Source organism: Bacillus luti (genome assembly GCF_001884105.1).
GTDB lineage: Bacteria > Bacillota > Bacilli > Bacillales > Bacillaceae_G > Bacillus_A > Bacillus_A luti.
This window is the reverse complement of sequence record NZ_MACI01000092.1, coordinates 1-41,402: the sequence shown is the minus strand read 5'-3', so window position 1 is coordinate 41,402 and position 41,402 is coordinate 1. Positions and strand designations below refer to the sequence as shown.

Below are 41,402 nucleotides of genomic sequence, written 5' to 3'. Positions count from 1 at the left end.
AGCTGGGTTTTTACCGCCTGCTTGCGCCATATCAGGACGGCCGCCACCGCCACCGCCGCAACGAGAAGCTACTTCTTTCACAAGCTTACCAGCATGGTAACCTTGACTAATTAAGTCTTTTGTTACACCTGCTAGAATGTTTACTTTATCGTCATTTACAGAAGCTAATACGACAACTGCTGACTCTAATTTATTTTTCAGGTCATCCATCATTGTACGTAAGTTGTTCATATCTGCAACGTTTACTTTCGCCGCTAATACGTTCACGCCATCAACTGTCATTACTGAATCCGTTAAGTTTCCAGCTTCGATATTGCTTAATTTCGCAGCAAGAGATTCGTTTTCTTTTTGCAGTTGTTTCACTTCAGCAAATAGACCATCAACTCTTGTTAAAATATCTTTCGGATTTGTTTTCATTTTTCCAGCTGCTTCTTTTAATAAGCCTACTTGATCGTTCATTAATTCGTATGCAGACTTACCAGTTACTGCCTCAATACGACGAGTTCCTGCACCGATACCAGACTCAGCAACGATTTTGAAAATACCGATAGAAGCTGTGTTATCAACGTGACAACCACCACAAAGCTCTAAGCTGTAATCGCCAACTTGTACAACGCGTACAACATCACCGTATTTTTCACCGAATAATGCCATTGCGCCCATTTCTTTCGCTTCTTCAATTGCTTTTTGAGAAATCTCAACATCAATACTTTCCCAAATTTTCTCGTTTACAATACGCTCAATTTTTTCTAATTCGTCAGCTTGTACTTGACCGAAGTGAGAGAAGTCAAAGCGTAGACGTTCAGAAGTTACAAGAGAACCCGCTTGGTTAACGTGCATTCCAAGTACATCTTTTAATGCTTGGTGTAGTAAATGAGTTGCTGTATGGTTTTTCACAACGCTACTACGGTTCTTTGTATCAATAACAGCTTTCACAGCCGCGTCTTTCGTTAATGTACCTTCTTCCACAACTACTTTGTGTAAGTTTTGACCATTTGGTGCTTTTTGTACGTCTTTTACAAGCACTTTCACGCCATCAGCAAGAAGGTAACCACGGTCTGCAATTTGTCCACCGCTCTCAGCATAGAATGGTGTTACATCAAGCATTAATTGTCCTTCTTCACCAGCTTGTAAGCTGTCTGTGTATTCACCGTTTTTCACAAGTGCAACAACATTACTTTCTGTTGCAACTGTACCGTAACCAACGAATTCACTTGCTACTTTAACTTCCCCAAGGACACCACCTTGAACTTGCATAGAATCAACGTCTTGACGAGCAGCACGTGCGCGCTCACGTTGTTTTTCCATTTCGCTTTCAAAACCTGCTTGATCCACTGTCATTCCAGCTTCTTCTGCATATTCTTCTGTTAATTCAATAGGGAAACCGTATGTGTCGTATAGACGGAATGCATCTACTCCAGAAATAACAGTTGTTTTTTCTTCTTTTGCTTTCGCAATAACTTCAGCTAAAATTGCTTCACCATCATGAAGTGTTTCATGGAAACGCTCTTCTTCATTTTTCACAACTTTTTCGATGAAATCTTTCTTTTCAAGTACTTCCGGATAGAAGTCTTTCATTACTTCTCCAACAACCGATACTAATTCAAACATGAATGGACGGTTGATGTTTAATTTCTTCGAGTAACGAACCGCGCGGCGTAATAAACGACGTAATACATAACCACGGCCTTCGTTAGATGGAAGAGCACCGTCACCAACAGCGAATGTTACTGTACGGATATGGTCAGCAATTACTTTAAACGCCATATCTTTTTCTAAGTCACCATTACGATACTTCTCACCAGAGATTGTTTCTGTTGCACCAATCATTGGCATGAATAAGTCTGTGTCAAAGTTTGTAGGCACATCTTGAACGATAGATGTCATACGCTCTAGACCCATCCCTGTATCGATGTTTTTCTTAGGAAGTGGTGTATATGAACCGTCTGGATTATGATTAAATTGAGAGAATACAAGGTTCCATACTTCTAAGTAACGCTCGTTTTCTCCGCCCGGATATAGTTCTGGATCACTAAAGTCATTACCGTAAGCTTCTCCGCGATCATAGAAAATCTCTGTATTCGGTCCACTTGGTCCTTCACCGATATCCCAGAAGTTTTCTTCTAAACGGATAATGCGCTCTTTCGGAACACCCATTTTCTCATTCCAAATTGTGAATGCCTCATCATCTTCTGGATGGATTGTAACTGATAATAACTCCTTATCGAATCCGATCCATTTGTCGCTCGTTAAGAATTCCCAAGCCCAAGTAATTGCTTCTTCTTTAAAGTAATCACCGATTGAGAAGTTCCCTAACATTTCAAAGAATGTATGGTGACGAGCTGTTTTTCCTACGTTTTCAATATCGTTTGTACGAATTGATTTTTGAGCATTTGTAATACGTGGATTTTGCGGGATTACGCGTCCATCAAAATATTTTTTTAATGTTGCTACACCACTGTTAATCCAAAGAAGAGATGGATCTTCGTGTGGAACTAGTGATGCACTAGGTTCTACTGCATGTCCTTTTTCTTGGAAAAAGTCTAAAAACATTTGACGAATTTGAGCGCCTGTTAGTTGTTTCATTGTATTTTCCTCCTTAAATATAAAAAACTCCCGCCCCTATAAAAGGGACGAGAGTTAACTCGCGATACCACCCTAATTATGAATTGATTACGATACGAATCAATTCATCACCTCATGGTGCCGTAACGTGGCAAGACGGCAGTGATTAGCTGCTCTCAGGATTAGCTTTCTGTTACCCTTCATTTAAAGCTTCTTTCAGCCATATGGAAGCTTCTCTCTATAAATGGACTGTAACGTACTTGTTCCGTCATTGATTTAATGTATTATATGACTAAATATAATAGAATTCTCTTAAGTTTGTCAATGTGGATAATCATTTATCTTATATCAATCGCTTATTAATCATAGCTATTCTACTATTCATTCTTAACAGCCTTTTCATATATTATGCATTCATTAACAAATTGCACTACTTCTATAAACTTTTCTGAATATTATATTTTGTTATAATTAAATTATCAATAATAAAGGAGCGATTATAATGACAACCTTGTTGAATAAAGCTAAAAATATGTTAACGAATGACGAAACGATATTATTGTACACTGCATGTTCATTAGATATATTTATTTATCGTTCCGTCGCAAGACCAGGACTATTAATTTTAACGAATAAACGGCTCTTCTTTTACGGACCAGATGTAAGTAAGAACCCATTATTTGAAGAGTACTCTTTCGCAAACATTTCTAATCTAAAAGAGCAGAAGCGTCTTTTCAGTAATCAAATTGTATTTATGTATGATAATGAATGGAAAAGAATAAAACATATTCAAACAAATGATGTGAGCTCACTCGTTCAAAAAATATACGAACAGCTCTCTAAATAAATATATCATTAGCCCTCTATTCCATAAATAGAGGGCTTTCACATTAAACATCTTCTCTTTTCCAAAGAGGTCTCACATGCACAATAACTGTACGAATAACAGCTAAAATAGGAACCGATACTAGCAAGCCAACAATCCCAGCTACCTCTCCTCCAACTAGTAATGCAAGCATAATAATAACTGGATGCATTCGAAGCGACTTACCAACGATATAAGGCGATAAAATGTTACTTTCCAAAAATTGCAAAATAGCGATCGTAATTCCCGCCTTAATGAGTAAACTCGTTGATACCGTCGCTGCAATCATCAACGTCGGAATCGCCCCTAAAATAGGACCAAAGTATGGGATTATATCCGTTACCCCAATAATAATACCGAGTAATAATGGATACTTCATACCAATAAACCAAAAAGAAAGAACAGATACTCCCCCTAATACTAAGCAAACAAATAACTGTCCTCGAATATAACTTCCGAGCGATTTATCAATTTCTTTCGCAAGCATTTGACCCGTACTACGCCATTTACTCGGGACTAGTTTCCAAAATATATGATAAAACTCACCGTAATCTTTTAATATGTAAAATACAATGAACGGTATTAAGAAAATAATGAGCAACGAATCAAGTACACCACGAGCTGTACTCATCACTTTATTTAAAAGTGCTTGAATTTTCGTTTCTACACCACCAAAAATTTGTTTCACCTTTTCATGAATAAATGATGGGAAATTTGCTGTTTGTTCTGTAACCCCATCCATCCAAGAATCGTACATTTTTGTAAACTGCGGAAATTGTTCATTAATCTCTTGTAACTGCTTAATAACAACTGGTGTTCCTTTATAAATCCCATACCCAATCCCACCAAAGAACAGAATGTAAATGAGCAAAATAGCAAGCGTGCGAGGCATTCCCTCTTTATGAATTTTTTCAATTAAAGGATGCAATAAATAAGCAATAAAACACGCAATAAGAAACGGTGTTATCGCCACTTTAAATACAAAAATAATCGGCGCCCATAGCGGCTTAATTTTTAAAAAGACAAGCAAACAAAGAAATACAAGTAACAATAATCCTAAACGATATATCCAAATGATTTTAAGATTCTTCACACGAAAAACCTCCTCCACCTTTATTTTGAAAATAAATAGGGTAGGTTATGTGCAAAACTTTTAAAATCTTTTCATACAGACAATACTGTTTTGTAAAGACGTACATATATTTAACATAATAAGGACAACCACCCCTGAGAGTACAACATGGAACAATATAATCAGGAGGGCTCGCTATGGTTTTGTTTATGCTTGTATTATCTGCACTTTTTATGATTCTTGAATGGGTTTGTATCGGGTTTGGTATTTGGAAAGGTTTCTTTATTCGTTCCTCACGAAAAGAAAGAGCGAAGCAATTATTTCATTACGGCATGCTTGGCGTTGGATGTTACGGCCTATCTTATCTCTTCTCTGAAATTGGACTGTTATATTTGCATACAAGCGCATAAAAAAACTCCCTTATCAGGAAGGGAGTTTTTACGCTTATAAATAAGATTTAATCATCTTACGTGCTTTTTTCATATTGCGTTTTGAAAATACATCTTGTTTGCGAGCATATTGATATGCTGCTGCTCCAACACCTAATGCGATTAATGAATTGCGTATATTCAAAGTAAATCCCCCTTTTCGTTATCCGATCGTTCTTTCATTCTCATCAAATAAATCATCAAGAGAGCTTAACGAACCATCTTCTTCTACTTGATGCGTATGGATTTTCCCCTTTGAAACCGATAATTCGATATAACAATTCCAGCAATAAAATTGGTTGACACCTATTTTTCCAATGTCTTTCCCTTTGCAATTTGGACAAATGAACATATGGCTTTCATCTCCTTACAGTCTCCCAGATTCTATTCGCCATTATGTCCAAACCGCATTCATTTATACATTACTGGAGCCTTTCAACGTTATACGTTTGAAAGTTTCACTATATAATTTCACCTTGTTACATGAAATCATACGGTGAAATGTTTTCCACGTCCATTTCTTCGCCATTAACTGTTACCATCTGTACTTCTCCTTGTGATTCCTGCAATCGACTAGCTAAAGTCGTTTGACGCATCGCATCATCAAGGCGATTTACACCAGACTGGAAAGCCGCTTCCTCCCCGCAAATAATAAGGAACTTCTTACTTCTTGTAATGCCCGTGTAAATTAAATTACGACGTAACATACGGTTGTAACTTTTTACAATCGGCATAATCACAATCGGAAATTCACTACCTTGTGATTTATGAATGGAACAGCAATATGCATGTGTAATTTGATTTAAATCTGGTTTCGTATACGTAACTTCAATTCCATCAAATGAAACGATAATCATATCTTGTTGTTCAACATTTTCTTTCGCATAAAATACCGAAACAATTTCTCCAATATCACCATTAAACACTTGGCTTTCTGGCTGATTGACGAGTTGCAGCACTTTATCGCCTCTTCGGTATACAACATCACCGTAAGCAATTTCTTTACTCTTTTCCCTTTTCGGATTAAATACTTGTTGCAGTGCTTCATTCAGTACATTAATGCCAGCAGGTCCGCGGTACATTGGTGCTAATACTTGTACATCTCTTGCACTAAAACCTTTTGTCTTAGCATTTTCACAAACCTTTTTGACAACCTCAACAATTTGAGCCCCTGTACAGCTAATAAACGAACGATCTTTTTTATTTTGCGCTAAATCTGGCGGAAGCGTGCCATCTTTTATTGCATGGGCAAGTTGAATAACAGATGACCCTTCTGCTTGACGATAAATTTCTGTAAGCTTTACTGTCGGAACTGCACCTGCATTTAATAAATCTTTTAACACTTGTCCAGGTCCTACAGATGGTAACTGATCTTCATCACCTACAACGATAACTTGAATGTTTGTCGGCAATGACTTAAACAGCTGATTTGCAAGCCAAATATCAACCATCGAAAACTCGTCAATAATGAGTAACTTCCCTTGAACCGGATCCGTTTCATTGCGCTGAAAAGATCCTTCTGGCGTCCAGCCAAGCAAACGATGAATTGTGCAAGCCGGAAGTCCTGTTGATTCGCTCATTCGCTTCGCTGCTCTTCCTGTTGGAGCCGTTAATAATATCGGAAATGGATTATCATCACTATATTCATTCGGATTTAACGATAACCCGTGAAGTGACGCATACATTTCAACAATACCTTTAATAACAGTTGTTTTTCCTGTTCCTGGTCCACCTGTTAATAGCATCATCGGCTTATGAAGCGCCGTTTGAATTGCTTCTTGCTGAAATGGTGCATATTGTACATTCAGCTGTTCTTCAATTTCACCTAATGTCTTTAACACTTCCGCTTCAGGGAATGAAGGTGTTTCTTCTTGATTCATGAGCCTGCGAATAGACTTTACAACACCCTTTTCAGAGTAGAACAACGATGCTAAATACACTCGTTCTTCTTCAATGATGACTTTCCCTTCACTTTGCATCATTTCAACGCAGGCTATAATATCTTCCTCCGTCACTCTTCCTTCTTGATTATTTAAAAGTGACATCGTTTCTCTTACAAGTTGATCTTTTCCCATATAAACGTGGCCGAGTTGCAAGGATACATTCTCTAACGTATAAAAACATCCCGCACGCACACGGTCATCATGATTACCCGATATCCCCAACGCACGTCCTATATCATCTGCTCGTCCAAATCCAATCCCGTCAACCTCTTCGATAAGTTGATATGGATTATTCCGAATCACTTCTAATGTCATCTCTTTATATTGCTGATAAATTTTAATAGAAAGCTTCGTTCCAAAACCGTAACCATTTAAAAAGCTCATTACTTTCTCTAACCCTTGATGCTCAACGATTGTCTCATATATTTCCTGCGCTTTTTGCTTGTTGACAACACCATTTAACGCATCAGGATCATCCATAATTTTAGAAATAGCATGTTCCCCAAGATGGTCCACAATTTTTTCAGCTGTACGCTTTCCTATGCCTTTAAATAAATCACTCGCTAAATATTGCACCATACCGGCTTTTGTTTGCGGCAATTCTTTTTTAAATGTTTCAACCAAATATTGTTTCCCATACTTTGGATGATCTTTAAAATGACCTGTCAATGTAAACACTTCATCTTCATGCATGCGGGGAAAATGACCGTTTATCATTACTTTTTTTTCATCGTACGTTTCATTTGTTTCAATGATTTTCATACTGACAACGGAATAGAGGTTTTCTTCGTTGTGGAAAATGGTATGAAGAACTTGCGCTTTTATAAATTTTTTCTCTTCCTCGAACAAATCCATTGCATGTTGATTTCCCATCTTTCCTCTCCTTCCCGATATTTTCACTTTAATGAGCAGTACATCCCCCACCTTTTTAGATGAGGGATAACTACCCATTAAACTACATATTCATCTTATTCAGCTTCTTGCTCTAATAAACGAATACCATTACCAGCTAAAAAGTGATCTGGTTGAATTTCTGTTGCTTTCTTAAATAGAGCAAGGGCCTTCTCGTTATTTTCTTCAAATACGTAAGCAACACCTAAATTATAATACGCATCTGCATGCTCTTCATCCATTTCTAATACCTTTTCAAAATAAGGTTTCGCCTCTTGAATGTGCTCTAATCGTGCGAAGCAAAGTCCACACTGGAATACAGCCTCTACATCATTTTCATCTAATTCAGTTGCTCTTTGTAAGAAAGGTAGTGCAAGACGATCATTTCCAAGTTGCACATGTGTGATACCTAGCATAAATGTTACATCAGCTGATTGTAATCCCGCTTGCATTGCTTGTTCAAATACAGCTTTAGCCTCTGCAAATTGCTCTTGACCGTAATATACGTTTCCTAAGCCATAATAAGCAGCTGCGGATTTATCATCTAACTCTAATGCACGTTTATAAAATAAAATCGCTCTTTCACTATCGCCTAATACATCTAATAAATTCGCAAAGTTAATGTAGCCAAGCGCATCTTTCGGATTTTCTTCGATTGCTTCTGTAAAATTTTTAGCCGCTTCTTCCCAGTTTCCTTCTTGCATATATTGAATACCTGTTTCAAGTTTGTTTGACATGTCCTTCACCTCTACAACAAATTATAACAAAGAATGTATTTTCCAAGCGAACGAAAATTCGCTTTATGTAAAAGAAACCTCTAACCGCTAATCGGCAGAGGCTTCTCGTTTATCCTAAATAATCTAATTTATTACCACTACGGTATACTTCATCGATTGTAGCACCGCCTAAGCACTCATCCCCATCATAGAAAACAACTGCTTGTCCTGGTGTAATTGCACGAATTGGCTCGTCACAAAGAATACGAACTGTATTTTCATCAACGATTTGAACCGTTACTTTGTTGTCTTCTTGACGATAACGGAATTTCGCTGTGCATTTAAATTCTGCTTCTTTTACTTTGTTACTTACCCATCCTACATTCGTAGCAATAACTTCATCGCCATATAGAAGTTCGTTATGGAATCCTTGATCAACATATAAAATGTTTTCTTTCAAATTTTTCCCAACAGCAAACCACGGATCACCGTTACCACCAATACCAAGGCCATGACGTTGGCCAATTGTATAGTACATTAAACCGTCATGCTTCCCTTTCACTTCGCCAGATAATGTTTGCATCACACCTGGTTGTGCTGGTAAATAGTTACTTAAGAAATCTTTAAAGTTACGCTCACCAATGAAGCAAATACCAGTACTATCTTTCTTCGCCGCCGTCGCTAAACCAGCTTCTTTCGCCATTTCACGAATTTGCGGTTTCTTTAATTCGCCTAATGGGAACATTGTTTTTGATAATTGCTCTTGGCTTAATTGATTTAAGAAGTACGTTTGGTCTTTATTGTCATCAACGCCGCGAAGCATTTTATATTCGCCGTCCATATAAGCAACACGTGCATAATGGCCTGTCGCTACATAATCCGCACCAAGCGCAATTGCATGCTCTAAAAAGGCTTTGAATTTAATTTCTTTGTTACACATTACATCTGGGTTTGGTGTACGACCAGCTCGGTACTCGTCCAAGAAGTACGTAAATACTTTATCCCAGTATTGTTTTTCAAAGTTTACTGCATAATACGGAATACCGATTTGGTTACACACTTCAATTACATCATTGTAATCTTCTGTTGCTGTGCAGACACCATTCTCATCTGTATCATCCCAGTTTTTCATAAAAATTCCGATTACATCATAACCTTGCTCTTTTAATAAAAGAGCTGCTACAGATGAATCGACGCCACCGGACATCCCGATGACAACGCGTGTTTCGTGAGGTAGTTTGTTCATCATGTCACCTCCCATACTAATTTTGTGTTAATCGCTTCACGATTTTCACTGTTTCGTACGCCGCTTTCTCAATTTGCTCTTTCGTATTTCCAAGTCCGAAACTAAAGCGTACGGATGAACGTATTTGATCGGAATCTTTCCCGAACATCGCCACTAATACATGTGATGGATCAATCGAACCGGCTGTACAAGCCGAACCGCTTGATACTGCAATGCCAGCTAAGTCTAAGTTTACAAGAAACGGTTCAATATTCATCCCTGTAAAACTTATATTCAACACATGTGGTAATCGATATTCCAAGTTTCCGTTTACCTCGAAAGTAATGTCTTCATTTTTGAAGACAGATACCATTATATCTTTAAACTCTTCATATTGGGCATTTTTTTGCTCACGAGTTTTTTCAGCTATAAAAATTGCATGCTGAAGCCCAACAATACTAGGTACATTTTCCGTACCAGCACGGCGTTTTCTTTCTTGCTCCCCGCCTATTAATAACGGTTCAAATTTCACATTTGCACCAGCGTATAAGAACCCTACACCTTTTGGTCCGTTAATTTTATGAGCTGAAATTGATAGTAAATCAATACCAAACTCTTTCACATTAATTTCTACTAAACCGTAAGCTTGTACCGCATCTGTATGGAAATAAGCTTGATGCTCTTTTAGCAGCTTACCTATTTCCGCAATTGGTTGCATCGTCCCAACTTCATTATTCCCAAACATAACAGATACAAGAATTGTCTCTTCTGTTAATGCCTTTTGTATGTCAGAAACTTGAACGCGTCCTGTTTCATCAACAGGTAAATATGTCACTTCAAACCCTTCACGCTCTAACAATTCACATGTATGCAAAATTGCATGATGTTCAATTTGCGTCGTTATAATATGGTTACCTTTATGACGGTTCGCACGCGCTACACCGATAAGTGCTAAATTATCAGCTTCTGTACCACCGCTCGTAAATATAATTTCATTCGGATTTGCGTGAATGCTCCGTGCACACACGCGTCTCGCCTCATCTACTGCATGGCGCGTTTGACGTCCATAAAAGTGAATACTAGACGGGTTTCCGAATGTTTCTGTCATATATGGAATCATCTTTTCGACCACTTCTGGGTGAGTCGGAGATGTCGCAGCATGATCTAAGTAAATGCGTTCCATTAAATCTCCTTCTTTCCAAATCGTTTCACAAGGAATTAAATGTAAAACATATAGCCCCCGTGATTTTCTTCCTCATAACGTACTAAATCTTCTAACGTTGTACTATCTAACACTTCTTGCACCGCATCACGAACACGCATCCATAATTGGCGTTGTGCTGGTTCTTCTTCTTCAATCATTTCTACAACACTAATCGGACCCTCTAATACACGGATTACATCTCCAGCTGTAATGTTAGCTGGCTGATCAGATAACACGTATCCGCCATATGCACCACGCGTACTCTTTACAAGACGAGCGTTACGAAGCGGTGAAATTAATTGCTCTAAGTAATGTTCCGATAAGTCGTGCGCCTGCGCAATTGATTTTAATGAAATCGGACCTTCACCAAACTTTTTTGCAAGATCAATCATAATTGTTAAGCCGTAGCGGCCTTTCGTTGAAATCTTCATCTATTTTGCACCTCTTTTCAAATTTTCACTTCTATTAGTTATATCTTATTTATATAAGAACACAATTTAAAATCCTATGAAATTATAGCATAATATAGTATTATAAGAAATTTCAACTTGTGTATCAAAATGATAACATAAAATCACATTGAAAAACTCGGAAATTATTACAATTGAAAGAAAAATGAAAATATTTATACTCATTTTCCCCACAAACAGCATCTTATTTCAAATTCCATTACAAAAAATGATACGATAGAGTGAGATTATACATTAAGGGAGAAGGTCAATATGAAACAACCACTCGCACATCGAATGCGCCCTACAAATATTCAAGAAATTATTGGGCAACAGCATTTAGTTGGTGAAGGTAAGATTTTATGGCGAATGGTCCAAGCAAATCATTTTCAATCTATGATTTTATATGGGCCTCCAGGTACAGGAAAAACATCAATCGCTAGCGCAATCGCAGGAAGTACTGGTACCCCGTTTCGTCTATTAAACGCTGTTACCCATAATAAAAAAGATATGGAAGTTGTCGTACAAGAAGCAAAAATGCATCGACATCTCGTTTTAATTTTAGATGAAGTGCACCGTCTAGATAAAGCAAAGCAGGACTTTCTATTACCTCATTTAGAAAGTGGGCTTCTTACTTTAATTGGTGCAACGACGAGTAATCCGTTCCATGCTATTAATTCTGCTATTCGAAGTCGTTGTCAAATCTTCGAATTACACGCATTAACAGAAGATGATCTTTTAATTGGCTTAAAACGAGCACTTGAAGATAAAGAAAAAGGTCTTGGAGAATATAATGTAACAGTTACGCCTGAAGCATTACATCACTTTGCAAATGCATCAGGCGGAGATATGCGTTCCGCTTATAATGCACTTGAACTAGCTGTTTTATCTAGCTTTACAACTGATGACAAAGCTGCGGAGATTACGCTAGAAATCGCAGAAGAATGCTTGCAAAAAAAGAGCTTCGTTCACGATAAAGGTGGAGATGCTCATTATGACGTATTATCAGCATTTCAAAAATCAGTACGCGGAAGTGACGTGAATGCAGCACTCCATTATTTAGCACGTCTTATTGAAGCTGGTGACTTACAAAGTATCGGTAGGCGTCTACTCATTATGGCATATGAAGATGTTGGACTCGCTAGCCCGCAGGCTGGACCACGTACACTAGCAGCAATTGAATCAGCTGAACGAGTTGGGTTCCCAGAGGCGCGCATACCACTTGCGAATGCCGTTATCGAGCTTTGCTTATCACCAAAATCAAATTCAGCTTATAAAGCACTTGATGCCGCATTACACGATTTACGTAATGGACAAACAGGTGATATTCCTAGTCATTTAAAAGATAGTCATTATAAAGGCGCCGAATCACTTGGAAGAGGCATTGGATACTTATACCCACATGATCAGCCAAACGGCTGGGTACAACAACAATACTTACCTGACAAAATTAAAAACAAGCAATATTATAAACCGAAAACGACAGGGAAATTTGAACAAGCACTTTCTACTGTGTATGAAAGATTACAAAGTTCGAATAAAACAAAAAATAAAGGGTAACATAAACGAAAACGTCACCATTACGGAGGCTTCGCTTATGAAAACACGTCAAGATGCATGGACAAAAGAAGACGATCTCCTTTTAGCAGAAACTGTTTTGCGACATATTCGCAGCGGAAGTACACAAATAAAAGCGTTTGATGAAGTTGGCGATGCTTTAAACCGTACTTCCGCAGCTTGTGGTTTTAGATGGAACGCTGAAGTAAGACAAAATTACGAAGATGCAGTACAACTTGCAAAAAAACAGCGTAAAGAGTTAAAACGTTCTGAAGCTAAAATAGAAAAAGAGCAATTTACAAAAACTCCTCAACTCGTAATCGATGCTGAGTTTTCAGAAGATATTACGCCAAGTAAACAAGAACTTACAATGCAAAATGTCATCGCATTTCTGAAAAATTTGGAGCACAATAACCCTTCACTTGCGAAATTACAAACTGAAAATGACGTATTACAAGATCAGCTCACTTCCTTGAAAAAAACGAATCATGAACTTGAAACAAAATTAGCTGTACTCACAAAAAAACAACAAGCGATCGAAGAAGATTACGCCATGCTTGTTAGAATTATGGACCGCGCTCGAAAACTCGTTTCAGTTGAAGAACAAGAAGAACAGATTGCTCCAATTTTCAAAACAGATCAAAATGGAAATTTAGATATTATATATTCTGCAGAGAATTAAAAAGGATGTCACCTAGCCCAATTTTCCGGCTAAGTGACATCCTTTTTTGTTTCCTCTGTGGACAGCGTATTGGTAAAGGCAATTATATCGGCGATTCGACAAGGAATATCGATTTACCGACAAATATTCACAAAAAAGCCGACCTGTCGTATAAGGTAGCAATTGGAATTAATTGGATAAACTTCAATTACATGTTACTATAAACATATACGATTGAAAGGAGCTGATTGCTATTTCATTAATAGTCTTCAAAATAACACTCAGTGTTCTCGTCCTGACTTTAGGTCTTTTCACCATTCACAGTTTAAAAAAGACTTCCGCCTATAAGCCGGATAAATACGATTATTCTTTATTAGGATTACTTACATTTGAATTATTAGTATTGCAAATCTCAGCAATTCTTTAAAACATAATAGAAAAAGCATATATCCTAGACGGATATATGCTTTCTTTTTATTCTTGCCCTACACGTTTCACTTCTACGTTTTTAATACGCTCACGTACAACGTGACTTGCCATAATTAGGCCTGCCACAGATGGTACGAATGCATTTGAAGAAGGTGGTAATTTTGCTTTACGAATTTTTGCATTTTCGTCTGGTACGATTTCTTTACGTACCTCTTCACGAATTACGATTGGGTTTTCGTCAGAGAAGACAACTTTTACACCTTTTTTAATACCCTCTTTACGAAGCTTCGTACGAATTACTTTCGCAATTGGATCTGTATGTGTTTTAGAGATGTCCGCAATACGGAAACGAGTTGGGTCCATTTTATTTGCTGCACCCATACATGAGATAATTTTGATTTTACGACGCAAGCACTGTTTAATTAAATGAATTTTGAACGTAATCGTATCAGATGCATCCACTACGAAATCTAAACCGTGTTTAAAGAACTCTTCATATGTTTCATCCGTATAAAACATTTCTAGTCCAATTACTTCACACTCTGGATTAATATCTGCAATACGCTCTTTCATTAATTCTACTTTTGAACGTCCTACAGTAGATACTAAAGCATGAATTTGACGGTTTACGTTTGTAATATCTACAACGTCTTTATCAACTAATACGAGACGTCCTACGCCAGAACGCGCTAACGCTTCAGCCGAAAATGACCCTACGCCGCCAATTCCTAAAATACCAACTGTACTATTTTTTAATATTTCAAGTCCTTCTTTACCGAAGGCTAATTCATTACGTGAAAATTGATGTAACATTCAGCTCTACACTCCTATTACAAAAATGGTCTACCATGTATTCTAGCCTTTTTCCGACTATTTGTATAGAAAAAGTTATAGAATTCCTAAAAATACATATTTCGATAATGAAAACATAGTGTAAACCGGATTTTTTTACTTCTTAAATAACCTTTTAAACTTCCTTCCAATACACGTTTAAAAAGGAGGATTCAGATGGCCGAGCAGATCGAGGCGCTGAAGTCAGGAGGAGCGCAGTGTAGGCGTACTACATGAGCACCGGACTGGCGAAGCAACGATGAGATGCGACGGCCAGCTGAACCGGACTTTTTAAACAACCTCTCAAAAAAAGTCTAGATGGTATTAGTATAACCATCTAGACCCTATTCTTACTTCTCTTACTTCTCTTCTTTCAAGCTCAATTTCAAGTTCAACTCTTCAAGTTGTGCTTCTGCAACTGGGCTTGGAGCTTCTGTTAATAGACAGCTTGCACTTGCTGTTTTCGGGAATGCAATTGTATCACGAAGGTTCGTACGGCCTGCAAGTAACATAACAAGACGGTCTAAACCTAATGCGATTCCGCCGTGTGGTGGTGTACCGTATTCGAATGCTTCTAATAAGAATCCGAATTGCTCTTGCGCCTCTTCTTGTGAGAATCCAAGTGCTTTAAACATTTTTTCTTGTACGTCACGCTCGTAAATACGAAGTGATCCACCACCAAGCTCATAACCGTTTAATACAAGGTCATATGCTTGCGCGCGCGCTTTTTCTGGTGCTGTTTCTAATAGTTCAACATCTTCACGGAATGGCATTGTGAATGGATGGTGAGCTGCGAAGTAACGATCTGCATCTTCATCGTACTCAAGAAGTGGCCAATCCGTTACCCATAGGAAGTTAAATTTACTTTCATCAATTAACTCAAGTTCTTTACCTAGACGTAAACGAAGTGCGCCTAAGCTATCTGCAACAACGCTCTTCTTATCTGCTACGAATAGTAATAAGTCGCCAGCAGTAGCTTCTAATGTAGTCATTAACACGTTTGCATCTTCTTCACCGAAGAATTTCGCAATCGGTCCTTTTAGGCCGTCTTCTTCTACTTTAAGCCAAGCTAGACCTTTTGCACCGTATACTTTTACGAATTCAGTTAATGCATCGATATCTTTACGAGAGTATTTGCTCGCAGCACCTTTTGCATTAATTGCTTTTACTTGTCCGCCGCTTTCTACAGCACTTGTAAATACTTTAAAACCACAACCTGCTGCGAATTCAGACAGGTCTGTTAGTTCCATTTCAAAGCGTGTATCTGGCTTATCAGAACCGTAGCGAGCCATTGCATCAGCATATTTCATACGAGGGAATGGTGCACTAACTTCTACACCCTTCGCATCCTTCATAACTTTCGTCATCATGCGCTCCATCATTTCTAAAATTTCATCTTGCGTTAAGAATGATGCCTCGATATCGATTTGCGTGAATTCTGGTTGACGATCCGCGCGTAAATCTTCGTCACGGAAACAACGTGCTACTTGATAGTAACGCTCAAATCCGCCGACCATAAGAAGCTGTTTAAATAGCTGCGGAGACTGTGGTAATGCATAGAATTCACCATCATGCACACGACTTGGTACTAAATAGTCACGAGCTCCTTCTGGCGTGCTCTTCGTTAAAATTGGTGTTTCCACTTCTAAGAAATCTTCTGTATCTAAGAAGTTACGAATTGTTTTTGTTACGTCGTGACGCATTTTGAATGTGTTGAACATTACAGGACGACGTAAGTCTAAGTAACGATATTTTAAACGCACATCTTCTGATGCATCTGTATCATCAGAGATAATGATTGGTGTTGTTTTCGCTGCGTTTAATACATTTACTTTCGTTGCTTGTACTTCAATACGGCCAGTTGCCATATTGTCATTAATTGCACCTTCTCCACGCTCAACAACTGTACCTTCTACGTGTAATACGTATTCGCTACGAATTGTCTCTGCTACTTCTAGTGCTTCTTTTGATGTTTCTGGGTTAAATACAACTTGTACGATACCTGTACGGTCACGTAAGTCGATAAAGATTAATCCACCTAAGTCACGGCGTTTTTGTACCCAACCTTTTAATTGAACTGTTTGTCCAACTGCTTCTACTGTTACTTTTCCACATGCATGTGTTCTTTCAGCCACTGTAAGTTCCCCCTATATTAATTTCTCTGCTACGTATGAAGCAAATACATCTAATGCGACTTCTTCTTGTCCGCCTGTTGCCATATCTTTTAAGTTAATGACACCTTTATCTAGCTCATCTTCCCCTAATACAGCTACAAATTTCGCATTTAAACGATCTGCTGATTTAAATTGTGCTTTCATTTTGCGATCTAAATAATCTTTTTCAACTGATAAGCCAGCTTTACGAAGATCGAACGCAACTTTTGCAGCATGGTCTTTCGCTTTTTCACCAAGAGCTACAACGTAACAATCTATACTATGTTCAATTGGCAACTCAATGTTTTCAGCTTTTAGCGCCATAATTAGACGTTCAATACTCATCGCAAAACCGATACCTGGCATTTCTGGTCCACCGATTTCTTGTACAAGTCCGTTATAACGACCACCACCGCTTAATGTAGTGATAGCACCGAAACCTTCTGCCTCACTCATAATTTCAAATACAGTGTGTTGATAGTAGTCTAAACCACGTACTAAGTTTGGATCTTTTTCAAATGGAACATCCATCATCGTTAATAGTTCTTGAACTTTGTCGTAGTATACTGCTGAATCTTCGTTTAAGTATTCTGTAATAGATGGTGCTGTACCCATTAATTCATGGTTACGGTCCTTCTTACAGTCTAAAATGCGAAGTGGGTTCTTTTCTAATCGAGATTGGCAATCAGAGCAGAACTCGCCAATGCGTGGCTCGAAATGAGCGATTAGTGCATCGCGATGCGCTTGACGGCTCGCTGCATCACCTAAGCTGTTTAATACAACTTTAATATTCTTTAAGCCCATACCGCGGTAAAACTCTACAGCAAGCGCAATTACTTCTGCATCAATTGCAGGATCGTTACTACCGATTGCTTCAATACCGAATTGTACGAATTGACGATAGCGACCTGCTTGCGGTCTTTCATAACGGAACATTTGACCGATATAGTATAATTTCGTTGGTTGTGTTGCATCACCGAACATTTTATTTTCAACGTAAGAACGTACAACAGGTGCAGTACCTTCTGGACGTAATGTTAAACTACGCTCTCCACGATCTTGGAATGAGTACATTTCTTTTTGTACGATATCTGTCGTATCACCAACACCGCGTAAAAATAGCTCAGTGTGTTCAAAAATTGGTGTACGAATTTCTTTATAGTTGTAACGACGGCAAATTTCGCGTGCTTGCCCTTCGATATACTGCCATAACTCAACAGTACCTGGAAGAATATCTTGCGTTCCGCGTGGGATTTGAATAGACATATTCAGTTCCTCCTCAAATTGTTTTAATCTTAATAAAAATAAAAAAACTCCCGCCTCTACTGTTTAAACAGTAGGGACGAGAGTATTATACCCGTGGTGCCACCCTAATTGAAGCACGTATGCTTCCACTTTTTTAATAACGCTTAAATATGCGTTCATCTCTACTAAGCATATTTGCCGTTCAAGTTGAAACCTCTAGAGTGTCATTCAATCAGTCATCATGTAGAAATGTTTTCAGCCTAAGACATTTCTTCTCTTTCCATGTGTGTCTCATTTACTCTTCTCCATCAACGGTTATATTCATATGTAAATATAAAATTACTATACGTTTGTTGAGTAGGATTGTCAAGTGCTCTAAGAGCGCTCAATTTGTTTCTTTAGACGCTTTACATCTTGTAGCGAAATACCAAACTCAGAAGCAAGCTCCATTGAAGTATTGTTTTGTTCTTTCGAAATGAAATCATGTAAATTTACGTTAAACAGTTGATTTGCACCATTTGTAACAGAATGCCCTTTTTCATTCATACGCATACGTATATCCCTCACATTCAATATGGATGTTTTACTTTTTATTGTTCCATATTGATTAGAGAGTTATACATAATTAAATCAGCTATTGATTCCAAACAAACATAAGAATACAGTTAACAACGATAACAATAACCAATTAATCTTATGATAAATGAACAAAACATACCAAAATGTATAAAAAAGAGAGGATCCTATCATCCTCTCTTCTTCAGCAACATTATTTACTTTCCACAATTAAGGTCACCGGACCATCATTGATTAAAGAAACGTCCATCATCGCTCCGAACTTCCCTGTTTCGACATGCAGACCTTGTTTACGAACCTCTTCATTAAAGAAATCGTATAAACGCTCTGCATAATCAGGTTTCGCAGCATCCATAAAGTTTGGACGTCTTCCTTTACGACAATCTCCGTATAATGTGAATTGCGAAATAGATAGAACTTGTCCTTCTACATCAAGTACTGAATGGTTCATCTTTCCGCTCTCGTCTTCAAAAATACGTAAGTTCGCAATTTTTTCTGCAATATAAGTTGCATCTTTCTCTGTATCTTCATGCGTAATGCCGACTAGTAATGTTAAACCGAATGGAATTTGTCCTACAATCTCACCATCTACTGTGACAGACGCTTCCTTTGATCGTTGTAAAACAACTCTCATTTTTTCTACACTCCCTATTAATGCATCATGCGTCGTACTGCATAAATTTCTGGAACACGCTTAATGCGCTCCACTACTTTTTTCAAGTGTTGTAAGTTACGAATAGAGATTGACATATTAATTGTCGCCATCTTATTACGATCACTTCTACCAGAAACAGCTGAAATATACGTTTTCGTCTCTGTAACAGCTTGCAGTACTTCATTTAATAAACCACGGCGATCGTAACCTGAAATTTCAATATCAACGTTATATTCAATTTCTTTTTCAGGACTACCTTCCCATTCCACTTCTAATAAACGTTCTACCGCTTCTTCTGTATGAACATTTACACAATCACGACGGTGAATCGATACGCCTCGGCCTTTCGTAATATACCCAACGATATCATCACCCGGAACTGGGTTACAGCATTTTGATAAACGAATTAATAAATTATCAGCACCGCTTACCTTTACACCAGAATCCCATTTTCGAATTTTCATCGGTTTACGAACTTCTTTAACTTCAACGATTTCTTCTTCTTCGCGTTGTTTGCGGAACTTGTCCGTTAGTCGCGTAACAATTTGCGCGGCTGTAATTCCGTTATAACCTACTGCCGCAAACATATCTTCTTCATTCGCAAAGTTAAACTTCTCAGCAACACGTTTTAAATTATCAGGCGCTAATACTTCTTTCATCTCGTACTCTAGACCACGTACTTCTTTTTCAACAAGCTCACGGCCTTTTTCAATATTTTCATCTCTACGTTGCTTCTTAAAGAATTGACGTATTTTATTTTTCGCATGAGATGTTTGAGCGAGTTTTACCCAGTCTTGACTTGGTCCATACGAATGTTTCGATGTTAAAATTTCAATGATGTCACCCGTTTTTAATTTATAATCAAGTGTCACCATTTTCCCGTTTACTTTTGCACCAATTGTTTTATTTCCAATTTCCGAATGGACACGATACGCAAAATCAATTGGAACAGATCCAAGTGGTAATTCCATTACATCGCCTTTCGGTGTAAAGACAAATACCATGTCAGAGAATAAATCAATTTTTAATGACTCCATAAACTCTTCTGCATTAGAAGCTTCATTTTGCCATTCTAATATTTGACGGAACCATGTAAGTTTTTTCTCTAATGTACCTGTTGTTTCTGCTGCTTTTCCTTCTTTATACGCCCAGTGTGCCGCGATCCCGAATTCTGCAATTTCGTGCATTTCTTTCGTACGAATTTGCACTTCAAGTGGATCTCCTTTTGGTCCAATTACAGTCGTATGAAGAGATTGATATAGATTTGCTTTCGGCATCGCAATATAATCTTTAAAACGACCTGGCATTGGCTTCCAACACGTATGAATAATTCCAAGCACCGCATAACAATCTTTAATGCTATTTACAACGACACGTACAGCTAATAAATCGTAAATTTCATTGAACTGTTTATTTTGCAGGGCCATTTTACGATAAATACTGTAAATATGCTTTGGTCTGCCAGAAATTTCAGGTTGAATTGCAACTTCTTTTAATTTCTCGCGAATGCCAGTCATTACTTCATCTAAATATTCTTCACGCTCTGCACGTTTACGCTTCATTAAATTTACAATACGGTAATATTGCTGTGGATTTAAATAGCGAAGTGACGTATCCTCTAGTTCCCATTTAATAGTATTAATTCCGAGTCTATGCGCTAAAGGTGCAAAGATTTCTAATGTCTCATTTGCAATGCGACGCTGCTTCTCTTGGGGCAAATGTTTCAATGTACGCATGTTATGAAGACGGTCAGCTAGTTTAATTAAAATAACTCGAATATCTTGAGCCATTGCGATAAACATTTTGCGATGGTTTTCTGCTTGTTGCTGCTCATGAGATTTATATTTAATCTTTCCAAGCTTCGTCACACCATCAACAAGCATAGCAATTTCTTTATTAAATTCCCGTTCAATATCTTCTAATGTAACCTCTGTATCTTCCACTACATCATGTAAGAAACCTGCCGACACTGTTGCTGGATCCATGTGTAAATCCACTAAAATACCAGCAACTTGAATTGGATGAATAATGTACGGTTCACCCGATTTTCTATATTGTTCACTATGCGCATCACGTGCATATTCATAGGCACGTGCTACTAGCTCAATATCTTCATTCGCTAAATATTGACTTGCTTTCTCGAGTACCTGTTCAGCTGTTAGTACCTGCTCATTTGCCATCGAATCACCTTTTATTGAAAATTGACTTTATCTTTATTAAGTAGAATAAATTATATTCTATCATTATAACCTAATGATTGTGAATTGTGAAAAGGAAAAGATTTTACTGACATTTCACCTTATTTTTTTGTGCAATTATACAAAAGTACCCGCTCCTCTCCAAGAGATTCACGGGTACTTCTTATCACCGTAGTTTTACCTATATAGTGATTAGTATTTTTCTAATACTAATACATCGTAACCATCTAACATTTTACGACCATCTAAGTAAGTAAGCTCTACTAAGAATGCAATTCCTGCTACAACTCCGCCTAGCTCTTCAACTAGTTTGATTGTCGCTTCGATTGTTCCACCTGTAGCTAATAGGTCATCTGTAATTAATACGCGTTGACCTGGCTTAATTGCATCTTTATGGATTGTTAAAACATCTTTACCATATTCTTTACCGTAGTCAACTGTAATTACTTCACGTGGTAATTTTCCTAATTTACGAACTGGTGCAAAACCTACTTCTAATGCATAAGAAACTGGGCAACCGATAATAAAGCCACGTGCTTCTGGTCCTACTACAAGGTCAATATCTCTTTTTTTTGCATATTCAACGATTGCATCTGTTGCTGCTTTGTATGCTTTACCGTCGTTCATTAAAGGTGTAATGTCTTTAAACACAATACCTTCTTTCGGATAATCCGGTACAATTGCGATATGTTGCTTGAAATCCATATTTCTGAATCCTCCTCAGATCTAAAAGGTTTGTAAATACAAAACCTTTACCCTAACTGTTCTACTTCTTTATGATTACGAATCGTTTCAAACCATGTATATAATTGCTGATATGTGCTATAAACCAATTCTTTTTCTAATTGTAAGTGGTTCATTTTCTCACGATATGTGTTCGATTCAATTAAATCACGCTTTTGTTTTTTGTCTGCCATAAAAATGACGCCATCTTTTATTGTAACAAATTCTAACTCAAAAAACACCTGTGTCATGAAATTTACTGTATCTTTTGACCAACCTTTATGACGACATAGCTGTTCACCATATTGTCTTAAAGAAAATGGTGTTTTTTGGTTCAAGAAAGAATAGTACCATTTAAAGTGTTCCCTCGTTGGGATCGTACTAAATAAATGATTATTCTCTTGATAAAATAACGCATAGATTCGCGATGGGAATCCTACTTTAAATAACTCACGTAATTCATCTGTTCCTTTTGGCAAATCGAGTAACACAATATATTGATCATCTAAATGCGTTACTTCGGATGCATGCATGAGCTGCTCCTTATAGTCTTCTAGAGAAAATTTATTCAATACATCTTCTGAAAAATACACCATTGTTATTTTCTCTTTCGGAAGTTCTGCTAAATTCGCTTCTACATTACGCATACTACGCCAATCAAATAATTGCCAAGCCTCTACAGCAATATCTTGTACCATTAATTGTGGCTTTTTAAAATTATTCCATTCATTGATGGATGCCTCTCCTATTACAGATACCTTTGCAACTGGAGAAATTTCTTTTGCATACGCACCAAATCCAAATCCAATCGTGTCTAGTGTTGCTTGTCCATCACGAAGAGCCATTTTCAAATGAGAACCGTCTGATCCAATTGCACGAATACTTTCTAGCTCAGCATCTTTCACTGCAATACGCGGTTTCGGATTTCCAACACCAAATGGCGCCAACTTTTGCATATCCTCAATTGCTGCAAGTGTTACGTCTTCCACTTTACAAAAAGCATCAACGGCTGTAATTGGAATGAAGTCTGCTTCTGTTAAAATTGCATCTGCTTGCTCATTTAAACGGCGACGTAATTCCTCTACATCATTCATATGAAGCGTCATTCCGGCCGCCATTGGATGCCCTCCGAAGTGCGGCAATAACTCTCTACAATCTGACAAGTTTGCAAATAAATCAAATCCTGCAATACTACGTGCTGAGCCCTTCGCTGTTTCTTTTACAGGATCAATACTTAATACAATTGTTGGACGATAAAAGCGCTCAACTAATTTAGAAGCGACAATCCCAATTACTCCTGGATTCCAACCTTCTTTTGCAAGCACTAACACTTTATTATCTTCTGGCGGGAAATGATTTTCAACTTCAGCGATAGCTTCTTCTGTAATTTGTTTTACAATGTCTTTTCGTAGTTTATTCAGCTCATCAATTTCTTCAGCCAGTTCTTTCGCTTCCTCTGGATCATCTGATAATAAAAGGTGTACAGCCGGCGCTGCATCTTCTAAACGTCCAACCGCATTAATACGTGGCGCAATTGAGAAGCCTATGCTTTCCTCAGTAATTTCACTTTGCGAAACGTTAGCAACTTTAAACAGTGCCTTTAAACCGATATTTTTCGTCATGCGCATATGCTTTAAACCGCGCTTCACTAGCAACCTATTTTCACCATGAAGTGATACTAAATCGGCTACTGTACCAATTACTGCAATTTCTAATAAATGTTCTGGCACACGGCCTAGTAGTGCATGTGCAACTTTAAACGCAACACCTACACCCGCTAAATAGTGAAATGGATACACACCACCATCTAGTTTTGGATGAATAATCGCAAGTGCCTCTGGTAACTCTGGCGGTGGCTCATGGTGATCTGTAATAATAAGATCTATTCCGAGCTCCTTCGCTACCTTCGCTTCGTGTACTGCTGCAATACCAGTATCGACAGTAATAATTAATGAGAACCCCGCACTATGCGCCCAACGAAACGCTTCTTCATTCGGTCCATAGCCTTCTGTAAAACGGTTCGGAATGTAAAATTCTACATCTGCACCTAATTCTTTCAGAGCAAGATATAATACCGTCGTACTACTTACTCCGTCCGCATCATAATCACCAAATATTAATATTTGCTCTCCATTTTGAATCGCCTTATTTACACGTTCTACCGTTCGGTCCATTCCTTCTAATAAAAATGGATCATGGAATTCTTGATTTTCTGTATTTAAAAAATCTAAAATCTTATCTTCTGTATCTAGTCCTCTACCGAGGAATAAAGAGATAACAAGAGGTGATAATTGCAATTTACTTGCTAATTCACTCACTCGCTCTTCATTATATTCTTTTTCTTTCCAACGCGTCTTCGGTTGTAACACGAAATCACCCCTTAACCTGTTCATTATACAAGACAGATTAAGGGGTGACAATATAATGCAAACTACGATGCAATATCTGCATACTAAAATGTTAACAATGTTTAATTTGGAGAATACGGATTTATATGTACAAACACATTTTGCACGTTATCTTGTTCCATAAGCTTTTCTTTCACATGCTTTCCGATGCTATGGCCTTCCTCTACAGTAATGTATGGATCTACAGAAACCTTAATATCAACAATAACATAATGACCATGTTCCCTCGCATATAAAGAACCGATTTTTTTTACGCCATTCACTTGCAGAACTGCTTTTCTAAGCGGAATAACATCCTCTTCGTGAAGAACGTGGTCCAGCGTTGCATGAATTGCTTCCGCTCCAATACTCCACGCCATCTTTGCAACGAGAATCGAAACAAATAATCCCGCAATCGGATCAGCATATACAAGCCAATCTAACCCGAGCTTTCCACCGATAATAGCTGCACAAATACCGATTAAAGCTGCAATTGAAGAAAACACATCCGAACGGTGCTCATATGCATTTGCAATAATTGCATCACTATTTACTCTCTTCCCTAATCGAAATTTATATTGAAACATCCCTTCTTTCACTACAATTGAAAGAATAACAGCAAAAATCGTAATTCCTTTCGGCGGTTCTAGTTCTTGCGAGAAAGCTTTTATAGACGAAATCGCTATTTCAATTCCCACAATAAATAATAACACCGCAACAATAATCGCTGAAATCGATTCCGCTTTACCATGACCATACGGATGATCTTCATCGGGTGGCTGCTTCGCTGCTCGCAATCCAAAAAGTACAGCAAGCGAACCAATTACATCTGATGCGGAATGCACAGCATCCGCTAACAGTGCTTTACTGTTCCCAATATAACCAATTACCGCCTTTACAATCGCTAATATAATATTACCAACGATTCCGACAATAGCACCAAACTCGGCCTGTTTAAAACGTTCATCTTTTTCCATAATTAAAATCCCTTCTTTTCTTAACCTATCTTTTTATTAGAATAAAAACAACGATAGCCTAATCACTTCCTTCCATCTTTCCCTTTCAAAAGTTGCTACCTTATTGTATCCACAAACGAAAAAAGAGATGCCTCATTATGAGGCATCAGCTTTTTTATACTTGCGGTTCAGATACTTCTTTCTCAACCTTTTTGTTTCCTTTACCCTTTTTCAAACGACGGTTTTCAAGTAATAACCAAATTTGAGAGGCAACGAAAACAGAAGAATACGTACCTACAACTAATCCAACAAGTAACGCAAACGAGAAGTTACGTAGTGACTCACTACCGAAGATAAGCAGTGCAATTACCGGGAATAACACTGTTAATACGGTGTTAATCGAACGACCAAGCGTTTGGCGAATACTCATATTTACGATTTCTTCTAGGTCTTTTATGTCGCGAACGCGTTTTTTCTGTTTGTATAATTCACGGTTTCTATCAAATGTAACAATCGAGTCATTAATAGAATAACCAATAATTGTTAATACCGCAGCGATAAACGTTAAGTCTACCTCTAATTGGAAAATACTAAATATAACAATCATAACAAATGCATCATGTAATAATGCAAGTACTGCAGATAATGCGTACGTAAATCGGAATCGAATACTTACGTATAAAATGATAACCGCAGAAGCAATTAATACTGCGATAAATGCATTTCGTGCAATTTCTTTACCGATTGTCGGCGAAACTGTACTTACGTTTGGATCTGTACCATATTTATCGTGGAAGAATGTTTTTGTTTTCGCAATTTCATCTTTTGATAGAACACCTAATGTACGAACTGCGAATCCTTTATTGTCATCTCCAGTGGGTACAATATTCTCTTCCTTCACATCAATGTTCAACTCTTTAAAATCTTTATGAACATCAGATACAGTAACTGCTTGTTTTGATTGCAAGTCGATTCGTGTACCACTCGCAAAGTCAATACCAAGATTCAATTTGAAAATTGGTAGTATAATTGCGCCCGCAATTACAACTACAATCGAGAAAACAAGGAATTTATGACCGATATTTACGAAGTTAATACGATCAAATCTTGTCGGTGGATGTACTACACCTTTTGTTAATGGAATAATGTCTTTTTGTTTCACACCAAAGTATCCTGGCTTTTTATCGAAGTAACGGCTCTTTACAAGTAATCCTAATAAGAAACGAGTACCGAATACGTTCGTAACGAAACCAACTAAAATACTTACGATTAAACTTGTTGCGAATCCTTTTACAGAGCTATTACCATAAACGAATAACACACCAGCTGCTGCAAGAGTCGTAACGTTTGCATCTAAAATTGTCGCTAATGAACGATGGTTACCAGCACGGAATGCTGACATCATTGACTTACCAATTTTCAGTTCTTCTTTCAGTCTCTCGTACGTAATAATATTCGCATCAACTGCGATACCTACCCCGAGCACTAACGCCGCAATACCCGGCAACGTAAGAACTGCATGCATCCAGTTAAAGACAAGTAATGTAACGAAAATGTATAGACCTAACATAATAACCGCTACAAGTCCTGGTAAACGGTAGAATACAAGCATAAATAAGAAAATAAGAGCGATACCAATCGCACTAGCGAAAATCGTTTGCTCTAACGCTTGTTGACCAAATTTCGCTCCAACAGATGTTGAATACATTTCTTTTAAATCAACAGGAAGTGCACCTGCATTTAATAAAGATGAAAGTTGTTTCGCACTTTCAACTGTGAAGTTTCCACCTACGATAGATACTTCAGCTTGGTTAAATACTTGACTTACTGTTGCTGCTGATAAAAACTTCGGATTCGGTTTTGCAGCTTCTGCTTTATACGAATCTTTTCCTTCTTCAAAATCAAGCCAAATTACCATTAAGTTCGTTGGTGGTGGCATTTTTGAAATTTTTTCAGTTACTTCACGGAATTTGTCAGCACTTTTTAGTGTAAGACCTACGCTCGCACGGCCTTGCTCATCAAATGTTTGCTTCGCTCCGCCGCCTTTTAAATCCGTTCCGTCCATAAGAAGGTTGTCATCTACATCACGGAATGTTAATTTCGCTTGTGTTGATAACATCTCACGTGCTTTTTGCTGATCTTGTACACCAGCAAGCTGTACACGAATTCGATTTTCCCCTTCAATTTGGATGTTCGGCTCACTTACACCGAGAACATTGACACGATTTTCAAGAGCACCTACCGTACTTACAAGCGCCTCTCGGTCAATTTTATCACCTTTTTTGGCTGGTTTTACTTCATACAGAATTTCAAAACCACCGCGAAGGTCTAGTCCTAGACTAATTCCTTTTGCTATGTCTTTTCCTGCTGCACCAATTACTCCACCGATTAATAAAACGATGAGGAAAAAGGCAGCAATTCTCGTACCACGCTTTGCCATATGTACCCTCTTTCTGCTACTAACACTCTCAATAAATCTCTTACGATTCACTGCTATACGTGTGCATACGCCTAGTTAGTAGACTTCCTTTCTATAGTTTTGCTAGCCCATCACTAGCTATGTCGGTAAGCCTTACGGAATACCTACACTTTTATTATTTATTTTTCGCTTCACTACCTCCTTTATATATAATCTTAGACATCATTAATTCCTCTTTATCAATACCTATCATTATACTGCAAAAGGAAGAACAAACCAATTGCAGTCAGTTATTTATTTTCATATTCATCAAATGACCAAAGTGGCGCTTGATATGCTTCAACAGTTAAATAAGTCATATATTCATTAGCACTTACTCTTAAGACATCATTTACTAATTCATATAACCTAACATCACTGTCTATCTTTTTCCACTTTTTCACCTTGAGAAACTTCCAAATATCATTATCTGTCACTCGGTCATAACCGAACATTCGAAACTCTTCTACTTTACTTTCCAAAACGACTTGTAACTGTCCGCGGTATGATTCTACCAAAGCCTCTTTATCCAACATATATAACATCTCCTTCTTATTTCAGCACGAAAAGTCGCTTTTACTCCCGCTCTAATGGACAGCAATAACTACTACTTTCAAGAGCATTCATACTTCACTCTCTTAAATGCTTGTCATTCTTGTCTCATACGTGCATATAAATTATTGTAAATCATTCCACTGATTTTGAGAAGGTAGGAGAAGAGTATGACGAGACAAAGCTTTTTAAAAGGTGCATTTATTTTAATGATAGCTGGGTTTATTACAAAAATCCTTGGATTTATTAACCGCATTGTAATGGCACGTATACTAGGCGAAGAAGGCGTTGGCCTTTATATGATGGCTGTTCCCACCTTCATTTTAGCAATTACATTAACACAAATCGGCCTTCCTGTTGCAATCGCAAAATTTGTAGCAGAAGCAGAAGCGGTGAATGATAAACAAAAAGTCAAAAAAATATTAACTGTCTCCCTAGCTGTTACATCCGTTATTAGTATCATTTTAACAATTGGGATTATGCTCCTCACACCCATTTTAGCAAAAACATTATTAACCGATGAAAGAACGTACTACCCGTTAATGGCTATTTTGCCTGTCGTTCCTGTTATTGCAGTTTCTTCTGTTTTACGTGGTTATTTTCAAGGGAAACAAAATATGAAGCCTAGCGCTTATGCTCAAGTTATAGAACAAGTTGTCCGCATTACAATTATCGCTATATGTATTCGGTTATTTTTACCTTACGGCGTAGAATATGCTGCAGCTGGTGCTATGTTATCAGCCGTTCTCGGTGAAGTTGCGTCGTTATTATTTTTACTCACTTTATTTCAGCGCGAAAAACATTTATCAATACGTTCTGGATTTTTCACTACTGTAAAAAATAGCAAAGGGACATTTTATTCTCTTATGGATATTGCCCTTCCCACTACAGGGAGCCGTTTAATCGGTTCCATTTCATATTTTTTTGAGCCTATCGTTGTTATGCAAAGCTTAGCGATTGCTGGCGTTGCTGCCTCTGTCGCAACTCAGCAATATGGTATATTAAACGGCTATGCATTTCCACTTCTATCATTACCAGCCTTTATTACATACGCTCTTTCTACAGCACTTGTTCCATCCATTAGCGAAGCGATGGCAAAAAGGCAGCATAAATTAGTGGAACACCGATTACAACAAGCTCTTCGGATCTCATTAATTACTGGTGGGTGGTCAGTCGTTATATTATACGTATTTGCTTCTCCTGTTTTAACTCTTATGTATGGATCGGATAGTGCAACAGCATTCATCCAACTCCTTGCACCTTGCTTTTTATTTCATTATTTCCAAAGTCCGCTTACCTCTGTTTTGCAAGCTTTAAACCTAGCACGAGCTGCAATGATGAATACATTTATTGGCGCCATCGTGAAATTAATCGTTATTTTTGTACTAGCTTCAAGGCCAGATTTTCAAATGATGGGGGTTGCACTGGCCATCGCGGCAAATATAGTAACGGTAACCTTCCTTCACTATGCTACCGTTTTAAAGAAGATTACATTTACCATCTACGCAAAAGACTATATTTTTGGTGGGCTTGCCATCGGTATTGCAGGTAGCTTCGGCTTTTACCTTCATAAGTATATTGTTTTTTCTCATTCACTCGGTGTACAAACGTTATGGGAAATCATTTTAACAACAATCGTTTATACCATCCTCCTCTTCACTTTCAAACTGATTCGAAAAGAAGAGTTAAGCCGACTCCCTATCATTCGTAAACTTTCATTTTTGAAATAAACAGGCTTACTATTTCATATGGTAAGCCTCTAGTTTTCTTTTAAATCAACAAAAAATTGTCCATTTTGAAAGCTGCAGTACAAAACTTGTGTTATATCGTTATAACCTAAGTTTTTTAATTTCCCAATGAGCCATTCTTCTGTATGTTCAATCATTTGCAAATGACTAGATTGAATTTCCCCATCAATAATAAGCGGAAGAGTAAACCGCAATGCATCCTGTTTACCTTTTTGTTTTTGAAAGACAGATAACTTCCCAGATGGTTCTAAAATAGCGTATTCTACATCTCGGATATCTCCGACTCCCTGCTCCCTTAATTGCATCATTAAATCATCTATATTATAACGTTGCTTTCTCATCTTCTTTTCATCAATCTTTCCCGCATTTACAAGAATAGCCGGCTCTCCTTCTATTAAATGCCGAAATCGTTGATACTTTAACGAAATAACTGACAAAATGATTTGTATACACATAAGAAAAGTCATTGGAACTAATTGGTGCCAAAGTGATTTATCGGTATTTTCAATTGCGACTACTGCCATTTCACCAAGCATAATGAATACAACTAAATCTAATACACTTAGCTCTCCAATTTCACGCTTACCCATAAGACGAAAAATAATTAAGATGATGATATACAAAAGCATCGTCCGACCAATGATTGATACCCATTCCATTTCTACATCTCCTTTTTACATATAGACTCCCCTTTAAAAAAGAAACTAGTCTAACTTAAGCAAAATGAAAATATGCTTGTATTAAAAAGGAGGAATGCATAAATGGATGGAACGAAAAAATTATCAACGGCAATTGGTTTCGGTATTATTACCTTATTAATTCTTGCCTCTATTACAAGTATGGTCATGGCTCTTTTATTAAGGTTTACGAATATTAGTGAAGGAACATTAGTAATTACAATTTTTATACTAGCCCTCCTCTCCATGCTTATGTCTGGATTTATCGCTGGAAAAAAGGCACAAGGGAAAGGTTGGCTAGTAGGTTTCACGACAGGACTTACATTCACTGTACTTGTTTTTCTAGTTAACTATTTAGGCTTTTCTCAAACTTTATCGAACTCACAGTTACTTTATCAATTAGCATTAATGGGTGCGAGCACACTTGGTGGTATTTTCGGTGTAAATATGTCAAAGCAAACTAACTAAAAAAAGGCCCTGCACATTTCATGCAGGGCCTTCCTCATTAGTTTTTCACAACTTCACGAATCGCATTGCGATCGAAAGTTAAGTGTGAACCACCAGATTTAACAACGATTTTCGTTTCATCTACTGATTCGATTGTACCGTGTAAACCACCGATTGTTACGATAGCATCACCTTTTTTTAACTCATTTTGCATTTGAGCAACTGCTTTTTGACGCTTTTGTTGCGGGCGAATTAATAAGAAATAGAAAATCGCAAACATCGCAACGATCATAACGATATTCATCATACCTGCGTTCATCTTTTGTTCCTCCTTTTAAATTATGTATTAGAAGTTTTTAGCATTCGGTTTATTAAAGCCATACTGTTCAAAGAATTCTTCGCGGAAATCGCCAAGACGGTCTTCACGAATAGCTTGTCTCACCTGCTCCATTAAGTTTAACAGAAAATGCAGGTTGTGATAAGACGTTAAACGAATTCCGAACGTTTCATCACATTTCATTAAGTGACGAATGTACGCACGAGAGTAATTTTTACATGTGTAGCAATCACAGTTTGGATCAAGCGGACCGAAGTCTCTAGCGAATTTCGCATTTTTCACAACAAGGCGACCTTCACTTGTCATACATGTACCATTTCGCGCGATACGAGTTGGAAGTACACAGTCAAACATATCAATACCACGAATTGCACCATCAATTAACGAGTCAGGAGAACCTACTCCCATTAAGTAACGTGGTTTATTATCTGGAAGAAGTGGTGTTGTGAACTCAAGTACACGGTTCATAATATCTTTTGGCTCCCCAACAGATAAACCACCTACAGCGTAACCAGGGAAGTCCATTGAAACAAGGTCTTTTGCACTTTGACGACGAAGTTCTTCAAACTCCCCACCCTGTACAATACCGAATAAACCTTGATCTTGTGGACGTTCATGCGCTTTTAAACAACGCTCTGCCCAGCGGCTTGTACGCTCTACAGATTTCTTCATATATTCAAAAGTAGCTGGGAATGGTGGACACTCATCAAATGCCATCATAATATCTGAACCTAATGCATTTTGAATTTCCATCGCTTTTTCTGGTGATAAGAATAATTTATCTCCATTTAAGTGGTTACGGAAGTGAACGCCTTCTTCTTCAATACGGCGGAAGTCACTTAAACTGAATACTTGGAAACCACCAGAGTCTGTTAAAATCGCGCGATCCCAGTTCATAAATTTATGCAAACCGCCTGCTTCACGAATAATTTCGTGACCTGGACGCAGCCATAAATGATACGTATTACTTAAAATAATGCCAGAATCCATCGCTTTTAATTCTTCTGGTGACATCGTCTTAACTGTTGCAAGTGTACCAACTGGCATAAATGTTGGTGTATCAAATGAACCGTGTGGCGTATGTACACGTCCTAAACGCGCACCCGTTTGTTTACAAGTTTTAATAAATTCATAACGAATTGCTGTCATAATTTACTCCTTTTATTTGTTTCCTATTTTATCGTGAGATGCAACGAACATCGCATCACCGAAGCTAAAGAAACGATATTTTTCTTTTACTGCTTCATTATAAGCATGAAGTACATTATCTCTATTTGCAAATGCACTTACAAGCATAATTAATGTTGATTTTGGTAAATGGAAGTTTGTAATTAACCCATCAATTGCTTTAAATTCATAACCTGGGTACATAAAAATATCTGTCCAGCCAGAAGCAGCACAAAGCTTACCGTCATGATCTGTCGCAATTGTTTCTAACGTACGAGTTGATGTTGTACCTACTGTAATAATACGTCCACCATTCTCTTTCACACGATTTAATAATGCCGCTGTCTCTTCAGACATATGGTAATATTCTGCGTGCATATGGTGTTCTTCAATCGTATCTGCAGAAACTGGTCTAAATGTTCCAAGCCCTACGTGAAGTGTAATAAATGCTAACTCAACGCCTTTTTGTTTTAACTTCTCCAGTAACTCTTCTGTAAAGTGAAGTCCTGCAGTCGGCGCTGCTGCTGAACCGATTTCTTTCGCATATACTGTTTGATAGCGATCGCGATCTTCTAGCGTCTCTTTAATATATGGAGGAAGTGGCATTTCTCCAAGTTCATCTAAAATTTCATAGAAGATGCCGTCATATGAAAATTCAAGCTGACGTCCACCTTGATCTGCCGTTCCTGTGCAAGTTGCTTTTAATTTCCCTTCGCCAAAAGAGATAACAGTTCCTTCTTTTACACGTTTCGCTGGCTTAACAAGCGTTTCCCACTTATCGCCTTCTTCTTGTTTTAAAAGAAGTACTTCAATGTGTGCACCTGTATCTTCTTTCACACCGTGCAAACGAGCTGGCATTACTTTCGTTTCATTTAAAACTAAGCAATCCCCCTCATGTAAGTAAGAAAGAATGTCCGTAAAATGTTTATGCTCAATATCACCGGTTTCACGGTCTAACACCATTAATCTCGATGTTTCACGCTCTTCTAACGGGACTTGCGCAATAAGTTCTTCTGGTAAATGAAAATCAAACAGATTAATATCCATAACTGTATCCACCTATTTCTTATTTGAATCGATTTATTATATACATAATAAAAGATAATACAATACTTAACACAATACATGTAATGATAGGAAAATAAAAGGTAACGTTTCCTTTTTTCACAAAAATATCGCCTGGAAGTCTTCCAATGAACTTCCAAGCTAATCCAACAACGATAAGTAAGATACCTGCTGTAATAAGCAATTTCGGCATCTCCGTCATGCTTTTGGCATCTCCATTCCGAAATGCTCATATGCAAGCGGCGTTACGATTCGGCCTCTTGGCGTTCGTTGTAAAAAGCCAATTTGTAATAAATACGGCTCATACACATCTTCAATCGTATGAGATTCTTCTCCAATCGTTGCCGAAACAGTCTCTAATCCAACTGGGCCACCACGGAATTTTTCAATAATACCAAGCAATAATTTATGATCGATATGATCGAGTCCTAATTTATCTACTTGCAATAGTTCTAACGCCATTTGTGTGATTTCCATTGTAACCGTTCCGTTACCACGAACTTGTGCGAAATCACGTACACGTCGTAATAAACGATTTGCAATACGAGGTGTACCACGAGCACGTCTTGCAATTTCTAGTGCGGCTAACGAGTCAATTTCAACTTCGAATACTTCTGCTGTACGTTCAACAATCTCAGAAAGCTGATCTACTGTGTAATACTCTAATCTTGAAAGCACACCGAAACGGTCACGAAGCGGCGCTGATAATGCACCTGCACGCGTCGTTGCCCCAACTAATGTAAATGGAGGTAAGTCTAATCGTACAGACCGTGCTGACGGTCCTTTCCCAATTACAATATCAAGACAGAAGTCTTCCATCGCAGGATATAGTACTTCTTCAATTGATCTATGCAAACGATGAATTTCATCAATAAATAATACATCCCCTGGCTGAAGTGCTGTTAAGACAGCAGCTAAATCACCTGGTCTTTCAATTGCCGGTCCTGAAGTTGTTCTAACATTCACGCCCATTTCATTTGCAATAATATTCGCAAGCGTCGTTTTACCAAGCCCTGGCGGTCCATATAAGAGCACGTGATCTAGCGTTTCTTCACGCATTTTCGCAGCTTCAATAAACACCTCTAAATTATGTTTCGCCTTATCTTGGCCAATATACTGACGGAGCGTTTGTGGCCGTAATGAATATTCTAAATCCACATCTTCATATGCAGATTCCCCTGAAAGGAGACGTTCGTCCATTATACTCACCTCTTACCATTTAGTAAAAGACTAAGTGCCTTTTTAATATACTGATCCGTCGTCAATGATTCTTTTAATAACTCTGGTACAACGCGAGAAACTTCTCGTTCTGCGTATCCAAGTGCGCGCAGAGCTTCTAGCGCCTCATCCAGCTCAGCTGATGAACCTTTCTTCTCATCAAAACGTTCTTCGTCTGAGAATAAATCAACAAATGCATCTGGTACAACATCTGCTAGTTTTCCTTTTAAATCTAAAATCATTTGACGCGCGGTTTTCTTTCCGACCCCTGGGAACTTCACTAAAAACTTCTCATCTTCATGTTCAATCGCTTGAACGACCTGTCCTGTTTGACCAGAAGCTAAAATTGCAAGGGCACCTTTTGGTCCAATACCAGATACACCTAACAATTTTGTAAATAATAAACGCTCTTCACGTGTTTTAAACCCGTAAAGCGCCATAATATCTTCTCTCACATAATGATATGTATAGACACGGATTTCTTGCTTACTTCTTTGAAATACATACGGATTCGGTGTGAAAATTTGATAACCAATTCCATTATGGTCAATTACGACATATTCCGGTCCTACATACTCCACGTAACCTGTAACATATTCAAACAAAATACGATCTCTCCCTCTTAAATCATGTATTCCATTTTAACATATTTAATGATAGAAAAGCGAGACTGCCCCAACAAATGTTCTCTATTTGAAACTTCTGTTATTTTCCATTGACAGAAAGGTTGAAGCACATTAATATACAGAAGTCGATAATGATTATCAATACTAATTAAAGGGGTTACATCAGGATGAAACAGAAGGTATTTATTTTATTTACTATCATGCTAGTTGTTCTTTCTATCGTTGGCTGTTCTTCTCAAAAGGAAGAATCAAAAGCAAAAGAACAACCGAAAACAAAAGTTGTAAAACACGCTAAAGGGGAAGCTACAATTCCAGTAAATCCAAAGAGAATTGTTGATTTATCTGGATCAACAGAAGAATTATTACTTCTTGGACACAAACCTGTTGGTACAGCAAACACATATAAAGATAAAATCCAAAATCATTTAACAGAAAAATTAGATGGCGTAAAAGCAGTAGGGTGGTACTGGGCACCTAAAGTCGATTTAGAAGCTGTTACTGCTTTAAAACCAGACTTAATTATTTTAAATAATCGTCAATTGAAAATTTATGATCAATTAGAAAAGGTTGCACCGACAGTTGTTCTAGAAACAAACTTAGAAGATTGGCGCGGTAAGTTTAAAGAAGTAAGCAAGCTATTTGACGAAGAGAAGAAAGCTGACAAATGGATTGCAGACTACGATAAAAAAGCAGACTCTTTATCTAAAAAAATTAAAGAAAAAACAAAAGATGAAAACTTTATGTTCGTTGCAGTTACACCACAAAACTTCCGTGTATACGGTAGCTTCGGATACGGTGACATCATCTTTAACGACTTAAAACTTCCAGCAACAAAAGGTACAGATTTAAAGCAAACGATGGCGCAAGTATCACTAGAAGGTCTTGTTGCATTCCAGCCTGACCAAATGTTCGTTGTAAACTTCGGCGGAGAAGCTGATAAAGTGTACGAAGACTATAAAAACAGTGCCGTTTGGAAAGATAATAAAGCAGTAAAAAGCAATCACGTATATGAAGTATCAAACGAAGTATTCAATACGAAAGCATTCAATCCAATCGGAAAAGATATGCTAATTGATGAAATCGCAAAACAAATTTTAGATAAAAATAAATAAGAAAAAGCAGCTCACCATGAGCTGCTTTTTTTCTTACTTTGTACTGCATATTGCTTCATTTTTTCGATTGTCTTCACGAATCCTTCTTTTGACTTAATACGAATACCACGCTTCAACTTCGCCCGTTCATAACTCTCTAGCTTTTTCATATCAATTTGAAAAAAAGAATGAATCGCGTTATCACTTTGCGGCACACCTTTAAAGATTTGTAATATCCCTTCCTCTGAAACACCGAAATAACCACTCGTTTTCAATAAGGGAGAAATATCATCAACTTTCTTTTGTAATACAATTTGCACATCATCACGATCAACAAGTTGCCACTCTTTATATTGCTGTAAAAACTTTTCTAAATCCGCTACTTTTTCTGTAAATATTTCTTCACTTACTTCTCCATCAACATACATGCGCTCTAATAAAATTGTAACTTGAGGGTCTTTCTCTGTTACTTCTGGTACTGGCCCTTCCGCCCTTGCACTCGTTTCATAAACTAAACAAAACATCATAACGAACGCTTGCATTGTAATCAGTATCCATTTCATTTCCGTTCACCTCTTTTAGGCAAAATCAAACTTTCATTTGTAGCTTTTCCGGAAATGGGGGTTTTATCCCTAATTCATAGATTACTCCCATTAAGACTTATAGAGTCCAATGATTTCTACCTATTTCGAAACATATTGATTGCTTGAAAGCTTTTTTATATCTTTATTTGATTGTACCGTCGCTATATAGACTCCAATTAATACGATTACCATTCCAACTATTTGTTGCCACGTAACAGCTGCTCCATATAAGGCAACTGATATACCAGTAGCTACAATAGGAGTTAGATTTAAATACATACTCGCTGTGCTTGCACCTAGCTCTTCTACTCCTTTATTAAACACGATATATCCAATTAATGTCCCGCATATGACCATATACAACATTTCTATCCATCCCTGTAAAGAAAACGTCCCAACCTTTCCCCATCCATCTTCATATAGAGAAAGGCCTGCTAAAAACACAGTACCCAATACCGTCATACTCATTGTCGTCAACAAAGGGGAGACACCACTCATAACTTTTTTTCCTGTTAAGCTATATAACACCCCACAGACTAAAGCAGCTATAAATAAAAGATCCCCCTTATTAAATGACAAAGACGTAAGTGTATTCAATGAACCACTCGTAATAACAACTATTACACCGATAAGGGACAAAATTAAACTTATTCCGACTTTTATACTCCAAGACTCTTTAAAAAATAATATTGCTCCCAATGTTACAAAAACGGGCATTGTAGCAATAATAAGCGAGCCATTCAAAGTAGAAGTATAGTTAAGTCCCATAAAGAAAAAAACATTATAGCCAAAAATACCTGTTAACGATACAAATAACAGCCCTTTCCAATTCTTTAATAACAAACTTGTATTCCACTCAGATTTCATAAAAACTATACCGATTAAAATACAACCCGCTAAGCCAAAACGAATTGTCGCCGCAGTAATCGGTGGAATTTCAGTAATAACATGCTCTGCTGTTGCAAAAGACCCACCCCAAAACAAAGGAACAAATAGCATAATTACATACATACGATTTATTCTGTTCATTTTTATTACCCCTTTCACGTAAATAAGTTTAAAAGTTTAAACATGTTTACGTGTTAGTTAAAAAAAATTAATAATTTGACTCTATTGCTTGTAGTAAATCCTTCACCTGCTTTAAAAATTCTCCAGCTATTATAGAATAAAAAATTTCTTTTCCATGTCGATTCGCTACAATTAGTTCTGCTTGTCTTAAAATTTTCAAATGATGCGAAACAGCTGGTCTAGAAATCCCCATTTTATCGGTTATTTGCGTTACATTCATCTGTTTGCTTTCTAACAACAGCATAATAATTTGCTGACGATTCTCATCTCCCAACGCCTGAAATATAGGTGTTACGACCTGAAATTTCTCTAATACAACTTCTGTATTTCTACATTCAAAATTCTCCATATCCTATTCATCCCAACTTTTTATATCTAAAAAACATGTAATATATTACCATTAAATAGTAACTCTTTCATATACACTTGTAAATAACTTTATTTTCCGACTTTTACTTCAATAAAAAAAGGAAGATTGGATTCCTCCATTCTTCCCTTTATATTCATATAAAATGAAAGACGCCTGCAAAGCAGGCGTCTTGATGCGTTTACGGCGAGAGACCAGGCGACCACATTCGCGTGTTTAGCACTTAAGCATATCTCTCGTCTTACGTAAATTAGCTCATCGCTTTGCTAATATAACATTAATAACGTATAAGTGCAACATATTTATAAAAAAATTTTTATCTCCCCTTTATTATAAATCACTTCATGTAAATTATAAATTGATAAATGCAATATATATGTTACAATAAATGTACATCGAAATCATAATAAACAGGAGATGGATATTGTGAAAAAAATAAAGGATGAACGTCTCATTCTACAAACATTAAAGAACATACGTATTGCTTTTCTTTTTCAATCACTTGGTATAATTGGTATTTTAGGCTATATCGGATTCACTGAAGGAGCGGATCAAATTACAAAATCTCCATTATGGTTATTATTTATTCTTACGAGTATGGTACTTAGTTATTTACAGTTAAGCATTTCTATCGATGTAGAAGAAAGCGAAAAGGAAATACAGTTAACTCCTTATTACAAAATTGTTTTACGCTCTCTTATTGTTGGAATCGTTATGGCTATTATCTATATCATTTTCAGTCCAGAAAGACCTCTCTTTGAAGCTATTTTAACAGGTAGTATTCTCTTCCTATGCTTTTTAGCATCGTACTCCGTTAGTTATTTTATAAAAAAACGTCGTTTACAAGACGACGATGAATAAAGAGGAAGGGCTAGCCCTTCCTCTTTTGTTTTGCTATCGCATAGTACCAGTTAAACCGTAACGAATGTCTCGGAACATATTCACTATGTCACGATTAAAATCGTTTGTAACGGTGCCATTACGTAAACGTGTGTTCATTGCATCCACACGAGTAAACATATCATTTCTTACAGAAACGTACACATTTCTGTTTCCAACTTCATTTGCAACAGCTTGACGAATTTCGTTTGCAAGCGCTGTTTCATTCGATACTGGATTACGTGGTTTTACTGCAATCGCTACATCGTTTCCATATACAACTGTAGATACCCTGTCTACGTTATTCATACGTTTCACACGATTCGTAATTTTTTCTGCAGTTTTACCATCGTTGTTAATGTATGAATTGTTCATTGTAATATTACGTGTTGGGTGCGGATTTGCAATTTGTCCGTTGTAATTTACATCACGGTAATAATTATATCCTGTATCGTTACGACCGTTTCTATATGTTACATAGTCTGTATAACGATCGTTACGCGCCACATTGTCGCGATACTGGTGTGTATCATTATAAGATGTACGCTCGTAATTGTAATTACGTCCATCCATTGCGTTATTATCTTTTGGTGTACCACATGCAGCTAATGCACTGGTAACTAACAAAGAAGCAGCAATCACTTTTACTTTCGTATTCAATACAAAAACCCCCTCTGTTAGGATGAACTTCTCTTCTGAAAAGCTCCCTCTTATGATGAGTAACAGAGAGGATTTTTACACTGTTAATATTTCACTAGGAATTTTCTAACACTTGATGTGCATCTTCCGCTTTCTAAATAAATCTACATACAAAAAAGGCGGGAATAATCCCGCCTTTTTTAAACTTCCTCTTCTTCCTCTTCTTCTGAAACAGGTTCTCCAAATACATTTGGTGGATCTGGTTGGTAATACATCGTTCCTGGCTGTGGTGCATATGCTGACTGAGTTGGTTGATAATATAAAGGATTCGCATATTGTGGCCCACCTGGCTGCGGACTATACAGTCTACTGTCTCCACCACACCCACAATCTTCCTCACCCTGCACGAGCGGCGGCATATTATTATCCATTGGCATCATATTTGGATTTGGCATAGACGTATATTGCGGTCCAAACGGTGCCCCTTGCTGATATGGCATTTGATATGGATTTGGTTGTTGATAATACGGATTCGGTGGCATCATAGGCTGTTGATATGGCATTTGATATGGCATCATGTTCGGTGGTTGATTGTTATCCATAATCGGCATCATATTTGGCATTTGATTATTATCCATAATTGGCATCATATTTGGCATTTGATTATTATCCATAATTGGCATCATATTTGGCATTTGATTATTATCCATAATCGGCATCATATTTGGCATTTGATTATTATCCATAATC

39 protein-coding genes, 1 pseudogene and 2 other annotated features are annotated in these 41,402 nt (G+C 37.4%); of the genes and pseudogenes, 8 read left to right on the top strand and 32 right to left on the bottom strand.

The window, feature by feature from the left end; translation table 11 throughout:
• Positions 1-2,586, bottom strand: a 2,586-nt coding sequence (gene alaS / locus BAQ48_RS22640; protein WP_071712924.1) for an alanine--tRNA ligase, incomplete at its 3' end; no start/stop codon positions are given.
• A gap of 40 nt (positions 2,587-2,626) precedes the next feature.
• Positions 2,627-2,846, bottom strand: a binding site (T-box leader).
• A gap of 221 nt (positions 2,847-3,067) precedes the next feature.
• Between alaS and BAQ48_RS22635 the strand changes: the two genes are divergently transcribed.
• Positions 3,068-3,412 (top strand): PH domain-containing protein, encoded by a 345-nt coding sequence (locus BAQ48_RS22635; RefSeq protein ID WP_071712923.1) that lies wholly within the window; start codon positions 3,068-3,070, stop codon positions 3,410-3,412.
• A 43-nt stretch (positions 3,413-3,455) separates the two neighbouring features.
• Here BAQ48_RS22635 and BAQ48_RS22630 read toward each other — a convergent pair whose 3' ends face one another.
• Positions 3,456-4,523, bottom strand: a complete 1,068-nt coding sequence (locus BAQ48_RS22630) for an AI-2E family transporter (protein WP_071712922.1) — start codon at positions 4,521-4,523, stop codon at positions 3,456-3,458.
• Positions 4,524-4,699: 176 nt separating this feature from the next.
• On the opposite strand from BAQ48_RS22630, the gene BAQ48_RS22625 reads away from it, so the two are divergent.
• Positions 4,700-4,912 (top strand): hypothetical protein, encoded by a 213-nt coding sequence (locus BAQ48_RS22625; RefSeq protein ID WP_000242555.1) that lies wholly within the window; start codon positions 4,700-4,702, stop codon positions 4,910-4,912.
• Between the two features lie 34 nt (positions 4,913-4,946).
• Here BAQ48_RS22625 and BAQ48_RS22620 read toward each other — a convergent pair whose 3' ends face one another.
• The 7 genes from BAQ48_RS22620 to cymR all read right to left on the bottom strand — a co-directional run bounded on the left by BAQ48_RS22620 (position 4,947) and on the right by cymR (position 11,340).
• Positions 4,947-5,075 (bottom strand): YrzQ family protein, encoded by a 129-nt coding sequence (locus BAQ48_RS22620; protein ID WP_001026264.1) that lies wholly within the window; start codon positions 5,073-5,075, stop codon positions 4,947-4,949.
• An 18-nt stretch (positions 5,076-5,093) separates the two neighbouring features.
• Positions 5,094-5,282 (bottom strand): hypothetical protein, encoded by a 189-nt coding sequence (locus BAQ48_RS22615; RefSeq protein ID WP_000469281.1) that lies wholly within the window; start codon positions 5,280-5,282, stop codon positions 5,094-5,096.
• Positions 5,283-5,409: 127 nt separating this feature from the next.
• Complete coding sequence (recD2, locus tag BAQ48_RS22610) at positions 5,410-7,746, bottom strand: SF1B family DNA helicase RecD2 (protein WP_000528055.1); 2,337 nt, start codon at positions 7,744-7,746, stop codon at positions 5,410-5,412.
• Between the two features lie 95 nt (positions 7,747-7,841).
• Positions 7,842-8,501 (bottom strand): tetratricopeptide repeat protein, encoded by a 660-nt coding sequence (locus BAQ48_RS22605; RefSeq protein ID WP_016086179.1) that lies wholly within the window; start codon positions 8,499-8,501, stop codon positions 7,842-7,844.
• A gap of 109 nt (positions 8,502-8,610) precedes the next feature.
• Positions 8,611-9,726: a tRNA 2-thiouridine(34) synthase MnmA gene (mnmA, locus tag BAQ48_RS22600; protein WP_071712921.1), complete on the bottom strand. Its 1,116-nt coding sequence runs from the start codon at positions 9,724-9,726 to the stop codon at positions 8,611-8,613.
• 16 nt (positions 9,727-9,742) lie between these two features.
• Complete coding sequence (locus tag BAQ48_RS22595) at positions 9,743-10,888, bottom strand: cysteine desulfurase family protein (protein WP_071712920.1); 1,146 nt, start codon at positions 10,886-10,888, stop codon at positions 9,743-9,745.
• A gap of 35 nt (positions 10,889-10,923) precedes the next feature.
• Positions 10,924-11,340: a cysteine metabolism transcriptional regulator CymR gene (cymR, locus tag BAQ48_RS22590; protein WP_000704116.1), complete on the bottom strand. Its 417-nt coding sequence runs from the start codon at positions 11,338-11,340 to the stop codon at positions 10,924-10,926.
• A 291-nt stretch (positions 11,341-11,631) separates the two neighbouring features.
• On the opposite strand from cymR, the gene BAQ48_RS22585 reads away from it, so the two are divergent.
• Together BAQ48_RS22585 and BAQ48_RS22580 are read left to right on the top strand one after the other, a co-directional pair.
• Entirely contained in the window at positions 11,632-12,918 is a 1,287-nt protein-coding gene (locus tag BAQ48_RS22585) for a replication-associated recombination protein A (RefSeq protein WP_071712919.1), read from the top strand.
• Between the two features lie 37 nt (positions 12,919-12,955).
• A complete protein-coding gene (locus BAQ48_RS22580; RefSeq protein WP_071712918.1) occupies positions 12,956-13,597 on the top strand; it encodes an RsfA family transcriptional regulator in 642 nt (213 codons plus the stop codon).
• 453 nt (positions 13,598-14,050) lie between these two features.
• Here the strand turns inward: BAQ48_RS22580 and BAQ48_RS22570 are convergent, their stop codons facing one another.
• The 11 genes from BAQ48_RS22570 to BAQ48_RS22520 form a co-directional block, all read right to left on the bottom strand.
• Positions 14,051-14,818 (bottom strand): tRNA threonylcarbamoyladenosine dehydratase, encoded by a 768-nt coding sequence (locus BAQ48_RS22570; RefSeq protein WP_000903182.1) that lies wholly within the window; start codon positions 14,816-14,818, stop codon positions 14,051-14,053.
• 377 nt (positions 14,819-15,195) lie between these two features.
• Positions 15,196-16,971 (bottom strand): aspartate--tRNA ligase, encoded by a 1,776-nt coding sequence (gene aspS, locus BAQ48_RS22565; RefSeq protein WP_071712917.1) that lies wholly within the window; start codon positions 16,969-16,971, stop codon positions 15,196-15,198.
• A 12-nt stretch (positions 16,972-16,983) separates the two neighbouring features.
• A complete protein-coding gene (hisS, locus tag BAQ48_RS22560) occupies positions 16,984-18,255 on the bottom strand; it encodes a histidine--tRNA ligase (RefSeq protein ID WP_071712916.1) in 1,272 nt (423 codons plus the stop codon).
• A gap of 69 nt (positions 18,256-18,324) precedes the next feature.
• Positions 18,325-18,555, bottom strand: a binding site (T-box leader).
• Positions 18,556-18,609: 54 nt separating this feature from the next.
• Entirely contained in the window at positions 18,610-18,786 is a 177-nt protein-coding gene (locus BAQ48_RS28045) for a hypothetical protein (RefSeq protein ID WP_002015300.1), read from the bottom strand.
• 217 nt (positions 18,787-19,003) lie between these two features.
• Positions 19,004-19,444 carry a D-tyrosyl-tRNA(Tyr) deacylase gene (locus BAQ48_RS22550; RefSeq protein WP_001266956.1) on the bottom strand — a complete coding sequence of 147 codons (441 nt, stop codon included), beginning with the start codon at positions 19,442-19,444 and terminating at the stop codon, positions 19,004-19,006.
• 17 nt (positions 19,445-19,461) lie between these two features.
• Positions 19,462-21,645, bottom strand: a complete 2,184-nt coding sequence (gene relA / locus BAQ48_RS22545) for a GTP diphosphokinase (RefSeq protein ID WP_001262804.1) — start codon at positions 21,643-21,645, stop codon at positions 19,462-19,464.
• 210 nt (positions 21,646-21,855) lie between these two features.
• The gene (locus tag BAQ48_RS22540) at positions 21,856-22,368 is read right to left on the bottom strand and encodes an adenine phosphoribosyltransferase (protein ID WP_000346220.1); all 513 of its coding nucleotides are present in this window, start codon (positions 22,366-22,368) and stop codon (positions 21,856-21,858) included.
• A 47-nt stretch (positions 22,369-22,415) separates the two neighbouring features.
• The gene (recJ, locus tag BAQ48_RS22535; protein ID WP_071712915.1) at positions 22,416-24,755 is read right to left on the bottom strand and encodes a single-stranded-DNA-specific exonuclease RecJ; all 2,340 of its coding nucleotides are present in this window, start codon (positions 24,753-24,755) and stop codon (positions 22,416-22,418) included.
• 101 nt (positions 24,756-24,856) lie between these two features.
• Positions 24,857-25,750, bottom strand: a complete 894-nt coding sequence (locus tag BAQ48_RS22530; RefSeq protein ID WP_071712914.1) for a cation diffusion facilitator family transporter — start codon at positions 25,748-25,750, stop codon at positions 24,857-24,859.
• A gap of 154 nt (positions 25,751-25,904) precedes the next feature.
• On the bottom strand, positions 25,905-28,169 hold the full coding sequence (gene secDF, locus BAQ48_RS22525) for a protein translocase subunit SecDF (RefSeq protein ID WP_071712913.1): 2,265 nt from the start codon (positions 28,167-28,169) through the stop codon (positions 25,905-25,907).
• A gap of 269 nt (positions 28,170-28,438) precedes the next feature.
• Positions 28,439-28,723: a post-transcriptional regulator gene (locus BAQ48_RS22520; RefSeq protein ID WP_000884550.1), complete on the bottom strand. Its 285-nt coding sequence runs from the start codon at positions 28,721-28,723 to the stop codon at positions 28,439-28,441.
• A gap of 186 nt (positions 28,724-28,909) precedes the next feature.
• On the opposite strand from BAQ48_RS22520, the gene spoVB reads away from it, so the two are divergent.
• Complete coding sequence (spoVB, locus tag BAQ48_RS22515) at positions 28,910-30,469, top strand: stage V sporulation protein B (RefSeq protein ID WP_071712912.1); 1,560 nt, start codon at positions 28,910-28,912, stop codon at positions 30,467-30,469.
• 29 nt (positions 30,470-30,498) lie between these two features.
• On the opposite strand, the gene BAQ48_RS22510 is transcribed toward spoVB, so the two are convergent.
• Positions 30,499-31,146 carry a DUF421 domain-containing protein gene (locus BAQ48_RS22510; RefSeq protein ID WP_071712911.1) on the bottom strand — a complete coding sequence of 216 codons (648 nt, stop codon included), beginning with the start codon at positions 31,144-31,146 and terminating at the stop codon, positions 30,499-30,501.
• Positions 31,147-31,248: 102 nt separating this feature from the next.
• Between BAQ48_RS22510 and BAQ48_RS22505 the strand changes: the two genes are divergently transcribed.
• Complete coding sequence (locus BAQ48_RS22505) at positions 31,249-31,632, top strand: TIGR04086 family membrane protein (RefSeq protein ID WP_000349140.1); 384 nt, start codon at positions 31,249-31,251, stop codon at positions 31,630-31,632.
• Positions 31,633-31,669: 37 nt separating this feature from the next.
• Here BAQ48_RS22505 and yajC read toward each other — a convergent pair whose 3' ends face one another.
• From yajC to ruvA, 6 genes are read right to left on the bottom strand one after another with little or no spacing between them, the layout of a single operon-like run.
• Entirely contained in the window at positions 31,670-31,930 is a 261-nt protein-coding gene (gene yajC, locus BAQ48_RS22500; RefSeq protein ID WP_071712910.1) for a preprotein translocase subunit YajC, read from the bottom strand.
• A 27-nt stretch (positions 31,931-31,957) separates the two neighbouring features.
• Positions 31,958-33,097 carry a tRNA guanosine(34) transglycosylase Tgt gene (gene tgt / locus BAQ48_RS22495; protein WP_000125362.1) on the bottom strand — a complete coding sequence of 380 codons (1,140 nt, stop codon included), beginning with the start codon at positions 33,095-33,097 and terminating at the stop codon, positions 31,958-31,960.
• Between the two features lie 12 nt (positions 33,098-33,109).
• The gene (queA, locus tag BAQ48_RS22490; RefSeq protein WP_071712909.1) at positions 33,110-34,162 is read right to left on the bottom strand and encodes a tRNA preQ1(34) S-adenosylmethionine ribosyltransferase-isomerase QueA; all 1,053 of its coding nucleotides are present in this window, start codon (positions 34,160-34,162) and stop codon (positions 33,110-33,112) included.
• A gap of 19 nt (positions 34,163-34,181) precedes the next feature.
• The gene (locus BAQ48_RS22485) at positions 34,182-34,382 is read right to left on the bottom strand and encodes a DUF2905 domain-containing protein (RefSeq protein WP_000138162.1); all 201 of its coding nucleotides are present in this window, start codon (positions 34,380-34,382) and stop codon (positions 34,182-34,184) included.
• Complete coding sequence (ruvB, locus tag BAQ48_RS22480; protein ID WP_071712908.1) at positions 34,379-35,380, bottom strand: Holliday junction branch migration DNA helicase RuvB; 1,002 nt, start codon at positions 35,378-35,380, stop codon at positions 34,379-34,381. The genes BAQ48_RS22485 and ruvB overlap by 4 nt, the downstream gene beginning before the upstream one ends.
• 5 nt (positions 35,381-35,385) lie before the next feature.
• Positions 35,386-36,003, bottom strand: a complete 618-nt coding sequence (gene ruvA / locus BAQ48_RS22475; protein ID WP_000464508.1) for a Holliday junction DNA helicase RuvA — start codon at positions 36,001-36,003, stop codon at positions 35,386-35,388.
• Positions 36,004-36,191: 188 nt separating this feature from the next.
• Here ruvA and BAQ48_RS22470 point away from each other — a divergent pair, with 188 nt between their 5' ends.
• The gene (locus BAQ48_RS22470; RefSeq protein WP_071712907.1) at positions 36,192-37,136 is read left to right on the top strand and encodes an iron-hydroxamate ABC transporter substrate-binding protein; all 945 of its coding nucleotides are present in this window, start codon (positions 36,192-36,194) and stop codon (positions 37,134-37,136) included.
• Positions 37,137-37,147: 11 nt separating this feature from the next.
• Here the strand turns inward: BAQ48_RS22470 and BAQ48_RS22465 are convergent, their stop codons facing one another.
• The 3 genes from BAQ48_RS22465 to BAQ48_RS22455 all read right to left on the bottom strand — a co-directional run bounded on the left by BAQ48_RS22465 (position 37,148) and on the right by BAQ48_RS22455 (position 39,116).
• Positions 37,148-37,678, bottom strand: a complete 531-nt coding sequence (locus BAQ48_RS22465; protein WP_071712906.1) for a BofC C-terminal domain-containing protein — start codon at positions 37,676-37,678, stop codon at positions 37,148-37,150.
• 120 nt (positions 37,679-37,798) lie between these two features.
• The gene (locus tag BAQ48_RS22460) at positions 37,799-38,728 is read right to left on the bottom strand and encodes a DMT family transporter (RefSeq protein WP_071712905.1); all 930 of its coding nucleotides are present in this window, start codon (positions 38,726-38,728) and stop codon (positions 37,799-37,801) included.
• Positions 38,729-38,795: 67 nt separating this feature from the next.
• Complete coding sequence (locus tag BAQ48_RS22455) at positions 38,796-39,116, bottom strand: ArsR/SmtB family transcription factor (protein WP_071712904.1); 321 nt, start codon at positions 39,114-39,116, stop codon at positions 38,796-38,798.
• Between the two features lie 444 nt (positions 39,117-39,560).
• Between BAQ48_RS22455 and BAQ48_RS22450 the strand changes: the two genes are divergently transcribed.
• Complete coding sequence (locus BAQ48_RS22450; protein WP_071712903.1) at positions 39,561-39,995, top strand: branched-chain amino acid ABC transporter substrate-binding protein; 435 nt, start codon at positions 39,561-39,563, stop codon at positions 39,993-39,995.
• A gap of 33 nt (positions 39,996-40,028) precedes the next feature.
• Here BAQ48_RS22450 and BAQ48_RS22445 read toward each other — a convergent pair whose 3' ends face one another.
• Both BAQ48_RS22445 and exsA read right to left on the bottom strand, forming a co-directional pair.
• A complete protein-coding gene (locus tag BAQ48_RS22445; protein ID WP_001093527.1) occupies positions 40,029-40,673 on the bottom strand; it encodes a YhcN/YlaJ family sporulation lipoprotein in 645 nt (214 codons plus the stop codon).
• Between the two features lie 179 nt (positions 40,674-40,852).
• Positions 40,853-41,402: pseudogene (exsA, locus tag BAQ48_RS22440) on the bottom strand (spore coat assembly protein ExsA); the annotation flags it as partial.

What these genes read in the sequence shown, in the direction of transcription:
- BAQ48_RS22520 (WP_000884550.1), bottom strand. Translation starts at nt 28,723, where the DNA reads ATGTTGGATAAAGAGGCTTTGGTAGAATCATACCGCGGACAGTTACAA.
- ruvB (WP_071712908.1), bottom strand. Translation starts at nt 35,380, where the DNA reads ATGGACGAACGTCTCCTTTCAGGGGAATCTGCATATGAAGATGTGGAT.
- queA (WP_071712909.1), bottom strand. Translation starts at nt 34,162, where the DNA reads ATGGATATTAATCTGTTTGATTTTCATTTACCAGAAGAACTTATTGCG.
- tgt (WP_000125362.1), bottom strand. Translation starts at nt 33,097, where the DNA reads ATGACAGCAATTCGTTATGAATTTATTAAAACTTGTAAACAAACGGGT.
- BAQ48_RS28045 (WP_002015300.1), bottom strand. Translation starts at nt 18,786, where the DNA reads ATGCGTATGAATGAAAAAGGGCATTCTGTTACAAATGGTGCAAATCAA.
- BAQ48_RS22595 (WP_071712920.1), bottom strand. Translation starts at nt 10,888, where the DNA reads ATGGAACGCATTTACTTAGATCATGCTGCGACATCTCCGACTCACCCA.
- BAQ48_RS22460 (WP_071712905.1), bottom strand. Translation starts at nt 38,728, where the DNA reads ATGAACAGAATAAATCGTATGTATGTAATTATGCTATTTGTTCCTTTG.
- BAQ48_RS22615 (WP_000469281.1), bottom strand. Translation starts at nt 5,282, where the DNA reads ATGTTCATTTGTCCAAATTGCAAAGGGAAAGACATTGGAAAAATAGGT.
- BAQ48_RS22540 (WP_000346220.1), bottom strand. Translation starts at nt 22,368, where the DNA reads ATGGATTTCAAGCAACATATCGCAATTGTACCGGATTATCCGAAAGAA.
- BAQ48_RS22585 (WP_071712919.1), top strand. Translation starts at nt 11,632, where the DNA reads ATGAAACAACCACTCGCACATCGAATGCGCCCTACAAATATTCAAGAA.
- BAQ48_RS22605 (WP_016086179.1), bottom strand. Translation starts at nt 8,501, where the DNA reads ATGTCAAACAAACTTGAAACAGGTATTCAATATATGCAAGAAGGAAAC.
- BAQ48_RS22485 (WP_000138162.1), bottom strand. Translation starts at nt 34,382, where the DNA reads ATGACGGAGATGCCGAAATTGCTTATTACAGCAGGTATCTTACTTATC.
- BAQ48_RS22455 (WP_071712904.1), bottom strand. Translation starts at nt 39,116, where the DNA reads ATGGAGAATTTTGAATGTAGAAATACAGAAGTTGTATTAGAGAAATTT.
- recD2 (WP_000528055.1), bottom strand. Translation starts at nt 7,746, where the DNA reads ATGGGAAATCAACATGCAATGGATTTGTTCGAGGAAGAGAAAAAATTT.
- relA (WP_001262804.1), bottom strand. Translation starts at nt 21,645, where the DNA reads ATGGCAAATGAGCAGGTACTAACAGCTGAACAGGTACTCGAGAAAGCA.
- BAQ48_RS22510 (WP_071712911.1), bottom strand. Translation starts at nt 31,146, where the DNA reads ATGGAATGGGTATCAATCATTGGTCGGACGATGCTTTTGTATATCATC.
- mnmA (WP_071712921.1), bottom strand. Translation starts at nt 9,726, where the DNA reads ATGAACAAACTACCTCACGAAACACGCGTTGTCATCGGGATGTCCGGT.
- BAQ48_RS22625 (WP_000242555.1), top strand. Translation starts at nt 4,700, where the DNA reads ATGGTTTTGTTTATGCTTGTATTATCTGCACTTTTTATGATTCTTGAA.
- spoVB (WP_071712912.1), top strand. Translation starts at nt 28,910, where the DNA reads ATGACGAGACAAAGCTTTTTAAAAGGTGCATTTATTTTAATGATAGCT.
- BAQ48_RS22580 (WP_071712918.1), top strand. Translation starts at nt 12,956, where the DNA reads ATGAAAACACGTCAAGATGCATGGACAAAAGAAGACGATCTCCTTTTA.
- BAQ48_RS22635 (WP_071712923.1), top strand. Translation starts at nt 3,068, where the DNA reads ATGACAACCTTGTTGAATAAAGCTAAAAATATGTTAACGAATGACGAA.
- BAQ48_RS22530 (WP_071712914.1), bottom strand. Translation starts at nt 25,750, where the DNA reads ATGGAAAAAGATGAACGTTTTAAACAGGCCGAGTTTGGTGCTATTGTC.
- hisS (WP_071712916.1), bottom strand. Translation starts at nt 18,255, where the DNA reads ATGTCTATTCAAATCCCACGCGGAACGCAAGATATTCTTCCAGGTACT.
- cymR (WP_000704116.1), bottom strand. Translation starts at nt 11,340, where the DNA reads ATGAAGATTTCAACGAAAGGCCGCTACGGCTTAACAATTATGATTGAT.
- BAQ48_RS22570 (WP_000903182.1), bottom strand. Translation starts at nt 14,818, where the DNA reads ATGTTACATCAATTTTCACGTAATGAATTAGCCTTCGGTAAAGAAGGA.
- BAQ48_RS22550 (WP_001266956.1), bottom strand. Translation starts at nt 19,444, where the DNA reads ATGAGAGTTGTTTTACAACGATCAAAGGAAGCGTCTGTCACAGTAGAT.
- secDF (WP_071712913.1), bottom strand. Translation starts at nt 28,169, where the DNA reads ATGGCAAAGCGTGGTACGAGAATTGCTGCCTTTTTCCTCATCGTTTTA.
- BAQ48_RS22505 (WP_000349140.1), top strand. Translation starts at nt 31,249, where the DNA reads ATGGATGGAACGAAAAAATTATCAACGGCAATTGGTTTCGGTATTATT.
- BAQ48_RS22465 (WP_071712906.1), bottom strand. Translation starts at nt 37,678, where the DNA reads ATGAAATGGATACTGATTACAATGCAAGCGTTCGTTATGATGTTTTGT.
- yajC (WP_071712910.1), bottom strand. Translation starts at nt 31,930, where the DNA reads ATGAACGCAGGTATGATGAATATCGTTATGATCGTTGCGATGTTTGCG.
- BAQ48_RS22470 (WP_071712907.1), top strand. Translation starts at nt 36,192, where the DNA reads ATGAAACAGAAGGTATTTATTTTATTTACTATCATGCTAGTTGTTCTT.